The organism is Bacillus atrophaeus (genome assembly GCF_001584335.1).
Classification (GTDB): domain Bacteria; phylum Bacillota; class Bacilli; order Bacillales; family Bacillaceae; genus Bacillus; species Bacillus atrophaeus.
On record NZ_LSBB01000019.1, the window covers coordinates 115344 to 173014 of the forward strand.

55 protein-coding genes, 3 pseudogenes and 1 other annotated feature (2 of these 59 cut by a window edge) are annotated in these 57671 nt (G+C 42.8%); of the genes and pseudogenes, 17 read left to right on the top strand and 41 right to left on the bottom strand.

The window, feature by feature from the left end; genetic code table 11:
- Both citZ and AXI57_RS12925 read right to left on the bottom strand, forming a co-directional pair.
- Positions 1-177 carry the 5' portion of a citrate synthase gene (gene citZ, locus AXI57_RS12920; RefSeq protein ID WP_061670303.1) on the bottom strand. The gene continues 942 nt to the left of window position 1, outside the view, so 177 of the gene's 1119 nt are visible here — the first part of the coding sequence; its start codon is at positions 175-177; its stop codon lies off the left edge, out of view.
- 357 nt (positions 178-534) lie between these two features.
- The gene (locus AXI57_RS12925) at positions 535-999 is read right to left on the bottom strand and encodes a DUF441 domain-containing protein (RefSeq protein ID WP_003325109.1); all 465 of its coding nucleotides are present in this window, start codon (positions 997-999) and stop codon (positions 535-537) included.
- A 96-nt stretch (positions 1000-1095) separates the two neighbouring features.
- Here AXI57_RS12925 and ytvI point away from each other — a divergent pair, with 96 nt between their 5' ends.
- Positions 1096-2211, top strand: coding sequence for a sporulation integral membrane protein YtvI (gene ytvI, locus AXI57_RS12930; RefSeq protein ID WP_061670304.1), 1116 nt, complete (start codon positions 1096-1098; stop codon positions 2209-2211).
- A gap of 29 nt (positions 2212-2240) precedes the next feature.
- Here the strand turns inward: ytvI and AXI57_RS12935 are convergent, their stop codons facing one another.
- From AXI57_RS12935 to dnaE, 7 genes are all read right to left on the bottom strand, one after another.
- On the bottom strand, positions 2241-2624 hold the full coding sequence (locus AXI57_RS12935) for an FxsA family protein (RefSeq protein ID WP_061670305.1): 384 nt from the start codon (positions 2622-2624) through the stop codon (positions 2241-2243).
- Between the two features lie 97 nt (positions 2625-2721).
- Positions 2722-4479: a pyruvate kinase gene (gene pyk / locus AXI57_RS12940; RefSeq protein ID WP_003325106.1), complete on the bottom strand. Its 1758-nt coding sequence runs from the start codon at positions 4477-4479 to the stop codon at positions 2722-2724.
- A gap of 40 nt (positions 4480-4519) precedes the next feature.
- Positions 4520-5479 (bottom strand): 6-phosphofructokinase, encoded by a 960-nt coding sequence (pfkA, locus tag AXI57_RS12945; RefSeq protein WP_003325105.1) that lies wholly within the window; start codon positions 5477-5479, stop codon positions 4520-4522.
- 192 nt (positions 5480-5671) lie between these two features.
- Positions 5672-6649 (bottom strand): acetyl-CoA carboxylase carboxyl transferase subunit alpha, encoded by a 978-nt coding sequence (gene accA / locus AXI57_RS12950; protein WP_003325104.1) that lies wholly within the window; start codon positions 6647-6649, stop codon positions 5672-5674.
- A complete protein-coding gene (accD, locus tag AXI57_RS12955) occupies positions 6634-7506 on the bottom strand; it encodes an acetyl-CoA carboxylase, carboxyltransferase subunit beta (RefSeq protein ID WP_003325102.1) in 873 nt (290 codons plus the stop codon). The genes accA and accD overlap by 16 nt, the downstream gene beginning before the upstream one ends.
- Positions 7507-7839: 333 nt before the next feature.
- Positions 7840-9072 (bottom strand): NADP-dependent malic enzyme, encoded by a 1233-nt coding sequence (gene ystJ / locus AXI57_RS12960; protein ID WP_061670306.1) that lies wholly within the window; start codon positions 9070-9072, stop codon positions 7840-7842.
- A 143-nt stretch (positions 9073-9215) separates the two neighbouring features.
- Complete coding sequence (gene dnaE, locus AXI57_RS12965; RefSeq protein WP_061670307.1) at positions 9216-12557, bottom strand: DNA polymerase III subunit alpha; 3342 nt, start codon at positions 12555-12557, stop codon at positions 9216-9218.
- Between the two features lie 141 nt (positions 12558-12698).
- Between dnaE and ytrH the strand changes: the two genes are divergently transcribed.
- The 3 genes from ytrH (at position 12699) to AXI57_RS12980 (ending at position 13836) form a co-directional block, all read left to right on the top strand.
- Positions 12699-13040, top strand: coding sequence for a sporulation membrane protein YtrH (ytrH, locus tag AXI57_RS12970; protein ID WP_003325099.1), 342 nt, complete (start codon positions 12699-12701; stop codon positions 13038-13040).
- Positions 13037-13540 carry a sporulation membrane protein YtrI gene (gene ytrI / locus AXI57_RS12975; RefSeq protein WP_003325098.1) on the top strand — a complete coding sequence of 168 codons (504 nt, stop codon included), beginning with the start codon at positions 13037-13039 and terminating at the stop codon, positions 13538-13540. The genes ytrH and ytrI overlap by 4 nt, the downstream gene beginning before the upstream one ends.
- 104 nt (positions 13541-13644) lie before the next feature.
- Complete coding sequence (locus AXI57_RS12980; RefSeq protein WP_003325097.1) at positions 13645-13836, top strand: YtzJ family protein; 192 nt, start codon at positions 13645-13647, stop codon at positions 13834-13836.
- Between the two features lie 17 nt (positions 13837-13853).
- Here the strand turns inward: AXI57_RS12980 and AXI57_RS12985 are convergent, their stop codons facing one another.
- Entirely contained in the window at positions 13854-14795 is a 942-nt protein-coding gene (locus AXI57_RS12985; RefSeq protein ID WP_003325096.1) for a DHH family phosphoesterase, read from the bottom strand.
- 135 nt (positions 14796-14930) lie between these two features.
- Between AXI57_RS12985 and AXI57_RS12990 the strand changes: the two genes are divergently transcribed.
- Positions 14931-15233: a YtpI family protein gene (locus AXI57_RS12990; RefSeq protein ID WP_003325095.1), complete on the top strand. Its 303-nt coding sequence runs from the start codon at positions 14931-14933 to the stop codon at positions 15231-15233.
- A 32-nt stretch (positions 15234-15265) separates the two neighbouring features.
- On the opposite strand, the gene AXI57_RS12995 is transcribed toward AXI57_RS12990, so the two are convergent.
- The 14 genes from AXI57_RS12995 to sppA form a co-directional block, all read right to left on the bottom strand.
- On the bottom strand, positions 15266-16585 hold the full coding sequence (locus tag AXI57_RS12995) for a CBS domain-containing protein (protein WP_003325094.1): 1320 nt from the start codon (positions 16583-16585) through the stop codon (positions 15266-15268).
- Positions 16586-16740: 155 nt separating this feature from the next.
- On the bottom strand, positions 16741-17424 hold the full coding sequence (locus tag AXI57_RS13000; RefSeq protein ID WP_003325092.1) for a metal-dependent hydrolase: 684 nt from the start codon (positions 17422-17424) through the stop codon (positions 16741-16743).
- A gap of 57 nt (positions 17425-17481) precedes the next feature.
- Positions 17482-18249: an SDR family oxidoreductase gene (locus tag AXI57_RS13005; RefSeq protein WP_061670308.1), complete on the bottom strand. Its 768-nt coding sequence runs from the start codon at positions 18247-18249 to the stop codon at positions 17482-17484.
- Between the two features lie 129 nt (positions 18250-18378).
- A complete protein-coding gene (locus AXI57_RS22290; protein WP_003325090.1) occupies positions 18379-18510 on the bottom strand; it encodes a hypothetical protein in 132 nt (43 codons plus the stop codon).
- A gap of 66 nt (positions 18511-18576) precedes the next feature.
- Complete coding sequence (gene argH / locus AXI57_RS13010) at positions 18577-19959, bottom strand: argininosuccinate lyase (RefSeq protein ID WP_061670309.1); 1383 nt, start codon at positions 19957-19959, stop codon at positions 18577-18579.
- The gene (locus AXI57_RS13015; protein ID WP_003325088.1) at positions 19956-21167 is read right to left on the bottom strand and encodes an argininosuccinate synthase; all 1212 of its coding nucleotides are present in this window, start codon (positions 21165-21167) and stop codon (positions 19956-19958) included. Before AXI57_RS13015 ends, argH begins: the two co-directional genes overlap by 4 nt.
- Before the next feature lie 166 nt (positions 21168-21333).
- Positions 21334-21849 (bottom strand): MogA/MoaB family molybdenum cofactor biosynthesis protein, encoded by a 516-nt coding sequence (locus AXI57_RS13020; RefSeq protein ID WP_061670310.1) that lies wholly within the window; start codon positions 21847-21849, stop codon positions 21334-21336.
- Positions 21850-21984: 135 nt separating this feature from the next.
- Complete coding sequence (locus AXI57_RS13025; RefSeq protein WP_061670311.1) at positions 21985-23172, bottom strand: acetate kinase; 1188 nt, start codon at positions 23170-23172, stop codon at positions 21985-21987.
- Positions 23173-23493: 321 nt separating this feature from the next.
- Complete coding sequence (locus tag AXI57_RS13030) at positions 23494-24480, bottom strand: class I SAM-dependent methyltransferase (protein ID WP_061670312.1); 987 nt, start codon at positions 24478-24480, stop codon at positions 23494-23496.
- A 62-nt stretch (positions 24481-24542) separates the two neighbouring features.
- Complete coding sequence (gene tpx, locus AXI57_RS13035) at positions 24543-25046, bottom strand: thiol peroxidase (protein WP_061670313.1); 504 nt, start codon at positions 25044-25046, stop codon at positions 24543-24545.
- 116 nt (positions 25047-25162) lie between these two features.
- Positions 25163-25603 carry a GerW family sporulation protein gene (gene ytfJ / locus AXI57_RS13040; protein WP_061670314.1) on the bottom strand — a complete coding sequence of 147 codons (441 nt, stop codon included), beginning with the start codon at positions 25601-25603 and terminating at the stop codon, positions 25163-25165.
- Positions 25604-25615: 12 nt separating this feature from the next.
- A complete protein-coding gene (locus AXI57_RS13045; RefSeq protein WP_061670315.1) occupies positions 25616-26299 on the bottom strand; it encodes a DUF2953 domain-containing protein in 684 nt (227 codons plus the stop codon).
- 79 nt (positions 26300-26378) lie between these two features.
- A complete protein-coding gene (locus AXI57_RS13050; RefSeq protein ID WP_061670316.1) occupies positions 26379-26873 on the bottom strand; it encodes an RDD family protein in 495 nt (164 codons plus the stop codon).
- Positions 26874-26885: 12 nt separating this feature from the next.
- A complete protein-coding gene (gene sppA, locus AXI57_RS13055; RefSeq protein WP_003325076.1) occupies positions 26886-27890 on the bottom strand; it encodes a signal peptide peptidase SppA in 1005 nt (334 codons plus the stop codon).
- Positions 27891-28079: 189 nt separating this feature from the next.
- Between sppA and AXI57_RS13060 the strand changes: the two genes are divergently transcribed.
- Entirely contained in the window at positions 28080-28883 is an 804-nt protein-coding gene (locus AXI57_RS13060) for an NAD kinase (protein WP_061670317.1), read from the top strand.
- A gap of 17 nt (positions 28884-28900) precedes the next feature.
- On the opposite strand, the gene AXI57_RS13065 is transcribed toward AXI57_RS13060, so the two are convergent.
- From AXI57_RS13065 to AXI57_RS13085, 5 genes are all read right to left on the bottom strand, one after another.
- Positions 28901-30496 (bottom strand): amidohydrolase, encoded by a 1596-nt coding sequence (locus AXI57_RS13065; protein ID WP_061670318.1) that lies wholly within the window; start codon positions 30494-30496, stop codon positions 28901-28903.
- A gap of 22 nt (positions 30497-30518) precedes the next feature.
- Complete coding sequence (gene mbcS, locus AXI57_RS13070) at positions 30519-32114, bottom strand: acyl-CoA synthetase MbcS (protein WP_061670319.1); 1596 nt, start codon at positions 32112-32114, stop codon at positions 30519-30521.
- Between the two features lie 170 nt (positions 32115-32284).
- Positions 32285-32500, bottom strand: a complete 216-nt coding sequence (locus tag AXI57_RS13075) for an alpha/beta-type small acid-soluble spore protein (RefSeq protein ID WP_003325071.1) — start codon at positions 32498-32500, stop codon at positions 32285-32287.
- A 95-nt stretch (positions 32501-32595) separates the two neighbouring features.
- Complete coding sequence (gene thiI, locus AXI57_RS13080) at positions 32596-33801, bottom strand: tRNA uracil 4-sulfurtransferase ThiI (protein ID WP_061670320.1); 1206 nt, start codon at positions 33799-33801, stop codon at positions 32596-32598.
- Positions 33802-33804: 3 nt separating this feature from the next.
- Positions 33805-34950, bottom strand: coding sequence for a cysteine desulfurase family protein (locus AXI57_RS13085; RefSeq protein WP_061670321.1), 1146 nt, complete (start codon positions 34948-34950; stop codon positions 33805-33807).
- Positions 34951-35146: 196 nt separating this feature from the next.
- On the opposite strand from AXI57_RS13085, the gene brnQ reads away from it, so the two are divergent.
- Positions 35147-36478: a branched-chain amino acid transport system II carrier protein gene (brnQ, locus tag AXI57_RS13090; protein ID WP_003325068.1), complete on the top strand. Its 1332-nt coding sequence runs from the start codon at positions 35147-35149 to the stop codon at positions 36476-36478.
- Positions 36479-36588: 110 nt separating this feature from the next.
- Here brnQ and ezrA read toward each other — a convergent pair whose 3' ends face one another.
- The gene (gene ezrA / locus AXI57_RS13095; protein ID WP_061670322.1) at positions 36589-38292 is read right to left on the bottom strand and encodes a septation ring formation regulator EzrA; all 1704 of its coding nucleotides are present in this window, start codon (positions 38290-38292) and stop codon (positions 36589-36591) included.
- A gap of 197 nt (positions 38293-38489) precedes the next feature.
- On the opposite strand from ezrA, the gene hisJ reads away from it, so the two are divergent.
- Positions 38490-39299: a histidinol-phosphatase HisJ gene (gene hisJ / locus AXI57_RS13100; protein ID WP_061670323.1), complete on the top strand. Its 810-nt coding sequence runs from the start codon at positions 38490-38492 to the stop codon at positions 39297-39299.
- Here the strand turns inward: hisJ and refZ are convergent.
- Positions 39296-39919: a forespore capture DNA-binding protein RefZ gene (refZ, locus tag AXI57_RS13105; protein WP_061670324.1), complete on the bottom strand. Its 624-nt coding sequence runs from the start codon at positions 39917-39919 to the stop codon at positions 39296-39298. The two genes, hisJ and refZ, sit on opposite strands and share 4 nt — an antisense overlap.
- A 127-nt stretch (positions 39920-40046) precedes the next feature.
- Here refZ and AXI57_RS13110 point away from each other — a divergent pair, with 127 nt between their 5' ends.
- Complete coding sequence (locus AXI57_RS13110) at positions 40047-40529, top strand: GAF domain-containing protein (RefSeq protein ID WP_003325063.1); 483 nt, start codon at positions 40047-40049, stop codon at positions 40527-40529.
- Positions 40530-40564: 35 nt separating this feature from the next.
- On the opposite strand, the gene AXI57_RS13115 is transcribed toward AXI57_RS13110, so the two are convergent.
- Positions 40565-42310: a sensor domain-containing diguanylate cyclase gene (locus tag AXI57_RS13115; protein ID WP_061670325.1), complete on the bottom strand. Its 1746-nt coding sequence runs from the start codon at positions 42308-42310 to the stop codon at positions 40565-40567.
- Between the two features lie 307 nt (positions 42311-42617).
- Between AXI57_RS13115 and rpsD the strand changes: the two genes are divergently transcribed.
- Positions 42618-43220 (top strand): 30S ribosomal protein S4, encoded by a 603-nt coding sequence (gene rpsD / locus AXI57_RS13120; RefSeq protein WP_003325061.1) that lies wholly within the window; start codon positions 42618-42620, stop codon positions 43218-43220.
- 317 nt (positions 43221-43537) lie between these two features.
- On the opposite strand, the gene AXI57_RS13125 is transcribed toward rpsD, so the two are convergent.
- From AXI57_RS13125 to AXI57_RS22370, 6 genes and pseudogenes are all read right to left on the bottom strand, one after another.
- Positions 43538-44374: an alpha/beta fold hydrolase gene (locus AXI57_RS13125; protein WP_061670326.1), complete on the bottom strand. Its 837-nt coding sequence runs from the start codon at positions 44372-44374 to the stop codon at positions 43538-43540.
- A 448-nt stretch (positions 44375-44822) separates the two neighbouring features.
- On the bottom strand, positions 44823-46652 hold the full coding sequence (locus AXI57_RS13130; protein WP_061670381.1) for an amidohydrolase: 1830 nt from the start codon (positions 46650-46652) through the stop codon (positions 44823-44825).
- Between the two features lie 13 nt (positions 46653-46665).
- Positions 46666-47260 (bottom strand): annotated as a pseudogene (locus AXI57_RS13135) (antibiotic biosynthesis monooxygenase).
- Positions 47257-47901, bottom strand: a complete 645-nt coding sequence (locus tag AXI57_RS13140) for a hydrolase (protein ID WP_061670327.1) — start codon at positions 47899-47901, stop codon at positions 47257-47259. The pseudogene AXI57_RS13135 and the gene AXI57_RS13140 overlap by 4 nt, the downstream one beginning before the upstream one ends.
- A gap of 118 nt (positions 47902-48019) precedes the next feature.
- Positions 48020-48664, bottom strand: a complete 645-nt coding sequence (ycaC, locus tag AXI57_RS13145; RefSeq protein ID WP_003325057.1) for an isochorismate family cysteine hydrolase YcaC — start codon at positions 48662-48664, stop codon at positions 48020-48022.
- A 198-nt stretch (positions 48665-48862) separates the two neighbouring features.
- Positions 48863-49401 (bottom strand): annotated as a pseudogene (locus AXI57_RS22370) (NADPH-dependent FMN reductase).
- 256 nt (positions 49402-49657) lie between these two features.
- Here AXI57_RS22370 and AXI57_RS13155 point away from each other — a divergent pair.
- The 6 genes and pseudogenes from AXI57_RS13155 (at position 49658) to AXI57_RS13175 (ending at position 53214) form a co-directional block, all read left to right on the top strand.
- Positions 49658-50104, top strand: a complete 447-nt coding sequence (locus AXI57_RS13155) for a MarR family winged helix-turn-helix transcriptional regulator (RefSeq protein ID WP_003325056.1) — start codon at positions 49658-49660, stop codon at positions 50102-50104.
- A gap of 259 nt (positions 50105-50363) precedes the next feature.
- Entirely contained in the window at positions 50364-50717 is a 354-nt protein-coding gene (locus AXI57_RS13160; RefSeq protein WP_061670328.1) for a MarR family winged helix-turn-helix transcriptional regulator, read from the top strand.
- A 62-nt stretch (positions 50718-50779) separates the two neighbouring features.
- On the top strand, positions 50780-51178 hold the full coding sequence (locus AXI57_RS13165; RefSeq protein ID WP_003325053.1) for a DoxX family protein: 399 nt from the start codon (positions 50780-50782) through the stop codon (positions 51176-51178).
- A gap of 137 nt (positions 51179-51315) precedes the next feature.
- A complete protein-coding gene (locus AXI57_RS13170; RefSeq protein ID WP_061670329.1) occupies positions 51316-52254 on the top strand; it encodes a ring-cleaving dioxygenase in 939 nt (312 codons plus the stop codon).
- Positions 52255-52315: 61 nt separating this feature from the next.
- Positions 52316-52513, top strand: a pseudogene (locus AXI57_RS20945) (flavin reductase family protein); the annotation flags it as partial.
- Between the two features lie 89 nt (positions 52514-52602).
- A complete protein-coding gene (locus tag AXI57_RS13175; RefSeq protein WP_061670330.1) occupies positions 52603-53214 on the top strand; it encodes an alpha/beta hydrolase in 612 nt (203 codons plus the stop codon).
- A gap of 589 nt (positions 53215-53803) precedes the next feature.
- Here the strand turns inward: AXI57_RS13175 and AXI57_RS13185 are convergent.
- Positions 53804-54772 (bottom strand): DMT family transporter, encoded by a 969-nt coding sequence (locus AXI57_RS13185; protein WP_061670332.1) that lies wholly within the window; start codon positions 54770-54772, stop codon positions 53804-53806.
- A gap of 134 nt (positions 54773-54906) precedes the next feature.
- Here AXI57_RS13185 and AXI57_RS13190 point away from each other — a divergent pair, with 134 nt between their 5' ends.
- A complete protein-coding gene (locus AXI57_RS13190; protein WP_061670333.1) occupies positions 54907-55788 on the top strand; it encodes a LysR family transcriptional regulator in 882 nt (293 codons plus the stop codon).
- 88 nt (positions 55789-55876) lie between these two features.
- On the opposite strand, the gene sr7p is transcribed toward AXI57_RS13190, so the two are convergent.
- Entirely contained in the window at positions 55877-56005 is a 129-nt protein-coding gene (sr7p, locus tag AXI57_RS22295) for a small protein SR7P (RefSeq protein WP_255265369.1), read from the bottom strand.
- 132 nt (positions 56006-56137) lie between these two features.
- Positions 56138-57406, bottom strand: coding sequence for a tyrosine--tRNA ligase (gene tyrS, locus AXI57_RS13195; protein ID WP_061670334.1), 1269 nt, complete (start codon positions 57404-57406; stop codon positions 56138-56140).
- 49 nt (positions 57407-57455) lie between these two features.
- Positions 57456-57671 (bottom strand) — a binding site (T-box leader) (it continues 23 nt past the right edge of the window).

Here is a 57671-nt window from a genome sequence, read left to right on the forward strand (position 1 = left end):
GAGTTCTTCTTTGTTCGGCAGCTTTAAATGCCAAAGTAAGTAAATAATTTCTTCAAAACTAGCATTCTCTGTTAAGTCATCAATATCGTACCCTACATATGTAAGGGTATCGTCGATAATAGAACTTACAGATGATGTTGTTGCTACAACCCCTTCGAGACCGCGTGTTGCTGTCATATTAACCTCTCCTTTTCAAAAAAATTCCCCTTTTAGAGTAATGCGAAACATAAGGCTTGCTTAAAGTGTAAAAAGTAATCACTTTTCCCTAAAAGAAAATGCTTACATTTTACTGTTTACAATTCATTAACCCCCTGCTTATGGAAGACCATAACTAAATCTTATAAGCTTGATTAACTTTAAGCCTATTCTTATTATAAACAATAATCAGACATTTGTTAAATGTTTAACTATAATTTTTTTTTTTCTTTCTCTCTTTTTCGCGGTTTTTACGTACAAAAAGTGCCTTTATTTGCGGGTTTTTGATTGTTTTTTCCCTTTTACTACAAAAAAAAAACGGCAGGCCGCCGTTTTTTTTTAAGAACTGAACATTTTTACAATTTGCATGGCGAGGTACGCAATGCCGGCTCCGATGAGCGGTCCGACCGCTACTCCGCCAAAAAGGGCAACTGCCAAAATGGTCCCGATGACAAGCGCCGTTGTAATATGAGGGTCATTCTCCAGCAGTGTAAGACCGTTTTTGGCAATCAGCGCCACTGCAATTCCCGCTCCAAGGGCAATCCATGCATAATAGGATCGTACTGCCTCTCCCAATTGTTTGAAGCCGATCTCTCCTGTAGCAATCGGCACAAGAACGGCAATGGTGATGACTGTTACCCCCCAATTGATACCTTTTGATTGAATAGCGGGAAATAATTTTTGGTCAAGTCCCACTATTTTGATCAAAATCAGGACGGATACAGCAATAAGCAATGATTGATTTTTAGCTATGAGTGCAATGGCAAGCAATAATACTAAGAATAAATTAGCTTGAGTAAACACGCCTAAGCTTCCTCCTTTGCAGATAAATGTATTCATAATCGCATGCATCGTGAATAAAATAAAAAATAGGACGTGCTGACGAGAGGAGGAGCATTTTTGAATCAATCCTATGTATCCATTTTCTTCAGGACTCTTTTTGTTTTTACAATTTCAACTGGGTCTATTGCCGCAGTCTATTATTCATTTCCGTTAATTTATCCATTCCTGATTGCCCTTATTCTCTCATCAGCCATACATCCTTTTGTAGAATATTTGGACAGGCTGACCAGTCTGCCTAGAACATTAAACGTCATTCTTGTTCTGGCTTTTTTTCTGCTTATCACAGTCGGGGCGCTGACCTTGCTTGTTGCAGAAATCGTGTCGGGAACCGCGTATCTCGCAAAGACGCTCCCTCCTCATCTCAACACCTTTATCATGTTTTGCGAGAAACTGTTCACCACTCATATTCAGCCATTTTATCATGAACTGACTGTTTTATTTAACGGGCTGGAAACAAATCAGCAGGCTTCCATCGTGACTCAGATACAGGCGCTGGGAGATTCCGCCGCTAAGAACGCCGGACTGATTCTGTCTCATATCCTTGAAATGATTCCGAAAATCTTTGCATTGCTCCCAAATACCGCAGCCGTTTTTATTTTCTCTCTTTTGGCTACTTTTTTCATCACGAAAGATTGGCACAAGCTGAAAGCATTACTGTTATCGATTCTCCCCGAACGGGTTTCAGCAAACGGAAAAGCGGTCGGAAGTGAGCTGAAGAAAGCAATGGCCGGCTTTGTTAAGGCACAGGCTGCCCTTGTATTTCTTACGATGATTATCGTATGTATCGGTCTTTTCATATTAAAAGTCGAGCATCCCGCAACGATCGCTTTTTTAATCGGATTGGTTGATCTTCTGCCGTACTTAGGCACAGGTTCAGTGTTTGTGCCGTGGATCTTGTACTTATCTATTACAGGACAGCTTCCGCTTGCCATCGGGATTGGGATTTTATATCTTATTGTGCTTATGCAGCGGCAGCTGACTGAACCGAAGTTATTGAGCAAATCCATAGGAATTGATCCTCTGGCAACTTTAATCGCTTTGTTTGCCGGCTTTAAGCTATTTGGATTTTTAGGACTTATTGCCGGGCCCGCTATCCTCGTCTTTATTCAAGCTTTACTTACCACTGGCGCATTAAAAGAGGTATGGTCCTATATTACAGCCGGGCAAAAATAAAACAGCAGCCCGGATACTCAGGCTGCCGTTTATTTAATAATAATCCGTTTGTTTTTGGACATTCCTCTCAGCCATTTGAACAGAAGCGGTTTGCACCAGCTGCGGGAGAACGGAATAAGCAGACAGGCACCGGCCAGATCTGACAAAAAGCCCGGAAGCATCAGCAATAAACCTCCGATGAAAATACATAGACCATCTAAAATGGCCTCACCAGGCATTTTGCCATATTGGAGCTCGCGCTGCACCCGGTAATACACCTCAACTCCCTGTTTTTTTGCAACGATAGCGCCAATGGCCCCCGTCAAAATCATCAACAGAACAGTTGGAAAAATACCGATCAGCTTACCGGAAAGCAGAAAAATCCCGATTTCGATTGCCGGACACACAATAAAAAACAAAAAGAGAAATCTCATCGCCTGCACCCCACATCTCTTAAAACGCATTTATTCCGCTTAAAAACAGCAGACAAGGAAAAGAGAAGGGAGTTACCCCCCTCCTGCTTTTACATGTTTAGAGTACGCTCGCACGGCCCTGATAAACAGCACCGCGGGCAGCATCAACCGTAATGTCCTGTCCATCTGCCAAGATAGAAGTTGCGTTTTCCAGCCCCACGATAACCGGAATGCCAAGGCTTAAACCGACAACAGCCGCATGGCTTGTCAAGCCGCCTTCTTCTGTAATAAGCGCTGAAGCTTTTTCAAGCGCTGTAATCATATCACGGTCTGTGCTTGTTGTAACGAGCACTGCGCCGTCAGTCATTTTTTGTTCTGCTTCTTTTGCGTTTTGCGCAACAACAACAGGACCATACGCAGATTTACGTCCGATGCCTTGCCCTTTTGCAATGATATCGCCTACTGTGTATACCTTCATCAAGTTGGTTGTGCCTGATTCACCGACAGATCCTGCAGTAATGACAATCAAATCTCCGTGTTTCACAATTCCGCTGTTCAATGATTTTTGGACAGCATCATCAAGCATTTGGTCAGTTGAAGTTGCGTTTTGTCCGCTTTCAGGGAAAACGCCAAATACAAGCGCAAGCTTTCTGGAAATTGATTCATTTACCGTCACCGCGACAATCGGTGCCTGCGGACGGTATTTTGAAATCATCCGCGCAGTATGGCCGCTTTCTGTCGGCGTAACGATTGCAGCCGCATTAAGGTTGATAGCTGTATGTGCCACTGACTGCCCGATCGCATCAGTAATCGTCATACCCACTTGCCCTCTGCGTTTTGAAAGAATTTCTTTATAATTCAGCGCCTCTTCAGAACGGGATGCAATGCGGTGCATGGTTTGAACCGCTTCGACAGGATAGCTTCCCGCAGCCGTTTCACCAGAAAGCATAATCGCATCTGTTCCGTCAAAGATCGCGTTTGCCACGTCACTTGCTTCCGCGCGTGTCGGACGAGGATTGCGCTGCATGCTGTCAAGCATTTGAGTCGCTGTGATCACCGGCTTGCCAAGCGCATTGCATTTTTTGATTAGTTCTTTTTGAACGAGCGGCACTTCTTCAGCAGGAATTTCAACGCCGAGATCTCCGCGCGCTACCATCAAACCGTCAGAGACTTCCAAAATGGAGTCAATGTTATCGACACCTTCTTGGTTTTCGATTTTAGGGATGATTTGAATATCACCAGCATTGTGCTCTTCAAGAAGTTCCCGGATTTCGAGCACGTCAGTTGAACGGCGCACAAAGGACGCAGCGATAAAATCAACGCCTTGCTCGATACCGAAAGTGATGTCTCTTGCATCTTTTTCCGTAATTCCAGGAAGATTGACACTAACACCCGGTACGTTTACGCCTTTTTTATTTTTCAGCGTTCCGCTGTTTAGGACTTTTGTTTTAATTTCACGCTTGTCAGCATGCACTTCAAGAACTTCAAGACCGATAAGCCCGTCGTCCAAAAGAATAGTAGATCCTTTTTGAACATCATCAGCAAGGCCTTCGTAAGTCACTGAAATTTTTTCGGGAGTGCCCAATACCTCGTCCATTGTGACGATAAGCTCAGTTCCCGCAACTAGTTCAATAGCTCCGTTTTCCATTTCGCGCGTGCGGATTTCCGGACCTTTTGTGTCAAGAAGAATCCCGACGTTTTTCCCTAGCTTTTTGCTTGCTTCACGAATGTTTTTGATTCTTGCGCCATGCTCTTCAAAATCCCCGTGAGAAAAGTTCAGGCGTGCTACGTTCATGCCTGCTTCCATTAGGTTAGTCAGCATTTCAATACTTTCACTTGCCGGACCGATCGTACAAACTATTTTTGTTTTTCTCAATTCGTTCACTTCCTTCTGAAATCTTGAGCCGTCTGCCGAATTAGATAGACAGTTCTTTTGAAAGTTGATACATGTTTTGTTCAACTGTATGTTTTTTATCCAATATTTCTATAATATCATGGTCTACAAGCTTATTGTTTTGTATACCTACACAACGTCCGCCTTTGCCTTCAAGAAGAAGCTCGACAGCGTATGCGCCCAGGCGGCTTGCAAGCACACGGTCAGATGCGCTCGGCGATCCCCCGCGTTGGATATGCCCCAAAACTGATACCCTGGTTTCAAGATTTGTTTCTTCTTCAATGCGTTTCCCAAATTCGACTCCGCTGCCGACTCCCTCGGCAACAATGATGATGCTGTGTTTCTTACCGCGGTCATGTCCTCTTTTCAGTCTGGCAAGGATCTCAGACATGTCATAATCCGCTTCAGGAATCAAAATGGATTCTGCACCGCCGGCAAGACCTGCCCACAAAGCGATATCGCCTGCATGCCGTCCCATCACTTCTATAACATATGTACGTTCATGTGATGTCGCGGTATCGCGGATCTTATCAATTGCATCAATGACTGTATTTAAGGCCGTGTCAAAACCGATTGTAAAATCAGTTCCCGGGATATCATTATCAATAGTACCCGGTACACCTACACAAGGAAACCCGTGTTCCGTTAATTTTTTCGCACCCATGTAGGAACCGTCACCGCCGATGACAACAAGCCCTTCAATGCCAAGCTTCTTTAAGTTTTCAATTCCTTTTTCACGGCCCTCAACTGTTTTGAATTCAGGACATCTTGCCGTATAAAGCTTCGTTCCGCCTCGATGAATAATATCACCGACTGAGCCCAATTCAAGCTTTTCAATTTTTCCGCTGATTAATCCTGAGTAGCCGTTATAAATGCCGTAAACTTCCACGTCATGATAAATTGCTTTTCTGACAACCGCGCGCACTGCTGCGTTCATCCCCGGGGAATCCCCGCCACTCGTTAAAACTCCTATACGCTTCATCCTTTATTCACCTCAAGCACCATATATGATTAAACATAACATGTTCATTGTCCTAAAACAATGAAAAGGGACACGTACTGCTCTAAAGCTCCCCATTAAACCCTACCTATTATACAATTAAATAAACTGTTTTTAAATAAAATTTAAGGAATGTCACAAAAAATAAACGTGAGCCAAAGGCTTCACGTTTATTTAGTTTACCCCTATATATTGATCTTCAACCGAAACTTTTCCAATCGCCTTATATTTTTCATAACGCTGCTGAATCAATTCTTCTTCATTCAGCTTAAGCAATGATTTTAACGATTGTTTTAAAGTCTCATCAATATAGCCTGCCTGCATCTTTACATCATGGTGCGCTCCGCCTTTTACTTCTTTTATCATATGATCAATAATACCTAATTCTTTTAAGTCAGGCGCAGTGATTTTCATGGTTTCAGCGGCTTTTTTGGCAAGGCTTGCGTCTTTCCATAAAAGCGCGGCGGCTCCTTCCGGTGAAATAACCGAGTAGGTGGAGTTCTCCAGCATATGCAGATGATTTCCCACACCGAGGCCGAGCGCTCCGCCGCTTCCCCCTTCACCGATGACGATACAAATAACAGGCACTTTGAGACCGGCCATTTCAAACAAATTCCTCGCAATGGCTTCGCTTTGTCCTCTTTCTTCAGCGGCTTTTCCCGGATAAGCGCCCTTTGTATCAATAAAACAGATGATTGGTCTGTTAAACTTATCAGCCTGCTTCATCAAACGAAGCGCTTTGCGATAGCCTTCCGGGTGAGGCATTCCGAAATTGCGGACAAGGTTTTCTTTTGTGTCTCTTCCGCGCTGGTGGCCGATGACTGTAACCGGAAGACCGTGAAACTTGGCAATTCCGCCGACAAGCGCTTCATCGTCTCCGTACGCTCTGTCTCCATGGCATTCAAAGAAATCAGTAAACAGATGCTTTATATAATCCAAGGTCGTCGGGCGATTCGGCAGACGGGCGATCTGAACTCTGTCCCAAGGCTTCAGGTTTTTATAAATATCGTCTTGAAGCTTTGTCAGACGCTCCTCGAGCCGTTGGATTTCGGCACTTAGATCCATATCTGAATCTTGGGTGAACTTCTTCAGTTCAGCGATTTTTGTTTGTAGTTCTACCACCGGTTTTTCGAATTCTAATCTTGCAGCCACTCAATGTCACCTCCTGTTTCATGCATATTCAGCAGACTTCCTAACGTCTCTTTCATCTCGGCGCGATGAATGACCGCGTCCAGCTGTCCGTGTTTCAACAGAAACTCAGCCGTTTGGAAATCTTCGGGCAGCTTCTCACCAATTGTCTGTTCAATGATCCGTCTTCCCGCAAAACCGATCAGCGCGCCCGGCTCGGCAAAATTATAATCGCCGAGAGAGGCGAAACTTGCGGATACTCCACCTGTAGTCGGATGCGTCATGACAGAAATGATGAGACCTTTTTCCTCACTGAACAGTTTTAAAGCAGAGCTTGTCTTAGCCATTTGCATAAGACTCAAGATTCCTTCCTGCATTCTTGCACCGCCGGAAGCAGTGAAAATAATAAACGGAACCTTCTCCTCTTTCGCTTTTTCAACCGCAAGTGTAATTTTCTCCCCGACAACAGAACCCATGCTGCCCATTCTGAATGTAGAATCCATAATAGCAGCGATGACCGGAGAGCCGTTGATTGTGCCTTTCCCTGTCACGACAGCCTCGTTCAAGGATGTTTTTTCGCGGTCCTTTTCCAGCTTCTCCAGATAGCCCGGAAAATTGAGAGGATTCTCTGAGGCCATCCCCTGATTGAACTCTTCAAATGAATCGTCATCCATCAGGCTTTCAATACGCTGTTTTGCATTCAGCGGAAAATGATAGCCGCAGTTCATACAAACACGCATATTTTTATCCAGCTCTTTTGTGAGCATGATTTTTTTACACTTAGGGCATTTTGTCATAATGCCTTCCGGAACATCATGTTTTGCTTGTTCTGATGGTACAGAAGCATATTTTTTCTTTTTAGTGAATATATCCTTTAACAAATGATTACCTCCCTTTTGTGAAGGGTTCTCTTCACCGCATGTCACCCAATTAGATAGACTTGCTAATACTTTACCGAAACCATTGTACTTTTTTTGTCAAACGCTGTCATCCTCAATTCGACAACTTTTTATCAGCAGAAGGATGTTTACGGGCATGGCATATGTAATATAAATCGTTGCTGAGACTAGATTGATAGCGCATTCAGAAAAATTAGTTACACCCTGCTGAAATTTTTTTAAGACCTCCCCTCAAAAAAATTTCAGCAGCGGGTTAACCTGAGAAACAGCGCGTTGTTATTCTGTCAACGCGCTGCCATTTCTCAATCAATCACTTTATTCACCGATAATCGTCAGCTTTCTTGTCTTTTCAGCTACTTCCTCGGGATCAACGCTGATTCTTGCTACTCCTGTTTCCATCGCTGCTTTTGCTACCGCTTTTGCCACGGCAGGCGCAACACGTTTATCAAACGGAGCTGGAATTACGTAGTCAGCGCTGAGTTCCTCATCCGATACAAGAGAGGCAATCGCTTCTACCGCTGCAATTTTCATCTCTTCGTTAATGTGAGTCGCCCGCACGTCAAGCGCACCACGGAAAATCCCCGGGAATGCCAAGACGTTGTTGACTTGGTTAGGGAAATCGGAACGTCCTGTGCCGATTACGCTCGCACCAGCTTCGCGTGCGTCATCCGGCATAATTTCCGGATTAGGATTTGCCATGGCGAAAATAACAGGATCTTTTGCCATGCTTTGTACCATTTCTTTCGTTAATGCTCCTTCGACCGACACCCCGATAAATACGTCTGCATCCACGATGACATCTTTCAAAGAGCCGTCTTTTCGGTCTTGGTTTGTGAATTTCGCCACTTCGTTTTTCACTGCGTTCATGCCGTTAGGACGTCCTTCGTAGATCGCCCCTTTTGAATCGCACATGACGATATCTCGTACGCCAAAATGGTAAAGAAGCTTAATGATCGCAATGCCCGCAGCTCCTGCTCCGTTTGCCACAACTTTAATAGAAGACAAGGATTTTCCGGACAATTTCAGCGCGTTCACAAGGCCTGCTACCGTTACAATCGCTGTTCCGTGCTGGTCATCATGGAAAACAGGAATGTTCGTTTCTTTTTTCAAACGCTCTTCGATGATAAAGCAGTTCGGCGCTGCGATATCTTCCAGATTGACACCGCCAAAAGTCGGCTCAAGCAATTTTACAGTTTCAATAATTTTTTCCACGTCATTAGTGGCGAGAGCGATCGGGAACGCGTCCACTCCGGCAAAGCTTTTGAATAAAACCGCTTTCCCTTCCATGACAGGAAGCGCTGCTTCTGGCCCGATATTCCCAAGACCGAGGACCGCAGTTCCGTCTGTCACGACAGCTACCATGTTCCCCTTCATTGTATAGTCGTATACTTTATTTTTGTCATCATATATATCCTTACACGGTTCAGCTACTCCAGGGGAATAAGCAAGGCTTAAATCTTTCGCGTTTTTGACTTCCACTTTAGATTTAGATTCCAATTTTCCCTGGTTCACTTTATGCATATGTAATGCTTCTTCTCTTAACGACATGTTACTAAACACTCCTTAAAGGGATTTTTTGATCCGTATTCTGCTGCATTGGCTGGTTGAATGTTCTGGAGTTAAAATCACAGAATATTTAAATAGAGTAACATAATTGTTCCAATTGTATAACAAAAGTTTCCTTGTTACCACTATTTTAAAACGACGTTTTTATGGCCCAACAGCTCTTTTAAGCGATATAACACCTGATGGTCAGCATTTATCCTAAAGGAATCAGGCAGCTTGATCGTCTGTTTTTGCTTTTCATAGTAGAGATAAACGTCGTTTTCCCCTTTTATATGCTCCAGCAAAATTTGCTTTATTTTTTCCAGCAGCTCCTGACTGTGCTGCCCGCCCTCTATTTTTATATAGACGGAGGACGTTTCATTGCTCATATTATCCAACAAAGACGCCTTGGACATGATGAACTGTTTTTTGTCTTGCCTTACTTCGCATTTTCCGGCTGTGAAGAGCAGAGCGCCTTCTTGTAAAACCGGAGAAAGCTGTCTGAATTGTTCAGGAAATACGACGGCTTCGATCTCGCCGGTTTCATCACTTAATGTTAAAAATGACATATTTTGACCCGTTTTTGTCCGAATCGTTTTCGTTTTTGTCACAAGCGCTCCGAGCAGAATTTGTTTTTTTTCGGATTGCTGAGTTTTCAGGATCGGCACCGCCCCGCGGGCTGACAATCTGTCCCGATGGGCGGAAAGCGGGTGGCTTGAAAAATAAATGCCAAGCGTTTCTTTTTCAAATTGGAGCAAATCTACAAGCGGAAACTCTTCCGTCTCTACATATTTCGGCTTGATGGAAAATGACTCCTCTAAAAACAATCCCATCTGGTCATCGTCTGCGGAAAATAATTCAGCATGCTCTGCGGCTACGTCAATGGATGCCAGCAAAGTGGCGCGGTTTTGACCGAACTCGTCCATCGCACCGGACAATATTAAAGCTTCTATCGTTTTTCGGTTCACACTTTTTGACGGCACGCGGAAGCAGAAATCAAATAGATCTTCAAATTTTTTATCTTTTCTTGCCTTATAGATATCTTTTACTGCTGAGACGCCTACATTTTTTACGGCACGAAGACTGTATCTGACGGCTCCGTTTTCAACTGTAAACGGAAAGCTGCTCTTATTCACTGACGGAGGAAGAATACGGATCCCGTTCCCCTTAGCTTCGTAAAGATATTGCGCTATTTTATCCTCATTGCCAATGACGCTCGTCAGCAGTCCGCACATGAAATATAAAGGATAATGAGCCTTCAGATAAGCAAGCTGGCAGCCGATCATACTGTATGCCACAGCGTGACTTCTGTTAAAACCGTAATTAGCGAATTTAACGATCAAATCGTAGACCTCATTTGCAGTGTCTACAGAATACTCCTTTTTTAAGCACCCTTCAACAAAATGGCTTCGCTCACGATCAAGAATATCTTTCTTTTTCTTGCTGACCGCCCGTCTGAGGAGGTCTGCTTCTCCTAAAGTAAATCCTGCCATTTTGGAGGCAATTACCATGATCTGTTCTTGATAAACAATGACACCGTAAGTATCTTTTAAAATATCCTTTAAATCGTTATGCGGAAAGTGGACAGGCACGCGGCCGTGTTTCCGGTCTATAAATAGTGGTATATTTTCCATCGGACCAGGGCGGTACAGGGCATTGACTGCAACGATATCTTCCAGACCCGTCGGCTTCAGGCGCCTCAGCACACTTCTCATTCCTGAGGATTCAAGCTGAAAAACGCCTGTCGTATCTCCTTTGGACAAAAGGGAGAAGGTTTTTTCATCATCATAAGAAATGCTGGAAAAATCTATTTTGATCTTCTCTTCTTTTTCAATCATGGTTTTGATTGATTCGATTAATGTAAGATTGCGCAAGCCTAAGAAATCCATTTTCAAAAGGCCCAGATCTTCCAGGTGATCCATCGCGTACTGGGTTAAGTATACTCCTTCATGCCCTTCCTGAAGAGGGACAATACCAGTGAGAGGCTCTTCACTCAGAACAACTCCGGCCGCGTGGGTTGATGTATGTCTCGGCAGCCCTTCGATTTTCTTCGCTATTGAAAACACCTGGCTCAGCAGGCTGGACTCATTGAGCCGCTGATTCAGCTGAGGGGACATCTTTCTAGCGTCTTCAAGCGTCACTCCCGGCTTTGAAGGTATCAGTTTAGCAAGCTGATCAGCTTCTTTCGGATTGACGCCAAACACTCTTCCGACATCCCTGAGTGCAGCTTTTGCCGCAAGCGTCCCGAAGGTAATGATCTGGGCTGCGTGCATGGCTCCGTATTTATTTTTGACGTATTGAATCATCTCGTCTCTTCTCGTGTCTGGAAAGTCGATATCAATATCCGGCATGCTGACCCGTTCAGGGTTCAAAAATCGTTCAAACAGCAGATTGTGCTTGATCGGATCGACGTTTGTGATATAAAGCACATAAGCGACAAGAGATCCCGCTGCTGATCCCCGCCCAGGACCTGTTACGATTCCATTTTCGTGAGCATACTTCATAAAATCCCACACAATAAGGAAATAATCACTGAACTTCATCCGTTTAATCACGTCCAGCTCATATTGCAAGCGGCGGATTACTCTTTCATCAGGCGACTTGAAGCGCTCCTTCATCCCTGAGAAACATAGTTCAGCCAAGTACTCATCAGCAGGTTTACCGTCAGGTGCAGGGAATGACGGCAGGCGTGTCTGCCCGAGATTGACATCAACATGGCATTGTTCCGCAATCTGGACTGAGGCGCTTAACGCTTCGGGATGTTCTTGATAAAACATTCTCATTTCTTCTATTGATTTTAAGTCCAAGTCCGGAGTCTCTTCGCGGTTCAAGTCCGCCAGTTTTTCTCCGGCCTTGATCGCTTTCAGGCAGCGGTAAGCGGTCTTGTCTTCTTTCCGTATGTAATGCACATCTCCTGTCGCCGCCACCGGAATGCCCGTTTCGGCAGACAGGCGGAGAATGTGATCGGATAATGCCTGGTTCCCTTTAAACGGCTGATAGCCTAAATAAAAGGCGTCTGTCCCAAAGACAGATTGCAGCTCCAAAGCGCTTTGTTCCGCTTTGTCATACAGCCCCGCCTCAAGAAGCGTTTCAATATACCCCTTCTCACCCGGAGTAATCGCAATAATCCCCTCGCGGTAGCTTTTCAGCCATTTTTGTTTCAAGCCTTCTTTTGATTTGGATTGCAGGACACTGCTTATTTTCAGGAGGTTTTGATACCCCATATTCGATTTTGCTAAAAGAACAAGCGGACAGGCCTCCACTTCGTTTTCATCTGTGAATACAGAAGCAGTCAGTCCGATAATCGGTTTTATTCCCCGCGCCTTGCATGCTTTATAAAACTGTATGGCACCGTACATAACGTGGTCATCTGTGAGCGCCAAAGACGTATACCCGAGCGTATCCGCTTCCTTGACGAGCTCTTCCACAGCAGCGGCGCTGTTCAAAAGGCTGTAACCGCTGTGCACTTGCAGGTGAACAAAAGACATATCCTCACCCCTTTCTCGTTTACGATCATTTTTCTTCCTTCATTATAAGACGGGTTTACATAAGAAACAAATGTTCTTTTTTGACTTGTCATCATACTTGTCCTGAGAGCTCAATATGATATAAGAGGTGAGGTGATCATATTGGACCAAGAAGCCAGCTTTATGGCAAATTTCATTAATAGTTATTTTATTGCGCTAGGTGTGCTGATCGGCGGGGCACTGATCGGCGGAGTCGGCGCTTACTTGTCAGGTGAAGCCCCGCTCACCGCCATTACAAAACTTGCCAACAAATTGAAAATATGGGCGCTTGTTGCAGCCATCGGCGGAACTTTTGATGCGGTATACAGCTTTGAGAGAGGTATATTCGAAGGGAATACAAGAGATATATTCAAGCAGCTCCTTCTCATCATATCGGCCATGGGGGGCGCACAAAGCGGATGGCTGATTATTTCCTGGCTGACGCAGGAGCACATTTCTTCATGAGAGTGCCTCAGCTCTATAGAAAACCGGGATGGCAGCGTTTTTTCGCGGGTATGATGTGCGGCGCCGTTATCAGCTGGGTGATTTTCCTGTTTACGTATGGCACCTTTCAAGAGGAACAAGTGACTTTGATTGCAGAGCAGCAGGAGCATGTAAAAGATTTGAACAATCAAATCTCCATTTATCAGGAGGACCTTCATAAGCTGAATGAGGACAACAAAAAGATGCTGCTCATTCAAAGCGTCGATGTAAAATTGCTGAACAGCGAAAAATACAAAATTTCGCAGCCGGACAAGACAAAATTCGAAGAACATATTAAGGATGACATTTCAGAGGTCATCACAAAGGATATAGAAAGTGTCTATAAAACAAAGGAACTGTTAAAACGAACGATTGAAAACAAAATATATACCATTAATGAAAAAAAATATGAAGCTGAGGTGAAGGAATTAATTATTTATACGAGACTGACTGTCGAGATTGAAATATCATTTGCGTCATAAATGTGGAAATTTTTTAAAATCTTCCAAACTTCAGTCGCTTTTTACTCCGCTTTTTTATAAACTATAAATGAGGCAAATGTTGAATATGAAGGGAGGAAAGGGAAATGGATGTTTATAGCGACCGTCAGCAGGCAAAAGATCAAGCCGCCCGAATCAGACAAGGTTTTTCCGCATATGCAGAAACAAACGCACTCGCTTCCCTCATCAAAAAAGAACTTCAATCTTACAATCTCCAAGTCTATGAAGACCTTACTGAACTCGGCTGCTGGTTCATCCCCGTCACAGATGAACACTAAGAAAGAGGGTCACCCCTCTACTTGTGTTCTTTACATACTGTTTCTAAATCAGCCAAAATAGTGTCCGCTTCTTCCCAGCTGTAAATGGAAGCTCCTGCGGCAAGCGGATGGCCCCCTCCATTATATTTGCGGGCAAGAACATTAATAACAGGCCCTTTCGAGCGGAATCTGACTCTGATTTGATCTTCTTCTTCTACGAAAAACACCCATGCGCGAATACCTGAAATATTTCCAAGCGTGCCAACGAGCTGTGATGCCTCAGAAGCCGTTGTGCCGAATGTTTCAAGAATATCCTTTTTGATAAAAACAGAGGCCGCTCCATTTTCCGACACTGACACATTTTGATAAATAAAACCGTTCAGTTTCACCACATTCAATTTGGTTTCATACAATTGATTAAACAAATCTGTAGATGAAAACGGATATTCAATAAGTTCGCCTGCATATTTTAAGGTTTTTTTCGTCGTGTTCGGAAATAAGAACCGGCCTGTGTCTCCGACGATACCGGCATAAATCAATTCAGCCGCTTTCGTATTCAATTTCCAGCCGTGCTGCTTCCCTTCGAGGTACAGCTCATAAATCATTTCGCTCACAGAACTTGCATTCGTATCAACCCATAAAAGATCACCGTACGGGTCCTCATTCGGATGGTGGTCGATTTTCATGAGCTTATCGCCCAAACCATACCGTTTGTCGCAGATTCTTTCCTGGTTTGCAGTGTCACACACGATGACAAGTGCGCCTTCATATGTTTTGTCATCCACTTCATCAAGGGAATACAAAAACGAAAGTGATTGTTCAGGGGTGCCGACTGCATAAATATTTTTTTCAGGATAGGTTTCTCTCAGTATTTCTGTAAGGCCGCACTGGGATCCGTAAGCATCTGGGTCAGGCCGCACATGTCTATGTATGATAATAGTGTCATATAATGATATGGTTGTAATGAGTTCTGTTTTCATCTTGTACTCCTTTTTTGTCTTTTTTTCATTAAATCACAAACTTTACCGCCGGAAAAGAAAAACATTTATCCTAGAAATCAAGCCCATTTATGTATAGAATGGGTTTGTAAACTCTTACAATGGAGGATTTCATTTATGCTGGTTTTCGTTTTTCTGATTGTGCTTTCAGCCTGCTTTTACGTGTATTTCAAAGTAAAAGGCGTCCGAGCGAAGCGGCCGTTGGAGAAAGAATTTTTCTCGGCTAAATCAAGCATGTCCTTAGGGTCGCTGGTGCTGTTTTACGGAATTAATCAAATGATCTTATTTCATTCAGTTTTAACGTTAGTGATCGGCGGTATTTTTATCCTCGTAGGAGCAGGCAGCTTGTGGGCCGGGTATAAAGCCTATAAGCACTACGTCCCCCTTCATGCCAAAGAGGCAGAAAGAGACCACGCGTAATATCACGGAAGGGACGGGAGATGCACGTCCCTTTAGCTTCTTTCCATCAGCTGAACCATAAGCATCGCTTTGCAGACAATGTTTCCTTGGCTGTGGACTTCAACTTCCATTTTTCCGAATTTTCTTCCGGCTTCGAGAATACGCGGCTTGACTTCAATGACCGACTCCATCTGCACAGGCTTCAGAAAGAAGATGGTAATGCTCTCGATGACCAATTCTCCCCGTTTCCGCGAGCGCAAAAACCGATTGGCCGCCTGAGTGAGGATCGTGGTAAACACACCGTAAGAAATCGTTCCGAGCTGATTCGTCATTTGCGGTGTTACTTCATACTGATAAACCGCAGGATTTTGTTTATCATCTTCCTCTTCTTTAAATCCCCTTGAGACGATATCGTCCAGCTTTTCACCGACCTGCGGCTGCTTTTGGATCATTTGAAGGGCCTTTAATACGTCCTGGCGACTGATCATTCCGATTAATTTTTGATGTTTGTCTGTAACGGGAAGCACTTCAATTCCTTCCCACACCATCATTTGGGCTGCGGAAGCGACAGATGTTTTTCCTATCACCGTGACCGGATTTTTTGTCATCACCTTTTCAATCGGCGCCGATCGGTCATGGCCCGCGATATCTTTCGATGTGAGAATGCCGTGAATCTTCATTTGGTGATCGACAACCGGGAAGCGCCCGTGTCCCGTTTCAAAATTTTTCTCATACCATTTCTCCAGCTTATCCTTTGGAGAGAGGTACACGGTGCGGTCGGCCGGGGTTAAAATGTCTTCTACAAGCACGATTTCCTTTTTAATCAACTGGTCATAGATCGCCCGGTTAATCATGGCGGCAACCGTAAACGTATCATAGCTTGTGGAAAGAATAGGCAGTTCAAGCTCGTCCGCCAGCTGTACGATACTGTCATCCGTATTAAATCCGCCCGTCACCAAGACAGCGGCGCCCGCTTCAAGCGCCTGCCGGTGGGCGTTTATGCGATTCCCGACGATCAAGAGATTCCCCGCGGCGGTATAACGCATCATCGCGTCGAGCTCCATGGCTCCGATGACAAATTTATTGAGTGTTTTATGGAGTCCGGCCCGTCCGCCGAGCACTTGTCCCTCGATTACGTTAACGACTTCTGCATATGTAAGTTTTTCAATATTTTCTTTTTTCTTTTGCTCGATCCGAATCGTGCCGACTCGTTCGATCGTGCTGACAAAGCCTTTATTCTCCGCCTCTTTTATGGCTCGGTAAGCCGTTCCTTCACTTACTTTCATTTCTTTTGCAATTCTTCTGACGGAAATTTTTTCTCCCACAGGCAGTGAATCAATATACATTAAAATTTGTTCATGCTTTGTTGCCAAGCGTTTCACCTCTAACCGACAGTCTTCTATGTCATATTATAAAGGTTGTGAGGAATCAATAGCAATGAAGCAGTGATGTTTTTTGAAAAGGGATGCATAAATATGAAAGGGCGATCAGCATGGAAAAGAAAAAAACACAGGCGCGGCCTGTGTTTTTAAAGTTCGATCGTTTCTCCGACAGCCATGACTTTTCCGACTCCGCCCGGCAGGCTGTCCGCAAAAGCCTCAGGGTCTTGCTGGATGACCGGGAATGTATTGTAATGGACCGGTACAACCTGTTTCGCTCTCAGCCATTCAGCGGCAAGCTTGGCGTCTTCCGGACCCATTGTGAAATTGTCGCCGATCGGCAAAAATGCAAGATCAATATGGTTCAGTTCCCCGATTAATTTCATATCGGAAAATAAAGCCGTGTCGCCTGCATGGAAAATCGTTTTCCCCTCCACTGTTAAGAGAATTCCAGACGGCATTCCGGTATATGTGATCGTTTTGTTTTCTTCATCAGTAATGGCCGAACCGTGAAACGCCTGCGTCAGCTTCACCTTCCCGAAGTCAAACTGTCTGGAGCCGCCGATATGCATAGGATGGACATTCAAGCCCTTCCAGCCGAGATAGACAGCCAGCTCATTCGGCGCAACAACGAGTGCGTCATTTTGCTTGGCAATTTGTTCGGTATCGCCTACATGGTCATTATGGCCATGAGTCAATAAAATGACGTCCGCTTTTACATCTTCCGGCTTCAGATCGGTTAAATCGTTTCCGGTCAAAAACGGGTCAAACAGAATATTGTGGTCGTTTGTTTCTACTGCGATAACAGAATGTCCGTGATATGTCACTTTCATATCTTTCACCTCATCACAATTTTTTTATTTATTTCCCTTATGAGCCTTCCAAAAAACCTAGGTTGAATGGTGCCTGTTAATGACATTAAGCCCGCCGGTTGCTTCAATAACGGTCCCCGTCACTAGATCGGAGTTTTCCTCGCACAAAAAAGCAATGATTCTGGCGATATCCTCTCCCGTTCCGGACCTTCCTATCGGCGTCTTTTCCTTGCCGATTCTCAGTCTGGCCTCTTCTATTGACGCTTCTTTCATATCGCCGACGATGTCACCTGGGCACACCATGTTGGCTGTTATGCCGGATTCAGCCTCTTCTATCGCTATTGTTTTTGTCAGTGAGGCCAAACCGACCTTTGCGGCCCCAAAAGCGGAACGGTGAAGCCAGCCCGGGGCGTGCGCCGCACCTTGGAAACCATATGTTATAATCCGGCCGAATTGCTGTGTTCTCATGATCGGAATTACTGCTTTAAATAAATGAAAGACAGCGCTTAAATTCCCTTCAAGCATAGAGTACCATTCATCATCGGAATAATCGGCAAGCTTTTTCCGTTCAAATATGTAAGGCCCGGCGTTGTTAATCAGGAAGTCGATTCTCCCAAACCGCTCTTTCGCGGCATTGGCAATGTACAGCAAGTCTTCCTTTTTGGTGACATCTCCCTTTACAAACTGCAGCCGGTCAAGAAATTGAGGACAGGCGTCTTTCAGACGGCTGACAGCTTCCTCATCCTGTCTGTAGTTGACCGTCACAGAGTACCCTTTTTCAAGTAAGGTTTCCGTCACTTTACGCCCTAATCCCTTCGAACCGGCTGTAATTAAAGCATGTCGCACATGTATACCCTCCCAAAGCAACGTAGCCGCTTCAAATAAAGTCATTTCTTCCTCTACTTTACTATAAAAGAACGGCAATATCACTTTTTTACACTTTGACAAACGAAAAAAGCCGTCTGTTTAGACAGCTTATTCCGCAGAAGCAGGCGGTTCCTTTTCTGACAGCTCGACAAAACCGCTTTGATACACGTCAGTAATCTGCCGGATAGTCTCCTGCCCCTCTTTTTCATCATATATATACTGTTCTTGTTCTCTTTTCATCCCTCTGGCCTCCCATTCATTATATAAGTAGGGTGGCTATAATGAATGGAATTTATGAAGGAAAATTTAGCTACAAGCCTTTATGCTTTCCTTAGCTTTTACGAGTGCCTGCTCCACCTGTTTGAAACCGGTTCCTCCCGCGCTCATTCGTTTTTCAACAGCATGATACGGGTCGAGAACGGTGTAAATATCTTCTTCAAAAAGATCGCTTGCTTCAAGAAAATCGCTAAATGGCATATCGCTTAAATAAATACCTTTTTCGATGCATGTGTAGACCAGTTTCCCGACAATTTCATGAGCTTCTCTGAACGGCATGCCTTTTTTCGCCAAATAGTCAGCAAGCTCAGTCGCGTTAGAGAAGTCTTGCTTCGTCGCCTGCTTCATTACATCTTTATTAACCGTCATGGTCTCAATCATTCCTGTGAAGATCTGTAGGCTGCCTTCCACAGTCTTCACCGTGTCAAACATGCCTTCTTTATCTTCCTGCAAGTCTTTGTTATAAGCGAGAGGGAGCCCTTTCATAATCGTGAACAGCCCCATCATATCACCATACACACGGCCGGTTTTTCCCCGAATGAGTTCCGCCATGTCCGGATTTTTCTTTTGCGGCATCATGCTGCTTCCCGTCGCGTAAGTGTCATCAAGTTCAATGAATTTGAATTCCTGAGAGCACCAGAGAATGATTTCTTCCGAAAAACGGGAAAGATGCATCATCATCATGCTACTGTTGCTTAAAAATTCAAGAATGAAGTCTCTGTCGCTTACTCCGTCCAGGCTGTTTTCGTATATAGAATCAAAGCCAAGAAGCTGTGCCGAATAATCCCGGTCAATCGGGAAGGTCGTGCCCGCCAACGCCCCGCAGCCGAGCGGAGACTTGTTAATGCGTTTCATCGAATCTTGAAAACGCTCTTTATCCCGCTCGAGCATCCAGAAATACGCGAGCAAATGATGGGCAAATGAAATCGGCTGGGCGCGCTGAAGATGTGTATACCCGGGTAGAATCGTTTCCACATTCGCTTCCGCTTTTTTAATCAGCGCGTGTTGAAACTGTTCGATCAGCTCGATAATATGGCCGACGTGATTTTTTAAATATAAATGCATATCAGTCGCCACCTGGTCATTCCGGCTTCGTCCGGTATGAAGCTTGCCGCCCAGAGGACCGATTTCATCAATGAGCATTTTTTCAATGTTCAAATGAATATCTTCATAATCGACTGAGAATTCCAAGGCGTTATCCTCAGCTTTTTGCAGAAGTGTATTCAGCCCCTCACGAATTTTCAGCTCTTCTTCTTCCGTCAGGATACCGCATTTTTTCAGCATTGCAGCATGTGCGAGAGACCCTGTAATATCTTCAGCTACTAAGTTTTGGTCAAATGTGATGGACGCCCCAAACTCATCGACCCATTTTTCCGGTGTTTTTTGAAATCGGCCTCCCCAAAGCTTCTTCATGCGTTAATCTGCTCCTTCTTTTTCACGATGCTGTTGACTTTCGTCGGCAGCCCCCACAGTTCAATAAAACCGATAGCTGCGTGGTGGTCAAACGCATCGTCTTTTGTATATGTTGCAAGTTTTTCGTCATAAAGTGAAAACTCTGATTTACGTCCTTCCACAATCGCGTGTCCTTTAAAGAGCTTAACGCGGACAACGCCGGTAACATGCTTTTGTGTTTCTTTTAAGAACCCGAGAAGCGCATCCTTTAACGGTGAAAACCATAGACCGTTATAAATGACTTCTGACAGCTTTTGTTCAATTGCCGGTTTAAAGTGCGCGACTTCTTTGACCAGTGTTAAATCCTCAAGCTCTTTATGCGCTTTAATCAGCGTCATAGCACCCGGGCACTCATATACTTCCCGTGATTTGATGCCGACAAGGCGGTTTTCCACATGGTCAATTCTTCCGATTCCGTGTGCGCCGGCAACCTCATTCAGTTTCAGAATCAATTCAGAAAGTGAATACGATACGCCGTCGATTGATACCGGAACGCCTCCTTCAAACGCGATCTCGATGATCTCAGGAGTGTCTGGCGTTTTTTCCAAAGGTGCTGTCAGATCATATGCGCCTTCCGGCGGTGCTGCCCAAGGGTCTTCTAAAATGCCGCATTCGTTCGCGCGTCCCCAAAGGTTTTGGTCAATAGAGTACGGGCTGTCAAGATTGATCGGAATCGGAATCCCGCGGTCAGCCGCATATTCAATTTCTTCCTCACGAGACCATTGCCATTCACGGACAGGAGCGATTACTTCCAAATCCGGATTTAATGATTTGATAGAAACCTCAAAACGAACCTGGTCATTTCCTTTACCAGTGCATCCGTGCGCGACCGCTACCGCATTTTCCTTTTCCGCCACCTCGACTAATTTCTTAGCGATTAATGGACGTGATAATGCGGATACAAGCGGGTATTTTCCTTCGTATAGTGTATGCGCCTGAAGAGAAACAAGCGCAAACTCCTGTGCAAATTCTTCTTTTGCGTCAATGACGTAAGAGTTTGTCGCGCCCACTTCCAGCGCTTTTTGCTGTACAAATGCCAAATCTTTGCCTTCCCCTACATCTAAACAGCAAGCAATGACATCATAACCTTGTTCTTGAAGCCATTTTATCGCTACAGAAGTATCAAGACCTCCTGAATATGCCAATACAACTTTTTTCTGTTCTGCCATGTTAAAAATCCCCTCTCAACCGTGTTCTCTTTTTGTATAAAAATAAATTATTTTTAATAAAAATACATTTTGTATGTATACACTTTAACAAGTAAATTCTGTTTTTTCAAGCTTTTTATAAAAAAAACTTCACCCATTTTTTCGAGTGAAGTTTCGCAGGATTTATTCATTTCATATCTTTTCTGATTTCTCTGATTACATGGGCAAGCTCCGGGATAATCAGCTTGTCCATCGCAAGCTTTACCGCACCGCTTGAACCGGGTGTGGAGAAGACGGCAGTATTCAGGATGACCCCTGCCGCCGCTCTGGAAAGGATTGCGGCTGAACCGATATCCTCTGTATAGCTGAGCATTCTGAAAATCTCTCCGAATCCGGGCAGCTCTTTCGAAAATAACGGAGTGACCGCTTCAATTGTCACGTCTCTTTGCGCAATGCCAGTCCCGCCGTTTAGAAGGACCGCATCTGTATATTCATCCATACAGCCAGATAATACGGCTTTTTGAAGCGCATCCTTATCATCGTTTACGATGTGATAGGATACAATTTGGTGGCCGGCGTCTTCTAAATATTTCATCATCAGCCGGCCGCTTTTGTCATTCTCTTCCGTTCTTGTGTCACTGACAGTAATGACCATGCATCGAACAGTGCCGGGGGCTTCTTGTTTATGTTCTTCCACACTCATGCTTTCACCTCATTGATATGGCTGATATTATTCGTATTGATTACGATTATGTACGTTCATATCGTATCGTCTTTACATAAAAAATTCAATACACACGAAAAAAGCACATTCGGCTGAATGTGCTTTTCCTCCATACTATTGAGCTAAACGGACTACATCACGGGCAATCATCACTTCTTCATCGGTCGGGATGATGATGACTTTAACCGGAGAATGCGGGTAGCTGATGAAAGCTTCCTCGCCGCGTACGTTATTAAGTGCAGGATCCCAGTATACTCCCATGAATTCAAGGCCGCGAAGGACGCGCTCTCTCACTTCGACACTGTTTTCACCGATTCCGGCAGTAAAGATGATAGCGTCAACGCCGCTCATTCTTGCCGCGTAAGAACCGATGTATTTGTGGATTCTGCTTGCAAATACTTCAAGCGCTGTTTCCGCACGCTCATTTCCTTCTTTTGAAGCTTCCACGATATCACGAAGGTCGCTTGAAAAACCGGAGATGCCAAGCAGTCCGCTTTTTTTGTTTAATGTATTTAATACTTCGTCTGCTGATTGACCTGTCTTCTCCATAATATAAGGAATGAGGGCTGGGTCGATGTTTCCGGAACGCGTGCCCATCGCTACGCCCGCAAGCGGCGTGAAGCCCATTGATGTATCAATAGATTTTCCGCCTTCAACGGCTGCGATACTCGCACCGTTTCCAAGGTGGCAGGAAATAAGACGCAAATCTTCCAGCGGGCGGCCAAGAAGCTCAGCTGCGCGTTCAGTTACATATTTATGTGATGTGCCGTGGAACCCGTACTTACGAATGCCGAATTTCTCATAGTATTCGTATGGAAGGCTGTACAGATAAGACTGCTCAGGCATTGTTTGGTGGAACGCTGTATCAAACACCGCAACCGCAGGAACATTCGGAAGCACTTCTTTAAATGCTTTGATTCCGACAATGTTAGCCGGATTATGAAGCGGCGCCAGTTCAGAAATTTTTTCGATTTCATTTATCATTTCATCCGTTAATAATACGGAATCACTGAATTTTTCTCCGCCGTGAACGACACGGTGGCCGATCCCGTCAATTTCATTCAAGTTTTTGATAATACCGAACTCAGTTAATTTGTTAAGCAGCATTTTAACTGCAACTGCATGATCTGGTATATCTGTAACTTCTGTATTTTTTTCGCCGTTTACAGAAATGGTAAACACACTGTCAGCGATACCGATTCGTTCAACTAAGCCTTTCGTTAATACTTTTTCTGAAGGCATTTCGAAAAGCTGAAATTTTAAAGACGAGCTTCCTGCGTTAATTGCAATAATTTTGGACATGATTGTCGCTCCTTTTTACTCTGTATCAACATTCAACTTCTTTTGTTCGTTCTTGTTTTCCAAGCGCCAGATCGCGCCGGAAAATATCTGACTTTTCCATTTAAACATTGTCATGTCAGCATTTCAAGTCAACATCGTTATTGGTAACGTTTTCATAGAGAAGTCGTTATTTTCAGATTAGTAAAACACCTGTTTCGGTCATTTTAAAGACGATTATTGAGTTAGCGTTTGTAAAGAAAGCCTGTTTCATTCATTGTTTGCCGCAAAAAAAACAGTTTAAGCACCCATCGCAAGATGTTTCCTTAAACTGTTTTGATTCATCTATTTTTCTTCTTGAAACCACGTATCCAATTTAGCGATCATTTCGAGCATAGCCGGCTGGTTCGCAAATGACGGAAGATTGGCAAGCAGCATTTGTTTCGGCGGCTTCGTTTGATCGCCTTGTTTTTGAAGCACGAGAATGCTTTTGGCATGAGCCTCATCTTTAAATAGTGATTGAGGAAGCTGGAGCAGCGCATTCAGGTGGACCTTTTCGCTGAAAAAACGCTTGAGCTTATCACTTTGGGCGCTGTCAAATAAATGATTCGGAATCATAAAAAATAAGTAGCCGTCCGGTTTGGTGTGCTTCACGCTTTGTTCAATAAATAGGTGATGGGCGAAAGAATGGCCTTCATCCGCTTTTAATTCGTACGCCTTCGCCCCTTCATCATTCGGATAAAATCCTACGGGAAGGTCGCAGATGACCGTGTCAACCGGGTCGACAAATACCGGTTCAAGGCTGTCCTGATGGAACAGTTCAATTTCCTTTTCCTGCAGGTTCGCCTGAGCATACGCGATTTTGAGCAGGACGTCATCAATCTCGATTCCATAGCTTTTAGCTATTTGTTCAGACTGCTGGTTTAAAACCGTGAGAAGGAGATTTCCCGTCCCGGCTGCGGGATCAAGGATCGTCATGTCCTTTTTCCCCTCAGTAAATTTATTGACCAAGTAGCTGATGAAAAGCCCGATTGTATCAGGTGTCATTTGTCTATTCGGGTGTGATTTGTCTTTTAAACCTTTTAAAATGGCGAGCTGAAACGCCTTCCGCACCCATTCGTGCTCATATTTATTAAATTCGGCTTTTGCAAGCAGAGCCTTCAGCGGTTCGGCTTTTTCAGCCGGAATTGAAAACTGGTCCGTTGTTTCAAGGAAATACATTTCCCCGGCTTCGGCAAGCGCCTCGATATATGAAATTTGCAGTTCTTTTGCTATCATTTGCGCGGCTTCATCCAGAAGCTCATAAACCGCGCCGACATGATCATTTTGCATTGTCTTCCTCCTTGCCATGAAAAGAGCTCCGGCGTCAGCACCTGGAGCTCTTTTTCACCTGCTTACTTAAGTAATGCCTTTGCAGCCTCAATCGGCTTTTCGTAGTTCGGGTGATTGGTTGCTTCGCTCACATATTCAGCGTAGACAACTTTTCCGTTTTCATCAAGAACGAATACGGAACGGGCCAGCAGCCGAAGTTCTTTAATGTAAACGCCGAAAGCTTCCCCAAATGACATGTCTCTGTGGTCTGATAAAGTTTCCACTTTGTCAATTCCGTTCGCCCCGCACCAGCGCGCCTGAGCAAACGGGAGGTCTGCGCTGATGGTTAAAACGTTCACATCTCCAAGCTTTGCGGATTCTTCGTTAAAACGGCGGGTTTGCGCATCACAAACGCCTGTGTCGATAGAAGGGATAACTGAAATAATCGTTGCTCTTCCTTTGAAATCCGCTAACGATTTTTCTTCTAAACCGTTCGTTAACACTGTAAAGTCCGGAGCTTGCTCCCCAACTTTCACTTCTTGTCCGACTAATGTAACCGGGCCGCCTTTAAATGTAATTGAAGCCATTATATTTCCTCCCTTTGATATGTATAGTTCTATCATAGTAGAGTTTTATGCAAACTGCAAAGTTTATGCCAAGATCATAAAAAAAGCTAACTGCAACCTGCAGTTAACTTTAAAAGTTAAAGACCGATATCGTTCATTTTTTTGTTTTGGCCTTTGTCATTTTTTTTAAACATTTGCTGGATACGTTCAATTGTTTGCGGAGCGGAATCCAAAAGTTTATCAATCAAATGTGTATTTTCGTCTAAATGAAGCATTCTGACACCGGTTGTTCCGACAATCAAAAACGCGATTGGCGTGATGGACACACCGCCTCCGCTCCCGCCGCCGAACGGAAGTTTTTGTTCTTTGCGTTCATTATCTTCAGACTTCTTTTCGGCTGGCTTGCTGCCAAATTCACTTCCGCCCGCCGCAAAGCCGAAACCGACTTTAGAAACGGTTAAGATGACACTGCCATCCGGTGTTTCAACCGGATCTCCGATGATTGTATTGACATCAATCATTTCCTTCAAATTTTCCATAGCGGTTTTCATTAAACCTTGAATGGGATGGTCTGCCATTGCGCTTCCTCCTTAAACTGATGAATCATTCTTTGAAGTTAATCGGGCTGATGGTTTCTTTCTGAATACAGATAAGCTGCCCCGCCAGTATCTTACAAATTTGAAAGCTGCAAGCATAGCATGCCCAAAGCGAAAAAAGAATATACACTGCAAATGGGTTTTGGACACAGGCATTTGGAATGAAGGGATGACTTGATACACCGGTTTATTGGCAAAGCTGAAGTGTTCATACAGCATCCCCATTATTCCGCCCTTCACTGCCCAAACGCCGCCGGTTAAAATCCCTGTCGCCGCTGCGTCTTTGATTCCGACGATTGTCGTCCACTCTAATTTTGTGACGCGAAAACTCGCGAGAAAGGCGGCGCCGATCTTTCGCATTCTTACCACTTGCTTCATAAGCATTTCAATCCTGTCTATGCTTTCTCTAAGTTCACGATAGGTTAATTTTTTCTTTCCGCTGCTTTTTTTGGTCTTCGATTCTGTATCCTGTTTTACATCGATTGAGGCATCCTCTGGATTCAGTTTAATGACCGGAAATTCTTTTTTGACCCGTATCAGCCCGTATAAGGACGTGAATTTCACCGTAAGTTTGTCATCATCATCTGAATGAAGATACTCAATGGCGATTTGGATTTTCATTCTGATAACCAGCACGAAAAGAATGAGAATAAGTACGGCAGACAAGAGATATACCATATCCTTCACTTCCTCTTAGAAAGCATTATCGTCCAATTCAAAAAAAAATAAACCCGGACCGAGGCCGGGTTTATTTTAGTCATTTGCGATATAGCTTTTCATGCACGACAGTCGTATCGGCAAAATAATCATGTATCCCCTGCTTCTTAGGAGTTACTCCGACAACGATATACAGAATCCAGATTTTAAGAATATACCGGCCGACGACCTCCCTGAAGATCACCGCGCTCCAGGTGAGAGAAGTATCCGGCTTAATTGAAACAACCTTGAGCCCAAATACCATTTTCCCGAGCGTTTGACTGAAACATTTTGTCATCAGCGCAAAATAAGCGAGAAAGACAATGAGGGTTGTCACTGAATAGGCTGAAATCGTAAAAACGCCCGATGTTTTCGGCAGTCCCATGACACTAAAGAGCGGTGAAACGATTAAGTGGTTCAGCCCCCATACAACAAGCCAATCAAGCAAGAACGCCCAAAAACGGATCCAAAATCCCGCGTACGCACGCTCAAACAGTTCCGCCTTTTCCGCAGGGGGCGCTTCATTGCGGTTCAAGTCATCATATGTCGCGTCCATTATTTATCCCTCCTACTTCGCATAGAGATACATCATTCTCGGCGAGCTGGATTGTGAAATTAATTCCTTCATATTCAGAAAATCAATTTCGCTCTTAAACATTTTGTTCGCCCCCATCGAAAAGAGAGAACCTAAGCCGAAGCTTTCCTCATAGGTGACAACAGATGCGTCTTTCAGATTTTTATGATCTTTTTTCATTGCAGCAATCGTATCATCATAAAAGCCAAGCTCATCAACGAGATTCAATTTCTTCGCTTGTTTGCCATCATAAACACGTCCGTCGGCGATTTTTTTCACTTCCGCTTCAGACATGTTTCTCCCCTTCGAAATGACATCTACAAAACCTTCGTAAGAATTATCAACCATAGATTGCATGATTTTCTTTTCTTCATCTGTCATGTCACGAGTGGCAGACATGATGTCCTTGTGAGCACCGCTTTTAATTGTTTCAAATTTGATGCCGAGCTCATCGGCCAGCTTCGAATAGTTAACACTTTCCATAATAACTCCGAGAGAACCGGTGATCGTTTCCGGTGATGCGTAAATCTTATCTGCGTCCGCTGAGATATAATACCCCCCGGAAGCTGCCATTGAACCCATTGATACATAGATCGGTTTCTTTGTTTCTTTTTTAATCTCTTCAAGCTTTTTATGTATTTCGGCACTTTCGTAGACGCCGCCGCCGGGAGAGTTCACTTTCAGAACAATTCCTTTAACGGTCTTGTCTTCTTTGGCCTGTTCAAGGTTTTTCAAGAACGTTCTGTGATTATAGCCGTCTGAACCGAGCAGACTGCTTGAATCCCCATTGTCTTGAATCGTTCCGCTGACTTCGAGTACAGCGATTTTACTGGAGAGGTTTCCGTCTTCCAGCGTGACTTCTTGTGATTCATCGTTCAGTGACGTAATATCCGTGTTGCCGCTGAAATTTTCAAAGAAAGCGATTGTAAGACTCGCAATTAATGAAACGCCGAAAATCCCAAGCGCAATCACCAATGCAATCCATCGTTTTGCATTCATTGTTTCTCCTCCTTTTATAAAACATGTCCCCTTCATTATACGACTGGCGTAAGAGAATGTTTCATTTTCATTCCAAAGCTTTGGCTTACCCAATAAGCATCAAACATGGTACACTTATGGCCAAAGGTATTTTAACACAAATACTGGATGGCAGAAAAACTTAAATATGACAGCAAAGGGGAAATGATTATGACAGATCATCGCCGTAATGTTTATTTTTTTCACAAACAAGACAATGAAACAAAGGAACAAGTCAGCTCCTTGAAGCAACTGGCCGAATCGAACGGATTTACGGTCGTCAGCCAATCAGCCGATGCCAATATTATCGCAAGCGTCGGGGGTGACGGCTCATTCCTGCAGGCTGTCAGAAAGACTAACTTCCGCGAAGATTGTTTATATGTCGGCATCGCGAAAAAGGGGAAGGCTCATCTCTATTGTGACTTTAACAGTGATGAGACTGAAAAAATGACGGATGCGACGAAATTTGAACAAATTGAAGTCAGAAAATATCCGCTCATTCATGTCAAAGTGGATGACACGAACCATTTCCATTGTCTGAATGAGGTATCAATCCGTTCAAGCATTATCAAAACGTTTGTTATGGACGTGCTGATTGATGATTTGCATTTTGAAACGTTCAGAGGAGACGGAATGATCATTTCCACGCCCACAGGCAGCACCGCCTATAATAAATCGGTAGCCGGCGCAGTCGTTGATCCCCTGCTTTCCTGCATGCAGGTCACGGAGCTTGCGTCACTCAACAATAACACGTACCGGACACTCGGTTCTCCGTTCGTACTAAGCTCCGATCGCAAGCTGACCCTTAATATTGTTCAAGATGGGAATGAGCATCCGATTATCGGGTTGGACAATGAAGCGCTGAGCACAATGAATGTCAAAAAAATCGAGATCACACTTTCAAAAAAGAAAATCAAAACCGTTAAGCTGAAAGATAATTCATTCTGGGAAAAAGTAAAACGTTCCTTTTTATAAACACAAAGAGGACAGGCTTAGAGCCTGTCCTCTTTTTCATATACTATCTGTCCGCCGACCACTGTTATTTTAATCTCTAAGCGGTGGAGATGCTCGGGTTCCGTTGCAAACGGATCACCGCTGAGAATCGTAAAATCGGCGTCAAATCCTTTTTCAATTTTCCCCCGCGTACATTCCTTGTGAATGATCGCAGCGCTCCCTGTTGTATAGAGCTGAATCGCTTGATACACAGTAAGGCGTTCGTTTTCATTATAGCTTGGACCATTCTTTTGTCGGCCGCTTGTCCGAAGCACAGCGGACTGAATGCCGAGAAGCGGCTCAACAGGCTCAATCGGAGCGTCTGAACCGCCCGCGCACAAAATCCCTTCCTCGATCAGCGTTTTCCAGGCAAAGGCCGTTTTCATCCGCTGTTCCCCAAGGCGGTCAATAACCCAAGGAAAATCACTCGCGACGAAATGAGGCTGAATATCAAGGGCCACCGGCATTGCTGCTGTTTTTTTGATCAATTCACGATTCAATACTTGGGCGTGTATCAATCTGTCATGCTGCCCCGTTTTCGGCGGAAGCTGCTCTATGACATTAAGCACTTTTTCAAAAGCAAGATCTCCAATGGCATGAACTGCGGCTTCCATGCCTTTTCCTCTCGCTTTTTCGATTAATCGGTAAAGCGTTTTGTCGTCATGAACCTGCACACCGTTTGTGGAGGGATCATCATGGTACGGTTCTTTTAATAAAGCGGTTCTGCCGCCAAGCGCACCGTCAGCAAAGATTTTCATCGCTCCGAATTCAAGGTAAGGGCCTTCCGGTTTCTCCATTGCATCCCATTTGTCAACCACTTGATGATGGACGAGCAAATGACAGCGAAACGGATACCGGCCTGATCCCACAGCTGTTTTATAAGCCGTGACCGGAACAGAAACGTCCCCGTAGTAAGACAAATCCTCAGAGTGGCCACCCGTCAGTCCTTTTTTCCAGCAATCCGTGATCGCAGTCTTCAGCGCCCTGTCCACATAAGCTTGAGAAACGGGAGGAATGGCCTGCGTGATCAGATCTTGCGCCTTATCCAGCAGCAGGCCTGTCGGTTCTCCATCCGTTTTCACAATGACGCCCCCGTCAGGGTCAGGCGTTTGGCTTGTGATACCGGCTGCTTTCAGGGCGGCCGAATTAACTGCTACCGCATGTCTGCAAATACGTTTGAGCATGACGGGCCTGTCAGGAAACAATTGATCAAGATCATGTTTTGTGACATATTCCGGCTTGTCAAATTGATTTTCATTCCAGCCCTCGCCGATCAGCCACTCACCTTCTGCCAGATAGCGCTCTGACTCTTGTGCCGCACGCACAATGGCTTCTTTTGATGTAAAAGAGGATAAATCCAGCCTCAGCTGTTTTTCCCCGTGCCCAATCAGATGGAGGTGGCTGTCGACAAATCCCGGAAACATCACGGCTCCGTGAAGATTGATCTCTTTAGTGTCCGGTGAACCGTACGCTTTTTTGAGTTCGGCAAAACTGCCCGTTTCCTTAATGACCTCGCCTTCAACATATACAGCTTCGGCTTTTTGCCCTTCGGTTACCATTGTATAAATTAAGCCGCCGTACCAAATCGCCTTCACTTCAGCTTCACTCTCTTTCTTTTTACGACTGCGCCTTTTTATTGGCTTTAAGCTGTTCTTCACGTTTTCTTAGCTCGACACGTCTGATTTTGGCGGAAGCTGTTTTTGGCAGGCTTTCGACAAATTCAATTTCTCTAGGATATTTGTATGGAGCTGTGATCGTTTTAACGTGATTTTGAAGCGTTTTGACAAGATCATCACTGCGCTTTTCATGATTTTGCAGCACGACATACGCTTTTACGATTGAGCCTCTGATTTCATCGGGACTCGCCACTACTGCGCACTCTCTAACTTCCGGATGTTTGACAAGCGCGTCTTCGACTTCAAAAGGCCCGATCGTATAGCCGGAGCTTACAATGATGTCATCGTTTCGGCTTTCAAACCAGAAGTAGCCGTCCTCGTCTTTTTTCGCTCTGTCTCCCGTAAGAAAATAGTCGCCGCGCACTTGCTTTTTCGTTCGTTCAGGGTCTTTATAATATTCTTTGAAAAGCGCCGGTGTGCTTAGATGTACGGCAATATCACCCGTTTCACCCGTTTTGCAGATTTCGCCGTCTTCATTAATGATTTCAACCTGATTTCCGGGTGTCGGTTTTCCCATGCTTCCCGGCTTTATATCCATATCTTTCAGCACACCGACTAAAAGCGTGCTTTCCGTTTGGCCATATCCGTCTCTGACTTTCACTCCGAAGTATTTTTGGAAAACATCAATGACTTCCCGGTTTAACGGCTCTCCCGCCGATACTGCGCTGTGCAGGGCAGAAAGGTCATAGGTTTCCAAGCCTTCCACTTTTGCCATCAGCCTGTACTCTGTCGGCGTGCAGCAGAATACATTAATTTGATAACGGCTTAATAGCTCCAAATATTTCTCGGCGCCAAATCTTCCGTGGTACACAAATCCGGTCGCTCCGCTTCCCAGCACCGCAAGCAGAGGGCTCCATACCCATTTTTGCCAGCCTGGCGCGGCTGTCGCCCATACGTTGTCGTTTTCGGAAATGCCGAGCCATTCGCCGGCGGATGTTTTTAAATGGGCAAATGCCCAGCCATGTGTATGTACAACGCCCTTCGGCTGACCGGTCGTCCCGGATGTATAGGATAAGAACGCCATATCCTCTCTAGTTGTATCTGCTGTTTTAAAACTGCTTCCATCAGCCTGAATGCTTAACAGGTCTTTCCATCCAGCCTCATTTTCGCCTATTGACAGCGTGATTAATTTGTCAGTCGACTTGACATCTTTAAATGCGCTGATAAATTGCGGATAAACAATGGCGCCCTTTACTTCTGCGTGCGCAATCCGATATTCAAGGTCTTTCGCCCGAAGCATTTCCGAGCAAGGAATAACGACCATTCCCGCTTTCAGGATGGCCAAATAAACGGCATAAGCTTCTAGCACTCTCGGAACCATGACAATCAGCTTATCGCCTTTTTCGAATCCTAAACCTGTCAGCGCGGCACCGATTTTATCGGTTTCTTCCATTAGCTTTTCATATGACCAAGAAGCTTTCTTTCCTGATTCGTCCTCCCATAACAGGGCGGTTTTTTGTCCAGAACGGCTGAACTTTTCAATTTCATTTACTAAGTTATAGTTCATTGGGGCAATTAAATCTTCTCGTTTTAACACGGACAACTCCTCGCTTTCTCTCCCCATTATACATAAATGAAGCGCCTTTCAGAAAGGATATGCACGAAAAAACAAGTGCCAAGAGGCTCATCGTTCTTTGGAGATTCATTTTTAACATTAAAAAAGAGCGGGGTCGCCCCCGCTCCTTAAGCCATTATGTGTAATTGTGATTAAAACTGTTGACCACTCATGTTTTGTTGAGCGAAAGAAACAAGACGTTTTGTGATCTCTCCTCCAACAGAACCGTTAGCGCGAGAAGTTGTTTCTGCACCAAGGTTTACGCCAAATTCAGAAGCGATTTCAAATTTCATTTGGTCGATAGCTTGAGCAGCGCCTGGTACTAGTAGTTGGTTACTGCTGTTACCGTTTTGACTGTTTTGTGCCATGTGTCTCACCTCCTTGTGAGTATAGAATGTGTTAAAACACATGGCTTCATTCAGAAAAAGTTTGGTAATTGTATACAGTTTCCCTCTGCTTCTGCTTAAAAAAGCTCAGCAAATTTATCATTTGTTTCTTGCTCGCCGTATAATTCAATTGTTTCAATTTGTTCCACTGCTTCTTGAATGAGCGGCTCAAAATCAACAAAGCTCTCAAAGTGTTCAATTTTTTCTTTTTTCGGCCGGGTTTTCGGGCTTGGCGGGGTAAAGATCGTACAGCAGTCCTCAAACGGCTGAATGCTGGTGTCGTATGTGCCGATCTCACGCGATTTTTCAATAATTTCGGTTTTATCCATTCCGATTAATGGCCGTAAAATCGGTGTAGATGTCACCGCATTAATGGCATACATGCTTTCAAGCGTCTGACTCGCAACCTGTCCGAGGCTTTCCCCTGTAATCAGCGCCAAGCCTTTTCTTTGTTCTCTGATTCTGTCTGCGATTTGAAGCATCAGACGCCGGGTTGCGGTCATCGTATAGTTTTCCGGAATTTGTTTTTGAATCAGCTCTTGTGTCTTCGTAAACGGCACAATATGAAGCGTCATCTTTCCGCCAAACTTTGATAAGCCCCCCGCAAGATCAATGACTTTTTGCTTTGCGCGCTCGCTCGTGTAAGGAGGGCTGAAGAAGTGAACGGCTTCTACCGACAGACCTCTTTTCATGGCGTAAAATCCGGCGACTGGGCTGTCGAATCCGCCGGAAAGCATCAGCATCGCTTTGCCGGCCGAACCGACAGGAAGGCCGCCCGCCCCTTTTTCATCACGGATCGTCAAATAGGTTGCTTCTTCCCTGATTTCCACTCTGAGAGGGATATCCGGATTGCGCACGTCGACTGTTAAGCCCTCGGTGTTCCGTAAAATATGAGCGCCGATTTCGGCATTCATTTCATTCGTATCTAACTCAAATTGCTTGTACGCTCTCTTGGTCGCCACTTTAAAGGTGTCGCCCGCTTGATATTCAGCTCGAATGGCCGCCAGCGCCGTGGTTTTAATATCTTCCAGGCGGCTTTCGCACTTAATGGCAAGGCTGAAGCTTTGAATGCCGAAAACCTGCTTTAATTGTGTTCGAATGGCATCCGGCTGTTCACCGTTTAAGGTAATCGTCATCCGGTCGCGATTCGAGAAGTATTTCAATTTTTTATAGTCATTCAAAACAAGTTTAATGTTTTGCTTCAATCGTTCAATAAAGCTGCGTCTGTTTTTTCCTTTTGTTGATATTTCGCCAAAACGTATTAATATGTGATCGTAATTCATGTTTTACCTCGTCATTTTCTTTAGTTTTTTGATTCCCGGAACAAGCGCCTTCATAAATGGTTCTACAACATCGCTTGTCTGGCTGTAATTCAGGCTTATTCTGATACTGCTGCCAGCGATCTCTTCTCCTTTTCCCATCTCCAAAAGCACCTTGCTCGGCTTATGTTCCCGTGCGGAGCAGGCTGCTGTCGTTGACACAAAAATATCCTGTTCTTCAAGCATGTGCAACAGCACCTCGGCTTTGATGCCGGGCACTGAAAAATTGACAATGTGCGGCGCGCTGTTTAAAGTAGGGGTATTCATCACAACTCCCTCTGTCTCACTCAGCCTCTTGAAAAACAATTCCTTTGCGGCCGACATGGCGCCGAGGCGATGTGAAAAGTCTTGAGCCGCCAAATTCACGGCTTTAGCAAGTGACACAGCTCCCGCTGTATGCTCGGTCCCAGCACGCAAGCCGCTTTGCTGCGAACCGCCTGTCAACAGCGGAACAAGGCGTGTGCCTTCCTTTACAAGAAGCGCGCCCGTTCCTTTAAGACCGTGAAATTTATGGCCAGAGATGGTGCAAAGATCAATTCCTGCTTTTTCTATCATTAAAGGCACTTTATGAACGCCCTGCACATAATCAACATGAAACAATATTTGCGGATAGGCTTGCAATACTAATCCGGCCTGTTCAACCGGCTGGATGGACCCGATTTCATTGTTCACATGCATCATGCTGACAAGAATGGTATCCGGCCGGATGGCGCTTTTGAGCTCATCGACTGACACAGCCCCGTCTGCGTTTACTGAAAGATATGTCACTTCAAAACCAAATAACTCCTCCAGCTGGTCCAGAGATTCAGCAACTGACGGATGCTCAATTGATGTCGTAATGATGTGCTTACCTGTTTTTATTTTGGACAAAGCAGCGCCTTTTAAAGCCAAATTGTTCGCTTCCGTTGCGCCTGATGTAAATACAATATCATAATTCTTTAGACCCAAAGCTTTTTTTATTTGATTTTTTGCTGCGTACAGCAGCTGTTCTGTTTCTGCTCCATACCGGTGCAAAGATGACGGGTTGCCAAAGTAGCGCCGGCTTGTCTTTTCATATACGTCCAAAACTTCATCATAAGGTTTTGTCGTAGAACTATTATCTAAATATATCATCTTTTTTTACTCCTTTATGAAAGCGGTACATTGGACGGTATTTATGTTATCACAATAAAAACTTAATAGAAAATTACAAAAAGCTAGTATTGACTTCTGTTCTCATTGCCATATAATAAGATTTGTTCATTTCGTCATATTATCTGACAATTAATTGACAGAATATTTTAACATAGTAACTAGGAGGATTTTTTTCATGAAACAAACATTACCTGTCAAAGAAACCGTTATTATCGGTTTTATGCTTTTTGCATTATTCTTTGGCGCAGGAAATATGATTTATCCGCCTGAATTAGGTCAGGCCGCCGGACACAATGTATGGAAAGCGATCGGCGGATTTTTGCTAACAGGTGTGGGCCTCCCGCTTCTCGGAATCATCGCGATCGCATTAACGGGAAAAGACGCAAAAGGACTTGCCGATAAAGCGCATCCGGTTTTCGGCACAGTATTCACTGTGGTTCTTTACCTGTCAATCGGGCCTTTATTCGCTATACCGCGAACAGGAACGGTCTCATATGAAATCGGCGCGGTTCCTTTTTTAACCGGAGTACCTGAGAGATTATCTTTATTTGTTTTCACGCTCTTATTTTTTGGCATTACTTATTATTTGGCTATAAACCCATCAAAAGTTGTGGATAGAGTTGGAAAAATTCTCACTCCAATCAAATTTACCATTATTTCTGTCATTGTAATTAAAGCGATTATTACACCAATGGGCCATTTTGGCGCAGCACAACAAGCTTATACGGCAACACCGCTTTTTAAAGGATTTTTAGAAGGCTACAAAACAATGGATGCGCTCGCTTCAATTGTTTTTGGCGTCGTAGTCGTCAATGCGGTTAAAAGCAAAGGTGTTACAAATTCGAAAGCTCTTGCTGCCGCTTGTATCAAAGCCGGCATTATTGCGGCTCTGGGACTGACGTTTATTTACGTCGCGCTGGCTTACTTAGGAGCTACGAGTACAGATGCCGTCGGCCCGCTTGGAGAAGGTGCCAAAATCTTATCAGCTTCATCCAGCTATTTGTTCGGTTCTTTAGGAAATATAGTATTGGGTGCAGCCATTACAGTTGCTTGTTTGACAACAAGCATCGGCCTTGTCACCTCCTGCGGTGACTACTTTTCAAAATTGATTCCTAAATTGTCTTACAAAATGGTTGTGACCATTGTCACTTTATTCAGCTTGATCATTTCAAATTTTGGGCTCGCTCAGATTATAGCATTTTCTGTTCCCATTTTATCAGCTATTTACCCGCTTGCAATCGTTATTATCTTGCTTTCCTTTATAGACAAGCTTTTCAAAGAAAGAAGAGAGGTTTACATTGCGTGTTTGATTACCACTGGGATGTTCAGCCTTATAGACGGTTTGAAGGCAGCCAGCATTCCCCTCGGATCATTAGACAAATTTTTAAACGCTCATCTTCCGCTTTACAGTCTGGGCATAGGCTGGGTTCTTCCAGCTGTCGCAGGAGCGCTGATTGGATATATTCTCACTTTCTTTATCAGTCCCGCTAAACAGCTAGTTAAATGAAAAAAATAGTAAAAAAACGCATGCATTTCAGAAGAGAATCTGAGCTGCATGCGTTTTTATATGGAATGATGCATAAAAAGAACCCGCTTTACCAAGAAGCGGGTTCTTTTTTATTGATGAACATGTAACGCAGATTGCTCCGATTCTATCTTCTTCACTGCGCCCGGAACGGTTTTTTCAACAGCGGCCGCCGCAATTTCGTATGCTTCTTTATAATCGTAAGCATAGAACCGTCTTTCTGCCTCTTTTAACTGCTCAGATAATATATGGTTCTGGCTTCTGAAGCGATTGCCGAACTGGATGATTTTTTCAATCAGATTCACCTGTTCTACCAGCCCTTCTGATTCAAGGCTGACTTGGCTGACGATTTCTTCCGCCTGCTTCAGATGCCTGCTGGCTTCTTCCATATTCAGCGGAATCTCATTTAATTGGTTCCCAGTTTCTTGAATATGGTGGTGCGCTTTTTCCAGCATCTCTTTTATATGTTCCGGTATTCCGGGTATGTTGCTTGTTTTAAGCAATCTCGATGTTTCAGAAATGGTTTTTTTCAAACCGTCAAGCGTCTCTCTCGCCTGCAATTCTTCTTTTCTTAATGCCTGCAGTTTCTCACGGTATTCATCATGCTCTTTTTTGACCTCATCGATTTGCTTCTCAATGTGAGCAACCTCTTCTATCAAAAGGGAATACGCTACCTGCTCTCCGTCAAGCTTGTCTTTCACCTGATCAAGCAGCTTGCCGATGTCTTCAATTCGTTTCTCAAAGGCTTGCTGTTTCCCAATCTCACCTGCTGTCAGCCTGTAGCTTTCCTTGACAAGCTCCGTTTCTGCCTTTGTCCGCTCTTTTTCTTCTTCGAGCTTATCGTATGCAATAACCAGTTCCGGCATTTTGCTTAATACAGACTGGCCGGCTTCCACTTCGCCCTCAAGCTGCTCATACAGGGATTGAATCGCATCATCAATCAGCTGAAGCACCGCAGATGCATCGTCGATATCCAATTCCTTCAATAAAGAGCCCTCCGCCCGTTTTAACTGGTTCGACAGATTTTCTAATTCTTTTTCGATTTGAATGTGCTCAAGCTTATAGCCCTTTTCCGTCATTTCGTGATAGCCGTCTCTAAGCTTTGTGATTTGGTTCGGAATGGTCTGCTTACAGTCAGCTAACAGCTTAGGAACATCATCTATGTATGATTGAAGCTGATCAAGGCTGCGATCCTGTTCAAGAAGCACTTTTCTGGCGGCGATATAGTTCCCGCCTTCGGTCTCTTCTTCAAACTGTTTGATGCCGCTCCAGATCTCATCAAGATCCTGTTCAAGACTGTCATAAAGCTCCCCGTATAGATGGCTGTATGCAAGCAAGTTTTTGCGGGATTTGGAATAGCGATCCCTGACCTCTTCGATCTCGTGGCGGCTTTTTTCTTCGCTTGTGACAAGATCGCTGATTTCCCGCAAAATCGCCTCGATATTTGACTCTGCCGCCGTCAGCAAGTCATCAATATGAACGAGAACCTGATTCGCTCTTTTGAAGCGGTATTTATCAGCTAATTCCTCGGCATCATAAAGGAGCTCTTCGACTTTGGGCATATGGGCTGTGACGATTTCATCCCATTCTTCGCGCCATTTTTCAAAGAACTCTTCTGTCTGCCCCGTCATTTTCAAATGTTTGATTTTGGACATTTCTTCCACAATCGAACGGTTTAAAATTTCAATTTTCCATGATTCCAAACGGTCAATTTCAGTGTATATTTTTTTCCTGAAAAAGTAGCCCGCTGCAAACAGCACGAGCAATATGATTAATAATCCAATGACTAACTCCATAATGAGCCCCCTTGTTGTATATCCTTAATCTGTCAGGGTGTTTTATTATTCAGAAAGATTTCAGTATATGTATTGAGAAAAACTGTCGTTTTCATTGTTATTATGATACCATGTAACCAACATTTTTTGACCAGAAATCAAAAACTTTTTGCATAAAATCGGCAGGATTTGACTATTTTTTAACGGGGTGAGCAGCAATGTTAAAAAGAGACGGACATATTCATACGCCATTTTGCCCTCACGGATCAAAAGACGCGTTTACTCTCTACATCGAAGAAGCGATAAAAAAGGGGTTTCAATCCATCACTTTTACCGAGCATGCCCCTTTGCCCCCCTCATTCACTGACCCTACGCCGCTCCAAGACAGCGCGATGACGCACGCTTCATTAGAACGCTACTTAAACGAGCTGCCAGGACTCAAAAAGAAATACAGCGGCCAAATTGACATACTGACAGGGCTTGAAGTCGATTATATATCCGGCTATGAGCATGAAATCAAATCATTTCTGGATACATACGGGCCCTCTCTTGATGACAGCATATTATCCGTCCATTTTTTGCCCGCCGGCTCGTCCTTTCTCTGCCTTGATTACGATGAGCATACATTTAAAGAGCTGATCGCGGTATATGGGAGCGTTGAGAATGTATATGAGCAGTACTATAACGAAATCTATTCTTCTATTGTAGCATCAATCGGCCCCTTTAAGCCAAGACGAATCGGTCATCTCACCCTTGTCAAAAAATTCGCCAAGCTGTTTCCGTATGAGATGTCGGCAACCGTGCGGAAGCTTGTGTCACGGTGCCTGGACGCCATTAAGGCAAACGGGATGGAACTCGATTTTAATACGGCAGGTCTCAGAAAGGCGTACGCCGGTGAGATTTATCTGGAGGAGTGGATGATCGCGGCTGCGAAACAAAAAAAAATCCCGCTCGTCTACGGGTCTGATGCCCATCAAGCGCAGGATATCGGATATTCATATGAGTCTTACCGGAGCGCCGCCCGCTAATTCGTAAGCGCCACATCTCCGGTGCTGAAGACGCTCTTGATCCATACTTTTACTTCTTCAAAATACATTTTATAAAAATACGGCTCGTGCGGCTGCATGTAAAGCACTTCAGTAATATATTGCGGCTGGAGATAAGGCATCATCAAGAGAGATTTTAATTGAAGGATAAAATGCGGCACAGGCAGATTCAAATATTCCTTGTTTTTCGTCCCTTCTTCAATGATCAGCTGTAAGATATACTTTTCTTTCATCAAATAAGTGGACATGATTTCACGAATCAGCGTGGAATCAATCGTCACCTCCCGATAAACAAACCGAGTTAATTGACGGTTATCGTGCTGATAGGATAAAATATCGAAAACCAATTGCAGGATGCTTTCCTGTGTGCTTTGGAATTCGGTGCGGCTGCAGGCATTTTCAAGCGTCTTGCTGTAGCCTTCGTAAAACTCGGAAACTAAATGTTCCATCAGACCGCCCTTGCCTTTAAAATAGTAGGAGATGTGCGCAACATTAACATCAGCTGACTTTGCGATTTCACGGACAGACGTACCGGTAAATCCTTTCTGGTTAAACAGCATGACGGCAGCTTCAATAATTTTGTCTTTGGTGCTTAATTTCATACGGCTCACCCCTTCTTAGTTATAACAATTCAAGCAGAAGGCCGCCGTTCCTGTAAGAACTTATCGACAAATGCCGGCATCACGGTAAGAACTTTGTTTTATATTATAGAAAAAGTGAGGTTTTTCCATGTTTCATGTCGAAAAACAATCTGGAGATAAAGAAAAAGACTACCAGCTTCTGCTAAAACAGCTTGAAGCGATAACAGAAGACGAAACCGATGCCATTGCGAATTATGCAAATGCATCCGCACTTCTTTACCATTCATTAGACGAGGTCAACTGGGCGGGATTTTATTTCGCCAAAGAAGGAGAGCTCGTGCTCGGGCCGTTCCAAGGGCTTCCTGCCTGTGTCCGGATTCCTTTCGGAAAAGGGGTGTGCGGCACAGCCTATTCAAACGGAACTGTCAAGCGGGTGAGTGACGTTCACGCTTTTCCCGGGCATATCGCCTGCGATGCGGCGTCCCAGTCTGAAATCGTGCTGCCGATTCATGTAAACGGGAAGGTGATCGGCGTTTTGGACATTGACAGTCCCGTCAAAAACAGATTTGACGAAGTTGATGAAACGTTCCTTACGTTATTTGTTGAAAAGCTTGAAAAAGCATTAGCATAGAAAACAAGGAGCCGGTCTGTGTACCGGCTCCTTTTCTATTGAGAACTTGTTCCGTGGATGATTAAACGGTTTTTCCCGCTTCTTTTGGCGGTGTAGAGCGCTTCATCGGCTTGCTGTACCAATTCTTTTAACGATTTTCTCGCTTCCGCCGTCCAGCAGGAAATTCCGCACGAAATCGTCACTTCGGGCTTTGTGCTTTCTCTGACTGCGCGAACGAGCCTCTGGGCGATTCGTTTTCCCGCTGCCACATTCAGCATCGGCAGGTAAATCGCCAGCTCCTCGCCTCCCCAGCGGGCCCCGATATCATGTTTACGTATGTTGCTTTTGATGACAGCCGCCACCTGAATTAAGATCTCGTCCCCCGTCTGATGTCCGTATGTGTCATTGACATTTTTAAAATTATCAATGTCAATCAGAATGAACACGCCTCTTTGATGGGTTTTCATGCTGTATTGAATTTTTTCATCTAAATAGGTTCTTGAATATAATTCTGTCAGCTGATCAGTCTTGACGAGATGTTCCAGACGATCACGAAGCATAGAATTGGTAACAGCCAGTGTAGAGTGATGGATCAGTGCCTCAAACAACTTGTATACTTCAAAGGTGAAGGCATACAGGTCTTTTTTCAGCACGATGGCAAAGCCTAATATCCGGTCATTCTCCATCATCGGCACGGCCATAAGGGAGCCATAACTCTTCTCTCCGAATAAAGAACGCCCGTTTCCGATGAACACCCCTTTTTCTCCATCGAAAAGCTTTTCTTTCACCGAACGGATATACACGTCAGAAGAACCTTTTTCAAAAAAAGGGGTGCCTCCCGGCAGCAGTGTCTGTTTTTCAAAGTGATCAATATGAAAAAAGCCGACTTCTTCAGCATGAAACGACTCTACAATTCTTGCCGTCAGATCTTTCATTGTGTCTGTCAGTCTCAGCCGCTGATTGAGCTGGCGGGATGTTTCATTAATCAATTCCAGATTGGCAATGCTTGTTTTGGACTGCTCATAGAGCTGGGCATTTTCAAATGCTCTTCCCGCCGCATTTGCGATCAGTGACATTTCATCCAAATCGCCTGCGGAAAGCGGAACCCCTGACTTTGCCTCAGCCATCAGCACCCCGTATGTTCCCTGCTGACCCTTTATCGGTACATAAACGGCTGATTCGTTTTTTCTCAGTATCTCCCCGGATAAATACACATGAAGCGCAAAGGAATCGGCACCTTCTCCTTCCATCAGCAGCTCTTTTGCGGGCAAATCCCGGCATGTATCCCGATCCTGAGAAATAAACAAAGAAAAATGAAAGGACGGATAAGCGTCGTTTAAGCTTTCCAGCAGCTTCTTCAGCACTTTCTTTTGATCTAAGAGCGAGTGAAACAGCTCTGTCAGCTTGTATATTTTTTTCTGATGCACCGCCGCTTCATACAGCTTTTCCTGCTTCATGGACTGATTCAAAAACAAGGAAATCAAGTCAGGCAGTTCGGCAGGAATCTCTTCTCCCTGTTTACAGGTTAAGTTTAGGCTGCTGCCTGTTGAATGATCTGAGATTACATAAAAAGAGCCGCTGATTTTCGTTGCAGCAAAACAAGCTTCTTCCTCGGTCTTGTATTTCGTTTGAGCAGATTCTGCCGGTGAAAGGGTTAATAATAGAGATGAAAAGCAGGATTCAAGAGCTGAGGTCAGCCAAAGCAGCGAGTCGGCAAAAGTCACGGATTTTGGCGTCGTTAATAAAAAATGCAGCATGCGCTGATGAAAGATCGGCAATATATGTTTTGTTTGGTTTATCAATTTTTATCACCTAAAAAGTAAACTTCTAATTTTTGTTTATTATAGCATAACCGTTTGCTGAATAGCTTTGCAGACGATGATGGAGAAATGGTTGACTTCAAAGCGAAAAACTTATATAATGCTCTTTGTGTGAAATATTGCAGCCTTTTTGTTCAGCTTCTGTGTTTCATTTTGTTCCTTAAGCTTTAAGGTGTATCGTGTAACTCTCTGCTGCTGGAGCGAGGATACATGAAAACATAATGACATAGTCGAATAGAGCAGACGGTTTTTATTTTCCACAAAATAAAACCAAAGGAGGAGTCACATTATGGCTCGCTATACAGGTCCATCTTGGAAACTGTCCCGTCGTTTAGGAATCTCTCTAAGCGGAACAGGAAAAGAATTAGAAAAACGCCCTTACGCTCCAGGTCCACACGGTCCAGGACAACGTAAAAAATTATCAGAATACGGTTTGCAACTGCAAGAAAAGCAAAAACTTCGTCACATGTACGGTGTAAACGAACGCCAATTCCGCACATTGTTTGACAAAGCTGCTAAACTTACAGGTAAACACGGTGAAAACTTCATGATTCTTTTGGACGCTCGTCTTGACAACCTTGTGTACAAGCTAGGTTTAGCACGTACTCGCCGTCAAGCTCGCCAATTGGTTAACCACGGTCACATTCTTGTTGACGGAAGCCGCGTAGATATCCCGTCTTACCAAGTAAAACCTGGTCAAACAATCGGTGTTCGCGAAAAATCAAGAAATCTTTCTATCGTGAAAGAATCTGTAGAAGTAAACAACTTCGTTCCTGAATACCTTACATTCGACGCTGAAAAACTTGAAGGTTCATTAACTCGCCTTCCTGAGCGTTCTGAACTTGCTCCAGAAATTAACGAAGCGCTTATCGTTGAGTTCTACTCTCGTTAATCGTAATGCTTCTTTAAAGAGCATTGACTTAAACCCTAGAAACTTTGTTTCTAGGGTTTTTCTTTTGGTTCTGCTATGCAGAATACCGTATTCTCCTTTATTTATTTGGGATGTAATGAATTGGATTTCAATTATATTTAGAATTCCTCTTATGTGTAAAAACAAGTTATTGTACAGAAATTCATGGTTTTTGAGACAAATAAAAAAGTAAAGGAGGTACTTATAGTACCTCCTTTACTTTCCCTCTTCATAGAATGAAAGAAGAACCTGGTATTATACAATCCCCTTTTCTATCCATTAAAAGTATTCATTTATAATTAGTCCTTTAAAAAGGATAACAATGCTTCATTAAATTCCTTGGGATGTGTTGCATTCAACCCATGTGGCCCCCCTTTTATTAAAGCTACTTTGGCATTAGGAATTGCTTCATAGGTTCGCTTCCCACTATATTCAAATGGAACAGTTGCATCCGAATCACCATGAATCACAAGAGTAGGGATATTAATTTTGGCTAAATCTCCCCTAAAATCTGTTTTACTGAAAGCACCAATACAATCTAAAGTCCCTTTAGGAGATGCACCTGCTGCAATATCCTTATTGTAAAGTCGGAATGGTTCACTAACTAAATCCGTTCGATCTCCAGCTGCAAAAAATATCTTTGTAAACTCATCAAGAAAAGCTAATCGATCATCTTTTACCCCGTTTTCAAATCCTTGAATTGCTGCATCATCTAATACTCCCTCAGGATGATCTTCAGACTTATAAAGAAATGGTGGTACAGCTCCTGCAAATACAGCCTTTTCTACTCTATTGGTTCCGTAGGTTCCAATATAGCGTGCTACTTCTCCGCCCCCCATTGAAAATCCGACCAGTGTCACATTTTGGAGATCCAAGTGTTCTAGTAACAGATGTAAATCAGTAGCTAATGTATCATAATCGTAACCGTTCCATGGCTGAGAAGAGTTTCCGAACCCTCGGCGGTCATAAGTTATGACTCTGTATCCACCCTCAACGAGAGCCGGGACTTGGTATTCCCAAGATCGACCACTTAATGGCCAACCGTGAATTAATACAACTGGATTCCCCATACCGTGATCCTCATAAGAAAGTTCAATAGGTGTGTGATTTTCTGTTCCTACAGTAATTTTTGCCATTCCTATACCTCCAATATATAGCCTTTTCTCCAATAATCGAGGTGAACCTCGTAGCCTATTAACTTTCTTTCCTTCCAGCCTCAATAATCCTTCCTATAATTTTTATATGGATAGAAGGTTATTTCAAATAGGGAGGAAGCTGCAGGACTAAAACTATTTAACAGTTAAAGAAATTTTAATCCAATCATTCCCCAACTTCCTGCTTAAATAAAGGAATTACCTTATATATCACATGATGCTATGGGTTTCTCTAAGAGAGAGTATACCAACATACTTAATTACAGGCAGTTTAGTAAAATATAGGTGAGCCGACTGTTAACCAGTCGGCTCCTACCTCTGTTTGATCTAGTTACGTTATTAATTCAATAATAATCGCCTTCACTTTAAAGAGAAAGTTAGGCTTTTTTCATTTTTTATGTTTGGGTCCGTCATCGGCCCCAAACCCTTATTAGAAAGCAAAGCAAGTACAACCAATACCCCATTTAGTTCCATCTTTTCCTATTACGGTATGAGTGTGTTGATGGAGAGGGTTACTGCAACTATGTTTGTGATCATGGGCATCGTGAGAAAGTATATTGTGGGTTAGGTTAGCACCACCATAACCATAAACCCCCGTCGGTGCCCAATCAGGTGATGCTGGCGGCAATTCAGGTGATAAATTTTTAAATTCATCATTTCCATAAACAACTTGCCCACCCATAATGGTGAGTAATGATTCAAGGTCTTTGATTTCTTCTTCTGGCACAGTAAAGTAGTCAGCAGACAATACAGCAATATCAGCAAACTGACCTACTGCAAGGGTTCCCTTTTTATCTTCATCACCAGAGAACCACGCACTCCCTTTGGAATATAATTCCAGAGCTGCGTTTCTGTCAAGCTTATTCTTTTCATATATCGAAAGTCCACCAATGGTTTTTCCTGCAACCATCCAGTAAAGAGCAACCCAAGGGTTATAGCTGGAAACCCTCGTTGCATCACTACCGGCGCCAACAGGTATACCAAGGTCTAGCATACGATAAATCGGAGGAGTACGCTTTGCAGCTTCCTTTCCGTATAAATCAACAAAGTATTCACCTTGGAAAGCCATGCGGTCTTGGATGGCAATACCGCCATTTAAAGCCTTAACACGTTCCATACTACGATCTGAGATTGTTTCTGCATGGTCAAACCACCAGCGTAGACCATTAAAAGGAATTTCTCTGTTGACTTCCTCAAAAACATTTAAGAAACGTGTTATTGACTCGTCATAAGTTGCATGTAAACGGAATGGCCAACGGTTTTCCACCAATAGAGAAATTACTTTCTTTAAGTCAGCTTCCATCACCGTAGCTAGGTCGGGCCGCGGCATTTGAAATTTTTCAAAATCGGCTGCCGAGAATACTAACATTTCTCCGGCACCATTCATTTTATACTTATCATTTCCTTGACCAGGAGACACAATTTTTGCCCATGAAGCAAAGTCTTCATATTCATGATTTGGATTTTGTGTAAATAGATTATAAGCAATACGCAAAGTTAATTGATCCTTCTCGGCTAAATGTTCAACAACTTTGTAATCATCAGGATAATTTTGGAACCCGCCACCTGCGTCAATGGCACTTGTGATACCTAATCTATTTAATTCGCGCATAAAATGGCGAGTTGAGTTAATCTGGTCGTCAAAATTAAGTACTGGAGCTCTACCCAAACTTGAATAAAGAATAGAAGCGTTAGGGTTGGCAATTAAAAGACCCGTTGGATTACCTCGTTTATCCCGCTCAATTAAACAGCCCGGGGGGTCTGGGGTATCTTTTGTGTATCCCAGTGCACGCAGCCCTGCACGATTTACAAGTGCTCTATCGTAAAGATGCAGCACAAAGACAGGCGTGTCTTCAGAAACAGCATTAATCTCTTCCAAAGTTGGCATCCGTCTTTCTTTAAATTGAAATGCAGACCAGCCTCCAACTACTCTTACCCACTGAGGAGCAGGTGTACGCCTTGCCTGCTCTCTAAGCATTTCCAGCGCAATAGCAAGTGATGGCACACCTTCCCAGCGCAATTCCATATTATAATGAAGACCGCCACGAATAACGTGTATATGAGAATCATTCAAGCCCGGAATAGCTCTCTTTCTTTTAAGGTCTATTTTTTTGGTTTTTTCTGTGGCACTATCAAGAAGCTCATCTCCACCTACTGCAGTGATTAAACCATCAGTTATGGCGATAGCCGATACCTCAGGTTGAGATGGGTTAAGAGTAGTGATTTTTCCGTTATATAAAATCATATCCGGTAAATTCATGTTCACACCTCGTCTACTTCCTAGTATTCCGTAACCATGGATGAAATATTTTACCGAGAATCGGCATTACTACCCATGATAGCAAGGACACTATACATACAGAAACAAAAAAAGCTGACATAATAGGATTCATATTTTTTATTATAGGCCCTATCACTATAGGAACCAACATGCTAAGAGGCCATACACCAAGAACGGTACCAATAGACATTTTCCATTTTGGCGGTGGAACTGGCGTTTTCGGAGTAATAAACCAATAAGCCAAACTGCTTTCAGTTTTGTAAGTTGGATTAGTGGCTTGAAATGGTTCTGCCTTTTTTAACAAATCTCGACGAATATCTGATTCTTGCCAAGCACGCAGATGGCTCATACGTATCGAAGCGAAAAACAACAGTATACTCTCTGGATCCGTTATTGGGGACTATTAGATTTACGCCTAAATGCCCTGGAAATTTAGTAGCGGCAGCTTCGATTTCATGTCTCCACGTTTCAAACTGTTTTTCTCTGCCTTCTTGAATTTCCCATGTAACAATCGTTGTTACTGGACCACCAGCATCCATAGTGTTCCCTGTATGAGTTACTCCCACAGTTACTCTTTCTTGATTCATATTTTCCTGCTTGGAGGCGCGCCATGTACCATAGTATATGCGTATTCCACGCCTTGACCATAAGCGCCAGTGTGTTCTTTTACAATTTCCATAACAGCATCATAAGTGTCTTTGCGTGCCCAGTCACGTTGGTATTCAAGTAAAACTTGAATTGCTGTCACTGGAATTGCTCCAGCTTGTTCTACACGACGCATAGCAGCGTTATGTGCTGTCAAACTAGTACCACCTGAAGCATCATCAACTGCATAAACTTCAAAGCCAGCTTTAATTGCTTCAAGCACAGGGAATGCAAGGCAAACTTCAGTCCAAAGTGCTGCAAATATCAATTTCTTTCTACCTGTTGCTTTAACTGCCTCAACAAATTTTGAATCTTCCCAAGAGTTCATTGAACTACGTTCTATAATTTCATGGTTTGGGAATATGTCAAGAATTTGCGGCCAGAAATAACCAGAAAAGCTTTGTGTTTCAACTGTAGTAAGAATAGTAGGTACGTTAAAAGCTTTTGCTGATTTAGCAAGCAGCATAACGTTATTCATTAATGTTTGCCTGTCAATGCTTGCAACTCCAAAAGTCATTTGAGGCTGAAAATCGATCAAAATTAATGTACTGTTCTCCGGAGTTAACAATTCTAAATTACTCATAATAAAACACTCCTTTTTTAAAACTTAAAGGCAATTATTAGTTTCAGTTGTAATCGTAAAATTAAGCCTTGCTATACTTCTTATTTAAAAAGGAGCGCTGATTACATCAGCGCTCAATTTATGCATTTTGTTTACTAAGATCTCGCTGAGCTCCCTTATAGCTTCCAATTACATTTTGATAACCAGGAAGTTGACTAGAAAGTAAATTGCCAAAGCCCTCTACATCGTTACGCCAATCGCGTTGTAATTCGCATGCTACGCTAAACCAGTTCATAAGCTGCACACCGCCATGAGCCATACGAGTTAAAGACGCATCTGCCACTTGTTTGCTGACTGTTCCAGAAGCATCCGTAACAGCGAATACCTCATACCCTGCCTTAATAGCCGAAAGTGCAGGGAAAGCAACGCAAACATCCGTAACTACACCTGCGATGATAAGTTGTTTTCTTCCAGTTTCTTCGATTGCTTTAACAAACTCTTCATTATCCCATGCATTAATTTGTCCAGGTCGTGCTATTTTTGGCGCGTGAGGGAAAAGCTCAACCAATTCTTGCATCAATGGCCCGTTAGGTCCGTTTTCAAAGCTTGTTGTTAAAATCACAGGTAAATCAAAAAACTTAGCTGTGTTAGCAAGAGCCATAACGTTGTTCTTGAATTCATCCACACCATAATCACGCACTAAGCCGGAAATAAGGCCTGTTTGATGATCCACTAAAAGCACGACAGCATCATCTTTGGAAATACGAGAATATAAATCAGACATTCTAAAGTCCCCCTTTATTAAAGTAATCGAAGAAAGTTTATGTATTGGAAAATCCATCTTAAACTTCTTCATTAGGTACAATCAATTTAGCACTTAACTGATTGCTTTATCAGTTTAATTATAAACCGATTAATTGTCAATATTATTCATAAAAGTTAGAAAAATGTACATATTCTTAAAAATACTGACCTCCTTCTATTAATCTGGAACAAGACTGTGATCGATCCAATTTACAAATTGGTGTAAATAACTCTGAAGGTAGCGTTTTGTTCTTTCATCAGTAAGTACAGCATCAATCTTTTCATGTACTTGTGAAATGAGAACCTTCTGAAATGGAAGAACAGGAACATGCATTGTTTCTAGTATTTCTCTAATTTGCATTTAAGCATAGACAGTCCCTACTCCCCTGGAGTTGCTCCAATTAATCCAACCGGTTTTCTGCTCATAACAGAGGATTCTCGAGGTCTCGATGCCCAGTCTAATGCATTTTTTAATACGCCTGGAATTCCAGAATTATACTCTGGGCTCACGATCATAATACCGTCAACACCCTGAATAGAAGATTTAAATGATGTCACTGTTTCTGGAGCACCACCTTTTTCCAAGTCTTCGTTAAACAAGGGAAGCTCATTAATCTCGATCCAACGAAATTGGATGGAATCATCCATATCCATCAATGATTGAGCAATAATTCGATTATAAGAATCTTTCCGTAAGCTACCACAAATAAGTCCAATGGTTTTGGTTACATCATTTCCTCCCTTTTGAAATTAATCACTATAATACCTCAATATTACAAACGAAAGAAGTGACCTTATACCTGATCCCATTGCCATCGAGCAATCATTCTTATTTTAAATGTGAACTATCTATTTCTAGATATTTCACCTATAATACTGGTTTCTCCGTATCCAAGTTGGACGTATTTAAACTTGACTTTACATCAGTTTATCCCTAGACTGATTGAAATAAAAGATGAATGAGGTGACATTCATGAAAGAAAACATAACAAATCACTCCTCATCTAAAAAAGAGGAACGAATAGGTTTAATGTTATGGTTCCGAATAGCTCGAATATATAACCAGAGTATACGAGAATCCAATCAGCATTTGAAAAAGTGGAATCTATCGACAGCCCAATTCGATGTCTTAGTTCAAGTGGGTTCTCATGACCGATTATCCCAACAAGAACTAGCAAACAAGCTTTTGGTTACGAAAGGAAATATTACTCAACTGTTAAGTAAAATGGAAGCATTAGGGCTAATTAAACGAGAACAAGAATGGAAAACCAAATACCTTTCATTGACTAAGGCAGGAAAAGAGTTTTTTTATGAAGTTGTTCCGAAACAAGAGCATTTTCAGGCATCTCAATTTTCCAACTTGAATTACAAGGAGAAAAAGCAACTTTTAAATTTACTTAGGAAAATTCAAAAACCATAGGAGATATTAGTCTATCAGTCCTGCTGTTAATAGTGCCTGTAAACTATGGTTCTTCGATAATAAAGGTACAATAATTACAGCCTCAACTATAAATTTTTTAACCTTCAAAAATATAGAAAAAATAAACGTTGACAGAAAATTGTATACGTATTACAATTGTCTCATATTCAAGATATTCAAATTAAAGATATTTAAATTTTGGAGAGAAAATGCATAAATTTTCCCTTTCTAGTATTGATGAAAACATCTAAAGTAGTTCATGAAAGAAGAAATAACAAAAAGCAACCTAAATATCACAGAGTTTTCTGTCTTAGAGGTCCTTTATCAAAGAGGGAAACAAACGATTCAACAAATTAGAAAAAATATATTAATCTCAAGTAGTTCAATGACCTATATTATAGATAGTTTGGAGCAAAGAGGTCTATTAAGTCGAAATACCTGGAGAGAGGATCGCCGAGTGATACACATTACATTAACGGAGACTGGAAATGAATTAACGCAAAAAACTATGCCTAAACATCATGAGGTAATTGATAATATGTTTGATTCCTTAAGTCCTGATGAATCGGAGACATTGGTTCATCTTTTAAAAAAGGTAAAGAATAAAGTTTAGCTCTCATTTTTTTTAATAAATTATCTCGAATTCAAGATAAAAATATTTAAGGGGGATTTAAAATGCTAAGTGTCGGTTTATTAATCATTCGTTTAATCATTGGTTTACTTTTTGTTGGTCACGGTGCTCAAAAATTATTTGGTTGGTTTGGCGGTCATGGTTTAAAAGGTACAGGAGGCTGGTTTGAATCCATTGGCATGAAACCTGGAGTAACGGTGGCTCTGTTAGCAGGATTATCAGAACTTTTTGGAGGAATTATGTTTGCATTAGGCTTTTTAACTCCCCTTGCAGGAATCATCATTGCAGGAACAATGGTAATGGCTATTGTAAAAGTACATGGAGCAAATGGACTATGGGTAACAAACAATGGATACGAATATAACCTAACTTTACTTGCTGTTACAATAGGTATTGCTTTAACAGGTCCTGGTCAATATGCTGTTGATACATTTTTATTCTAATATATCTCGAATTAGAGATTTTCGATCACGAAATAAATATTATCAAATCCATATTTTGTAAGCAGTATATAGTAACCTTTCAAGCCGTTTTAATTAAATAATTAAGTTTTAAGAACTATAACAGAGGAGTGTTAAAAATGAGTAAAAAAACAATGGGTATTCACCACATTACAGCAATCGTAGGGCATCCACAAGAGAATGTCGATTTCTATGCAGGCGTGTTAGGTTTACGTTTAGTTAAGCAAACCGTCAATTTTGATGACCCTGGTACGTATCACCTTTATTTTGGCGATGAAGGTGGTAAGCCGGGAACCATTATTACGTTCTTTCCATGGGCAGGTGCTCACCAAGGTACAATAGGAGGCGGTCAAGTAAGCGTCACTTCTTATGTAGTGCCTAAAGGTGCGATGGAATTCTGGGAACAAAGACTAGAAAAGTTCAACATTGTGTTTACTAAAGTGGAACGTTTTGGAGAACAATATTTAGAATTTGACGACCCTCACGGCCTTCACTTGGAGATTGTTGAAAGAGAAGAAGGAGAACTCAATACATGGAGCTTTGGGGATGTTACACCTGAAGTCGCTATTAAAGGGTTTGGGGGAGCAACCCTGCTATCAACTCAACCTAATAAAACAGCAGAATTACTCGAAAAGGTAATGGGACTTAAATTGGTTGGTAAAGAAGGAGATTTCGCTCGCTATCGTTCTACAGCTGATATAGGGAATATTATTGATCTTAAATTGACTCCTATCGGACGTGGACAAATGGGAGTTGGCACCGTACACCATATTGCATGGCGAGCTATTGACGATCAAGACCAATTAGACTGGCAAGAATATATTGCAGCAAATGGATATGATGTCACACCTGTACGAGACAGAAATTATTTTAATGCGATTTACTTTAAAGAATATGGAGAAATCCTGTTTGAAATTGCAACTGATCCTCCAGGATTTGCTCATGATGAATCAAAAGAGACAATGGGCAAAAATTTGAAGCTTCCATCACAATATGAGCCTCATAGGGAGAAAATTGAACAAGTGTTACTGCCGTTTGACGTAAGAGAACTAGATTAATCTTGTGAAGGGAATAACTTCTTTGCTTTCAATTGAGCCAGGCTCTATGTCTGAAAGATAAATTTATAAATTTTTAATAGGAAGCATTATACCTAGACCAATTGCTTTTGTCACTACGATTTCAAAAGATGGAGTTTTGAATGGTACGCCATTTAGCTACTTTAATATTGTATCATCGACCCCTCCTATGATTTCGTTATCTATTCAACGATCCGACAGGAAACAAAAAGATGCAGCGAGAAATATTATCGAATCTAAGTAATTTGTGGTTCATATTGTTGACGAACAAAATGTTGAGAAAGATACCTTACCGCAAGTAGAGGTTCGTGTTCTGGAGGGAGATAAATAATGAAGCATATTTTCAATAAAGGGAAAGATTCAACAAAACCGACATTATTATTACTTCATGGTACTGGTGGAAATGAATTAGATCTGTTGCCTCTTGCGGGAAGAATTGATGATAAAGCTTCTGTCTTAAGCGTTCGAGGCAATGTATTAGAAAATGGAATGCCACGATTCTTCCGCAGATTGGCTGAAGGGGTATTCGATGAAGAAGACCTTATTTTCAGAACAAAAGAATTAAATGAATTTCTTGATGGGGCAGCAGAAAAATATAGTTTTGACCGCGATAATATTATCGCCATTGGCTACTCAAATGGGGCAAATATAGCAGCTAGTTTATTATTTCACTATAAAAATGCCTTAAAGGGTGCCGTTCTTCACCACCCTATGGTACCGAGAAAAGGAATTAATCTACCAGATTTATCAGGTAAGTTCGTGTTTATTGCTGCTGGAACGAATGATCCAATATGCTCGCCAATGGAATCAACTGAACTTCAATCTTTATTAGAAAAAGCTAATGCAACTGTAGAACTTCATTGGGAAAACAATGGTCATCAATTGACAATTGAAGAGGTAGAAGCTGCAGCCCAATGGTATCAAAAAATACAGTCAAAATAGTATGAATAAGTAGATGTGACACTATGCCTTATGATAAACGAAAGCATGATGTGGAATAAAATTTGACTACTATATTCCCCCATATCCAAAAACCCTTTGCTCAGCATTAGCAAAGGGTTTCCTTTTATTACAGGAAATTCAACAATAATAGTTAACATAAAGTAACCTCCAATTGTCTCTCGTGAGATTTACGGGAAGCAATTTACAGAGAATATAAAAAAGCACCCCATAAAGAGTGCTGACTTTGTAATGCTCTATTGATATAAAAGCCATTTTATACGCCCGATTGAAGCAATGTAATGTAGCATGATAAGACAAAAAAAGATGATACTAACTGTTTTTAAATTACCTGTTTCTGCTGGCCCTGCTTTTGCTGCTATTCCTCATAATTCATCCATTCTAACCGTCAATTCCTCTCTTCAAATTCACAAAAAGGCCGTATTCTTACTGGTTTCTTTTACTTTCTTCATAAAACAGCTTAAGTAGTTCTTCATTCTGTCTATGAATTTTATGCACATTCTTATTAATCGTTGCCAATTCCCATATTACTGCTATTCCAAGAATGATTATAAGAGACGAGAGGTCCATTCTAATACCCCCTATTAAGCTTTCTGGAATTCAAATTTCCCATTTTGGCAGAAAGATTTTTTCTTTGGTAATAATTATTTTGAATTAAACCGTACATTACTAAAAATGTTCCCAGCAATTCGAATGGTGTAATTGTTCCTCCTTGTAAAACAACAATCGCTAATGTAGTGATTGGAACTAAGTTAATAAATAAAATGCCATTAATCGGCGTTAACAGTTTAATACCTAAATTCCAGCATAAAAGTGCAATGGCGCCAGGGAAAATAATCATGAAAGCCATCTCAGGATAAATATGTCCAATGACTTCTGCCGTGGGCACAGATAGGAAACCTGATACAGTGGCAAAGAATGTTACGATACCTGATATGAATGTTCCTAGAATACATGTTAAAGTCGAATAGCGAAGTGTTGACCATTCATTAAAATGATTACCGCCCATAGAATAAACAACCCAGCCTACAACTCCTATAAACATGAAAAGGATAGGCATAAAACTTTCTTTCAACGTGAAAATGAATGATAAGTTACCATTCGTTATGACAAGAATTGCCCCTGATAAAGCAATAAAAATACTTATGAAGGTGTGTTTCATTGGTTTAACATTTTTCAAAACCCACATAATAACAATGGAAATCATCGGCATTAAAGATTCCATAATAGAAGCAGCAATTACCCCACTATGCCCCATTAAATCTTGACCTAAAAAAATCAGAATATTATATACTGTAAACGCCATTGTTCCAAAAAACAACAGGCCCTTCCCTTTTCCTTCAAAACAAAACGATTTCTTCCCCTCTTTAAATAAAAGCAATGCACCTAAAATGATACTAACTGCTACATATCGCAGTAAAGAGAAATAAAAAGGATTAATATACTTTAGGGCCCTTTCTGCAACCGGAAACATGGCTCCCCAAGACATACTAGCTGTTAAACATAAAAGTGCTCCGACTAAAACTTGATTTTTTTTCATTACATTCTTTCCCTTCAAAAAATAAGTGGATTAAATTCCAATCCATATCTTATAATGAAGTTAATATCATGTAAAATAACCTATAATGAACATTATGATCATTTATAATGATATCTAAGAAAGGAGCCAATTTTATGGAACTGCGTGATTTACAAATTTTTCAGTGTGTTGCTAAAAAGGGAAGCATTAGTAAAGCTGCTGTTGAATTAAATTACGTCCAATCTAATGTAACAGCGAGGATTAAGCAGTTAGAGCAAGAATTACGGACGCCATTATTCAATAGACATAAACGCGGGATGTCATTAACTTCGGAAGGCCGCAAAATGCTAGAATACGCAAGCAAAATTTTGCTTGATTTGCAAGAGCTTAAGCGAGTATTTCTAGATAGTGAAACACCTACAGGTATATTAAATATTGGCACAGTTGAAACTGTCAGCAGCCTTCCAAAGATTTTAGCCTCCTATCATAAACAGTTTTCAAATGTTGATTTATCTATACAGGCCGGCCTAACAGAAGATTTAGTTAAAGATGTCATCGAATTTCGGTTAGACGGCGCTTTTGTTACAGGGCCGATTAAGCATCCGCAGATTCAGCAATATGACGTGTGTTTCGAAGAACTTGTTTTAGTTACAAGAAATAAAACATTCAATTTGGAGGAATTTTCGATTGAACCCTTTTTAGTATTTAGCCAGGGCTGCGGGTATCGCTCTAAACTAGAACAGTGGTTAAAAGAAGAAGAAATTATGCCTAAAAGGATTATGGAATTCAGTGTATTAGAAACAATCTTAAGCAGTGTAGCACTTGGCCTGGGTATTACCCTCGTCCCGCGATCTGTGGTCAAGCACCTTGCAGTGGATGAAAAAGTATATTTACACAAAATTCCAGAAAAACACAGTATCATTTCAACTGTCTTTATTCATCGTAAAGATACTTATATAACAAACTCACTGCAAAGCTTCTTACAAACAATTGCAGCTTATGAAGTGAATCGCTGTCACTCTGGACAAGACAAATAAATGGCCCCATAATGAGGGTTTTTTATTTTCATTTTCGGTCCTTATACGCCGGCAGAAGCCCATTCATGAAAAGGAAAAACCCCAACCGCTATGCGGTCGGGGTTTTTTGATCGTCTGATTCATCCTCTGAGTCACACCGGACAACACGGTTTTGTTCCTGCTGCTCCCAATAATCCCGCTGCAATCTTTCTTTCGCAATCGTACACAAGAGATTCACAGTGAGCTCTCCTTCCTGCTTTATAAGGTGATGATCTGTCGTGTTTGCCCTATCTAATATACTCTTTTCCTTAATGTCTATGCGCTAAACAAAAAATATCCTTTGCCGTTTAAGGCAAAGGATGTTTTTTTCTTATTTATATGTGATCAGGAAGTATTTTTTCTTCCCTCGGCGCAAGACGGTAAATTGATCTTCAATACGGTCTTCCGCAGACAGAATGTGTCCGATTTCTGTTTGGCGTTCGCCATTAATATAGACTGCGCCGTTTTTAATGTCTTCACGCGCCTGGCGTTTAGACGGGGACAATTTAGATTCCACCAGTACATCCACTAAAGTCAGCTCTTGGCTGCGTTCCGCTTCAAGCGAAGGTACATCTTTAAAGCCTACCTTTACGTCTTGAGCAGAAAGCTCTTTAATGTTGCCGCTGAACAATGCCTGCGAAATGTTAATCGCTTGCTCTAAGGCCTCACGTCCGTGCACCAGCTCCGTCACTTCTTCTGCAAGGCGCTTTTGCGCTTCCCGCTTCTCAGGCGCTGTTTCCGTTTTTTCAGCGTATGCTTCTATTTCTTCTTTTGATAAGAACGTGAAGTATTTTAAGTACTTTACAACATCACGGTCATCTGTGTTAATCCAGAATTGGTAAAATTCATACGGTGACGTTTTTTCTTTATCAAGCCAGATAGCGCCGCCTTCGGTTTTTCCGAACTTGGTGCCGTCCGCTTTTGTCACTAGCGGGATGGTGAGACCGAATGCTTTTGCCCCTTCTTCTTCTGATTTTCTGATCAATTCAAGGCCTGCCGTAATGTTGCCCCACTGATCGCTTCCGCCGATTTGAAGTTTACAGCCTTGGTCTCTGTACAGATTCAGAAAGTCAAACGATTGCAGAATCATGTAGCTGAATTCTGTATATGAAATGCCTGATTCTATCCTTGAGCTGACTGTATCTTTCGCCAGCATATAGTTAATGCCGAAGTTTTTGCCGACATCCCGAAGGAAATCAATGACGTTCATTTTCCCGATCCAGTCGAAGTTGTTTGCCATAACAGCAGGGTTTTCGGTTGCATCAAAATCAAGAAATCTTGATAGCTGATTTTTGATTTTTTGTGACCATTCCACAACAATGTCCGCCGTGTTTAATGTACGCTCGGCTTTTTTGCCGCTCGGGTCGCCAATCAGTCCTGTCGCACCGCCTACAAGGGCGATCGGATGATGGCCAGCCAATTGAAAACGGCGAAGCGTCAGAATCGGCAGCAGGTGCCCGATATGCAGACTGTCCGCAGTCGGGTCAAAGCCTGAGTATAAGCGGATTTTGTCTTCATTTAACTGTTTATTCAGCCCTTCCTCGTCAGTTATTTGCTGAATCAATCCTCTAAAGGATAAGTCTTCAAGTAAATTTGTCATAAGTATGCTGCTCCTTTTTTATCAAAATAAAAACGCCCCTTCGTTTACACGAAGGGACGATTGTTATCGCGGTACCACCCTACTAATAAGAAGAGGGCATACTCTCTCTTATCACTTTGTCTGATAACGGATCAGATCCGTTCTTTCACTACTGAAAGCCCCATCAGGCTTTGTTTGCAAAAGCGGTTCATGAGTGTATTCGAAGCATCCGTCTGTGCTGATTTTCACCGGCCATCAGCTCTCTGGGACAAAATCGGATATTCTA

What these genes read in the sequence shown, in the direction of transcription:
- AXI57_RS12935 (WP_061670305.1), bottom strand. Translation starts at nt 2,624, where the DNA reads ATGAGATTTCTCTTTTTGTTTTTTATTGTGTGTCCGGCAATCGAAATC.
- pfkA (WP_003325105.1), bottom strand. Translation starts at nt 5,479, where the DNA reads ATGAAGCGTATAGGAGTTTTAACGAGTGGCGGGGATTCCCCGGGGATG.
- ystJ (WP_061670306.1), bottom strand. Translation starts at nt 9,072, where the DNA reads ATGTCGTTAAGAGAAGAAGCATTACATATGCATAAAGTGAACCAGGGA.
- dnaE (WP_061670307.1), bottom strand. Translation starts at nt 12,557, where the DNA reads ATGTCTTTTGTTCACCTGCAAGTGCACAGCGGTTACAGCCTTTTGAAC.
- ytrI (WP_003325098.1), top strand. Translation starts at nt 13,037, where the DNA reads ATGAGAGTGCCTCAGCTCTATAGAAAACCGGGATGGCAGCGTTTTTTC.
- AXI57_RS12980 (WP_003325097.1), top strand. Translation starts at nt 13,645, where the DNA reads ATGGATGTTTATAGCGACCGTCAGCAGGCAAAAGATCAAGCCGCCCGA.
- AXI57_RS12985 (WP_003325096.1), bottom strand. Translation starts at nt 14,795, where the DNA reads ATGAAAACAGAACTCATTACAACCATATCATTATATGACACTATTATC.
- AXI57_RS12990 (WP_003325095.1), top strand. Translation starts at nt 14,931, where the DNA reads ATGCTGGTTTTCGTTTTTCTGATTGTGCTTTCAGCCTGCTTTTACGTG.
- AXI57_RS13000 (WP_003325092.1), bottom strand. Translation starts at nt 17,424, where the DNA reads ATGAAAGTGACATATCACGGACATTCTGTTATCGCAGTAGAAACAAAC.
- AXI57_RS22290 (WP_003325090.1), bottom strand. Translation starts at nt 18,510, where the DNA reads ATGAAAAGAGAACAAGAACAGTATATATATGATGAAAAAGAGGGGCAG.
- argH (WP_061670309.1), bottom strand. Translation starts at nt 19,959, where the DNA reads ATGAAGAAGCTTTGGGGAGGCCGATTTCAAAAAACACCGGAAAAATGG.
- AXI57_RS13015 (WP_003325088.1), bottom strand. Translation starts at nt 21,167, where the DNA reads ATGGCAGAACAGAAAAAAGTTGTATTGGCATATTCAGGAGGTCTTGAT.
- AXI57_RS13020 (WP_061670310.1), bottom strand. Translation starts at nt 21,849, where the DNA reads ATGAGTGTGGAAGAACATAAACAAGAAGCCCCCGGCACTGTTCGATGC.
- AXI57_RS13025 (WP_061670311.1), bottom strand. Translation starts at nt 23,172, where the DNA reads ATGTCCAAAATTATTGCAATTAACGCAGGAAGCTCGTCTTTAAAATTT.
- AXI57_RS13030 (WP_061670312.1), bottom strand. Translation starts at nt 24,480, where the DNA reads ATGCAAAATGATCATGTCGGCGCGGTTTATGAGCTTCTGGATGAAGCC.
- tpx (WP_061670313.1), bottom strand. Translation starts at nt 25,046, where the DNA reads ATGGCTTCAATTACATTTAAAGGCGGCCCGGTTACATTAGTCGGACAA.
- ytfJ (WP_061670314.1), bottom strand. Translation starts at nt 25,603, where the DNA reads ATGGCAGACCATCCCATTCAAGGTTTAATGAAAACCGCTATGGAAAAT.
- AXI57_RS13045 (WP_061670315.1), bottom strand. Translation starts at nt 26,299, where the DNA reads ATGGTATATCTCTTGTCTGCCGTACTTATTCTCATTCTTTTCGTGCTG.
- AXI57_RS13050 (WP_061670316.1), bottom strand. Translation starts at nt 26,873, where the DNA reads ATGGACGCGACATATGATGACTTGAACCGCAATGAAGCGCCCCCTGCG.
- sppA (WP_003325076.1), bottom strand. Translation starts at nt 27,890, where the DNA reads ATGAATGCAAAACGATGGATTGCATTGGTGATTGCGCTTGGGATTTTC.
- AXI57_RS13060 (WP_061670317.1), top strand. Translation starts at nt 28,080, where the DNA reads ATGACAGATCATCGCCGTAATGTTTATTTTTTTCACAAACAAGACAAT.
- AXI57_RS13075 (WP_003325071.1), bottom strand. Translation starts at nt 32,500, where the DNA reads ATGGCACAAAACAGTCAAAACGGTAACAGCAGTAACCAACTACTAGTA.
- thiI (WP_061670320.1), bottom strand. Translation starts at nt 33,801, where the DNA reads ATGAATTACGATCACATATTAATACGTTTTGGCGAAATATCAACAAAA.
- AXI57_RS13085 (WP_061670321.1), bottom strand. Translation starts at nt 34,950, where the DNA reads ATGATATATTTAGATAATAGTTCTACGACAAAACCTTATGATGAAGTT.
- brnQ (WP_003325068.1), top strand. Translation starts at nt 35,147, where the DNA reads ATGAAACAAACATTACCTGTCAAAGAAACCGTTATTATCGGTTTTATG.
- ezrA (WP_061670322.1), bottom strand. Translation starts at nt 38,292, where the DNA reads ATGGAGTTAGTCATTGGATTATTAATCATATTGCTCGTGCTGTTTGCA.
- hisJ (WP_061670323.1), top strand. Translation starts at nt 38,490, where the DNA reads ATGTTAAAAAGAGACGGACATATTCATACGCCATTTTGCCCTCACGGA.
- refZ (WP_061670324.1), bottom strand. Translation starts at nt 39,919, where the DNA reads ATGAAATTAAGCACCAAAGACAAAATTATTGAAGCTGCCGTCATGCTG.
- AXI57_RS13110 (WP_003325063.1), top strand. Translation starts at nt 40,047, where the DNA reads ATGTTTCATGTCGAAAAACAATCTGGAGATAAAGAAAAAGACTACCAG.
- rpsD (WP_003325061.1), top strand. Translation starts at nt 42,618, where the DNA reads ATGGCTCGCTATACAGGTCCATCTTGGAAACTGTCCCGTCGTTTAGGA.
- AXI57_RS13125 (WP_061670326.1), bottom strand. Translation starts at nt 44,374, where the DNA reads ATGGCAAAAATTACTGTAGGAACAGAAAATCACACACCTATTGAACTT.
- AXI57_RS13130 (WP_061670381.1), bottom strand. Translation starts at nt 46,652, where the DNA reads ATGAATTTACCGGATATGATTTTATATAACGGAAAAATCACTACTCTT.
- AXI57_RS13140 (WP_061670327.1), bottom strand. Translation starts at nt 47,901, where the DNA reads ATGAGTAATTTAGAATTGTTAACTCCGGAGAACAGTACATTAATTTTG.
- ycaC (WP_003325057.1), bottom strand. Translation starts at nt 48,664, where the DNA reads ATGTCTGATTTATATTCTCGTATTTCCAAAGATGATGCTGTCGTGCTT.
- AXI57_RS13155 (WP_003325056.1), top strand. Translation starts at nt 49,658, where the DNA reads ATGAAAGAAAACATAACAAATCACTCCTCATCTAAAAAAGAGGAACGA.
- AXI57_RS13160 (WP_061670328.1), top strand. Translation starts at nt 50,364, where the DNA reads ATGAAAGAAGAAATAACAAAAAGCAACCTAAATATCACAGAGTTTTCT.
- AXI57_RS13165 (WP_003325053.1), top strand. Translation starts at nt 50,780, where the DNA reads ATGCTAAGTGTCGGTTTATTAATCATTCGTTTAATCATTGGTTTACTT.
- AXI57_RS13170 (WP_061670329.1), top strand. Translation starts at nt 51,316, where the DNA reads ATGAGTAAAAAAACAATGGGTATTCACCACATTACAGCAATCGTAGGG.
- AXI57_RS13175 (WP_061670330.1), top strand. Translation starts at nt 52,603, where the DNA reads ATGAAGCATATTTTCAATAAAGGGAAAGATTCAACAAAACCGACATTA.
- AXI57_RS13185 (WP_061670332.1), bottom strand. Translation starts at nt 54,772, where the DNA reads ATGAAAAAAAATCAAGTTTTAGTCGGAGCACTTTTATGTTTAACAGCT.
- AXI57_RS13190 (WP_061670333.1), top strand. Translation starts at nt 54,907, where the DNA reads ATGGAACTGCGTGATTTACAAATTTTTCAGTGTGTTGCTAAAAAGGGA.
- tyrS (WP_061670334.1), bottom strand. Translation starts at nt 57,406, where the DNA reads ATGACAAATTTACTTGAAGACTTATCCTTTAGAGGATTGATTCAGCAA.